At 71.1% G+C, this 56789-nt stretch carries 52 protein-coding genes (1 of these 52 running past the window's edge); 33 read left to right on the top strand and 19 right to left on the bottom strand.

Going from position 1 to position 56789, the window contains the following annotated elements; translation table 11 throughout:
• Positions 1-192 carry the 5' portion of a DivIVA domain-containing protein gene (locus AB0B55_RS01400; protein WP_357133138.1) on the bottom strand. 111 nt of this gene lie to the left of the window's left edge, so only the first 192 of its 303 coding nucleotides appear in the window; the start codon lies at positions 190-192; its stop codon lies beyond the left edge, outside the window.
• Between the two features lie 230 nt (positions 193-422).
• Here AB0B55_RS01400 and AB0B55_RS01395 point away from each other — a divergent pair, with 230 nt between their 5' ends.
• The 12 genes from AB0B55_RS01395 to AB0B55_RS01340 all read left to right on the top strand — a co-directional run bounded on the left by AB0B55_RS01395 (position 423) and on the right by AB0B55_RS01340 (position 11946).
• On the top strand, positions 423-1310 hold the full coding sequence (locus tag AB0B55_RS01395) for a helix-turn-helix transcriptional regulator (protein ID WP_357169346.1): 888 nt from the start codon (positions 423-425) through the stop codon (positions 1308-1310).
• Positions 1303-1506, top strand: a complete 204-nt coding sequence (locus AB0B55_RS01390; RefSeq protein ID WP_357169343.1) for a DUF397 domain-containing protein — start codon at positions 1303-1305, stop codon at positions 1504-1506. Before AB0B55_RS01395 ends, AB0B55_RS01390 begins: the two co-directional genes overlap by 8 nt.
• A 268-nt stretch (positions 1507-1774) precedes the next feature.
• Positions 1775-2278 (top strand): hypothetical protein, encoded by a 504-nt coding sequence (locus tag AB0B55_RS01385; protein ID WP_357169340.1) that lies wholly within the window; start codon positions 1775-1777, stop codon positions 2276-2278.
• Positions 2279-2345: 67 nt separating this feature from the next.
• Positions 2346-2681: a nucleotide pyrophosphohydrolase gene (locus AB0B55_RS01380; RefSeq protein WP_357169337.1), complete on the top strand. Its 336-nt coding sequence runs from the start codon at positions 2346-2348 to the stop codon at positions 2679-2681.
• Between the two features lie 140 nt (positions 2682-2821).
• The gene (locus AB0B55_RS01375) at positions 2822-4729 is read left to right on the top strand and encodes a DUF2075 domain-containing protein (protein ID WP_357169334.1); all 1908 of its coding nucleotides are present in this window, start codon (positions 2822-2824) and stop codon (positions 4727-4729) included.
• 227 nt (positions 4730-4956) lie between these two features.
• Positions 4957-5433 (top strand): hypothetical protein, encoded by a 477-nt coding sequence (locus AB0B55_RS01370; RefSeq protein WP_357133072.1) that lies wholly within the window; start codon positions 4957-4959, stop codon positions 5431-5433.
• A 28-nt stretch (positions 5434-5461) separates the two neighbouring features.
• Positions 5462-7264, top strand: a complete 1803-nt coding sequence (locus AB0B55_RS01365; RefSeq protein WP_357169331.1) for a glycoside hydrolase family 15 protein — start codon at positions 5462-5464, stop codon at positions 7262-7264.
• Positions 7265-7310: 46 nt separating this feature from the next.
• The gene (locus AB0B55_RS01360) at positions 7311-7979 is read left to right on the top strand and encodes a response regulator transcription factor (RefSeq protein WP_357133068.1); all 669 of its coding nucleotides are present in this window, start codon (positions 7311-7313) and stop codon (positions 7977-7979) included.
• A gap of 4 nt (positions 7980-7983) precedes the next feature.
• Positions 7984-9174, top strand: a complete 1191-nt coding sequence (locus AB0B55_RS01355; RefSeq protein WP_357169328.1) for a HAMP domain-containing sensor histidine kinase — start codon at positions 7984-7986, stop codon at positions 9172-9174.
• A gap of 92 nt (positions 9175-9266) precedes the next feature.
• A complete protein-coding gene (locus AB0B55_RS01350; protein WP_357133064.1) occupies positions 9267-9761 on the top strand; it encodes a DUF2231 domain-containing protein in 495 nt (164 codons plus the stop codon).
• Between the two features lie 66 nt (positions 9762-9827).
• On the top strand, positions 9828-10664 hold the full coding sequence (locus AB0B55_RS01345) for an aldo/keto reductase (protein ID WP_357133062.1): 837 nt from the start codon (positions 9828-9830) through the stop codon (positions 10662-10664).
• Positions 10665-10710: 46 nt separating this feature from the next.
• Positions 10711-11946: a hypothetical protein gene (locus AB0B55_RS01340; RefSeq protein WP_357169325.1), complete on the top strand. Its 1236-nt coding sequence runs from the start codon at positions 10711-10713 to the stop codon at positions 11944-11946.
• Between the two features lie 307 nt (positions 11947-12253).
• On the opposite strand, the gene AB0B55_RS01335 is transcribed toward AB0B55_RS01340, so the two are convergent.
• Positions 12254-14323 (bottom strand): phosphocholine-specific phospholipase C, encoded by a 2070-nt coding sequence (locus tag AB0B55_RS01335; protein ID WP_357169322.1) that lies wholly within the window; start codon positions 14321-14323, stop codon positions 12254-12256.
• Between the two features lie 117 nt (positions 14324-14440).
• Between AB0B55_RS01335 and AB0B55_RS01330 the strand changes: the two genes are divergently transcribed.
• Both AB0B55_RS01330 and AB0B55_RS01325 read left to right on the top strand, forming a co-directional pair.
• A complete protein-coding gene (locus tag AB0B55_RS01330) occupies positions 14441-15454 on the top strand; it encodes an SEC-C domain-containing protein (protein WP_357133056.1) in 1014 nt (337 codons plus the stop codon).
• Between the two features lie 100 nt (positions 15455-15554).
• Positions 15555-16040, top strand: coding sequence for a DUF2231 domain-containing protein (locus tag AB0B55_RS01325; protein ID WP_357133054.1), 486 nt, complete (start codon positions 15555-15557; stop codon positions 16038-16040).
• A 49-nt stretch (positions 16041-16089) separates the two neighbouring features.
• Here the strand turns inward: AB0B55_RS01325 and AB0B55_RS01320 are convergent, their stop codons facing one another.
• Positions 16090-19434, bottom strand: coding sequence for a S8 family peptidase (locus tag AB0B55_RS01320; protein ID WP_357169319.1), 3345 nt, complete (start codon positions 19432-19434; stop codon positions 16090-16092).
• Between the two features lie 322 nt (positions 19435-19756).
• Here AB0B55_RS01320 and AB0B55_RS01315 point away from each other — a divergent pair, with 322 nt between their 5' ends.
• Positions 19757-21640, top strand: coding sequence for a Xaa-Pro dipeptidyl-peptidase (locus tag AB0B55_RS01315; protein ID WP_357169316.1), 1884 nt, complete (start codon positions 19757-19759; stop codon positions 21638-21640).
• Positions 21641-21649: 9 nt separating this feature from the next.
• On the opposite strand, the gene AB0B55_RS01310 is transcribed toward AB0B55_RS01315, so the two are convergent.
• Positions 21650-22534, bottom strand: coding sequence for a helix-turn-helix transcriptional regulator (locus tag AB0B55_RS01310; protein ID WP_357169313.1), 885 nt, complete (start codon positions 22532-22534; stop codon positions 21650-21652).
• Between the two features lie 189 nt (positions 22535-22723).
• Between AB0B55_RS01310 and AB0B55_RS01305 the strand changes: the two genes are divergently transcribed.
• From AB0B55_RS01305 to AB0B55_RS01295, 3 genes are all read left to right on the top strand, one after another.
• Positions 22724-23485: an SDR family NAD(P)-dependent oxidoreductase gene (locus tag AB0B55_RS01305; RefSeq protein WP_357169310.1), complete on the top strand. Its 762-nt coding sequence runs from the start codon at positions 22724-22726 to the stop codon at positions 23483-23485.
• Between the two features lie 292 nt (positions 23486-23777).
• Positions 23778-24665, top strand: a complete 888-nt coding sequence (locus tag AB0B55_RS01300; protein ID WP_357133044.1) for a DUF1996 domain-containing protein — start codon at positions 23778-23780, stop codon at positions 24663-24665.
• A gap of 80 nt (positions 24666-24745) precedes the next feature.
• The gene (locus AB0B55_RS01295) at positions 24746-25345 is read left to right on the top strand and encodes a DUF305 domain-containing protein (protein ID WP_357133042.1); all 600 of its coding nucleotides are present in this window, start codon (positions 24746-24748) and stop codon (positions 25343-25345) included.
• A gap of 22 nt (positions 25346-25367) precedes the next feature.
• Here the strand turns inward: AB0B55_RS01295 and AB0B55_RS01290 are convergent, their stop codons facing one another.
• Together AB0B55_RS01290 and AB0B55_RS01285 are read right to left on the bottom strand one after the other, a co-directional pair.
• Entirely contained in the window at positions 25368-26102 is a 735-nt protein-coding gene (locus AB0B55_RS01290; protein ID WP_357133041.1) for an alpha/beta hydrolase, read from the bottom strand.
• Positions 26099-26728, bottom strand: coding sequence for a TetR/AcrR family transcriptional regulator (locus tag AB0B55_RS01285; RefSeq protein ID WP_357133040.1), 630 nt, complete (start codon positions 26726-26728; stop codon positions 26099-26101). The genes AB0B55_RS01290 and AB0B55_RS01285 overlap by 4 nt, the downstream gene beginning before the upstream one ends.
• Before the next feature lie 109 nt (positions 26729-26837).
• On the opposite strand from AB0B55_RS01285, the gene AB0B55_RS01280 reads away from it, so the two are divergent.
• Positions 26838-27941 carry an aldo/keto reductase gene (locus AB0B55_RS01280; RefSeq protein WP_357133038.1) on the top strand — a complete coding sequence of 368 codons (1104 nt, stop codon included), beginning with the start codon at positions 26838-26840 and terminating at the stop codon, positions 27939-27941.
• Positions 27942-28002: 61 nt separating this feature from the next.
• On the opposite strand, the gene AB0B55_RS01275 is transcribed toward AB0B55_RS01280, so the two are convergent.
• From AB0B55_RS01275 to AB0B55_RS01260, 4 genes are all read right to left on the bottom strand, one after another.
• Positions 28003-28980 carry an alpha/beta hydrolase gene (locus AB0B55_RS01275; RefSeq protein WP_357133036.1) on the bottom strand — a complete coding sequence of 326 codons (978 nt, stop codon included), beginning with the start codon at positions 28978-28980 and terminating at the stop codon, positions 28003-28005.
• A gap of 78 nt (positions 28981-29058) precedes the next feature.
• Positions 29059-29964, bottom strand: coding sequence for an acetyltransferase (locus tag AB0B55_RS01270; RefSeq protein WP_357133034.1), 906 nt, complete (start codon positions 29962-29964; stop codon positions 29059-29061).
• 155 nt (positions 29965-30119) lie between these two features.
• Positions 30120-31319 carry a low temperature requirement protein A gene (locus tag AB0B55_RS01265; RefSeq protein ID WP_357133032.1) on the bottom strand — a complete coding sequence of 400 codons (1200 nt, stop codon included), beginning with the start codon at positions 31317-31319 and terminating at the stop codon, positions 30120-30122.
• Positions 31320-31372: 53 nt separating this feature from the next.
• Positions 31373-32281, bottom strand: coding sequence for an NAD(P)-dependent oxidoreductase (locus AB0B55_RS01260; protein ID WP_357133030.1), 909 nt, complete (start codon positions 32279-32281; stop codon positions 31373-31375).
• A 119-nt stretch (positions 32282-32400) separates the two neighbouring features.
• On the opposite strand from AB0B55_RS01260, the gene AB0B55_RS01255 reads away from it, so the two are divergent.
• The 3 genes from AB0B55_RS01255 to AB0B55_RS01245 all read left to right on the top strand — a co-directional run bounded on the left by AB0B55_RS01255 (position 32401) and on the right by AB0B55_RS01245 (position 34778).
• Entirely contained in the window at positions 32401-32811 is a 411-nt protein-coding gene (locus tag AB0B55_RS01255) for a VOC family protein (RefSeq protein WP_357133028.1), read from the top strand.
• A 104-nt stretch (positions 32812-32915) separates the two neighbouring features.
• On the top strand, positions 32916-33335 hold the full coding sequence (locus tag AB0B55_RS01250; protein ID WP_357133026.1) for a PPOX class F420-dependent oxidoreductase: 420 nt from the start codon (positions 32916-32918) through the stop codon (positions 33333-33335).
• Positions 33336-33452: 117 nt separating this feature from the next.
• Positions 33453-34778 (top strand): glycoside hydrolase family 18 protein, encoded by a 1326-nt coding sequence (locus AB0B55_RS01245; RefSeq protein WP_357133024.1) that lies wholly within the window; start codon positions 33453-33455, stop codon positions 34776-34778.
• A gap of 90 nt (positions 34779-34868) precedes the next feature.
• Here the strand turns inward: AB0B55_RS01245 and AB0B55_RS01240 are convergent, their stop codons facing one another.
• Complete coding sequence (locus tag AB0B55_RS01240; protein WP_357133022.1) at positions 34869-35231, bottom strand: hypothetical protein; 363 nt, start codon at positions 35229-35231, stop codon at positions 34869-34871.
• Between the two features lie 168 nt (positions 35232-35399).
• On the opposite strand from AB0B55_RS01240, the gene AB0B55_RS01235 reads away from it, so the two are divergent.
• Positions 35400-38201, top strand: a complete 2802-nt coding sequence (locus AB0B55_RS01235) for a M14 family zinc carboxypeptidase (RefSeq protein ID WP_357169306.1) — start codon at positions 35400-35402, stop codon at positions 38199-38201.
• A 53-nt stretch (positions 38202-38254) separates the two neighbouring features.
• On the opposite strand, the gene AB0B55_RS01230 is transcribed toward AB0B55_RS01235, so the two are convergent.
• Entirely contained in the window at positions 38255-39055 is an 801-nt protein-coding gene (locus tag AB0B55_RS01230) for an SAM-dependent methyltransferase (protein WP_357133018.1), read from the bottom strand.
• A 283-nt stretch (positions 39056-39338) separates the two neighbouring features.
• Between AB0B55_RS01230 and AB0B55_RS01225 the strand changes: the two genes are divergently transcribed.
• The 4 genes from AB0B55_RS01225 to AB0B55_RS01210 are packed head-to-tail and all read left to right on the top strand — an operon-like array spanning position 39339 to position 42751.
• Entirely contained in the window at positions 39339-40253 is a 915-nt protein-coding gene (locus AB0B55_RS01225; RefSeq protein WP_357169303.1) for an ABC transporter ATP-binding protein, read from the top strand.
• Between the two features lies 1 nt (position 40254).
• A complete protein-coding gene (locus tag AB0B55_RS01220) occupies positions 40255-40986 on the top strand; it encodes an ABC transporter permease (protein ID WP_357169300.1) in 732 nt (243 codons plus the stop codon).
• On the top strand, positions 40983-42149 hold the full coding sequence (locus AB0B55_RS01215) for a sensor histidine kinase (RefSeq protein ID WP_357169297.1): 1167 nt from the start codon (positions 40983-40985) through the stop codon (positions 42147-42149). The genes AB0B55_RS01220 and AB0B55_RS01215 overlap by 4 nt, the downstream gene beginning before the upstream one ends.
• Positions 42146-42751: a response regulator transcription factor gene (locus AB0B55_RS01210; RefSeq protein ID WP_357133009.1), complete on the top strand. Its 606-nt coding sequence runs from the start codon at positions 42146-42148 to the stop codon at positions 42749-42751. Before AB0B55_RS01215 ends, AB0B55_RS01210 begins: the two co-directional genes overlap by 4 nt.
• A gap of 44 nt (positions 42752-42795) precedes the next feature.
• On the opposite strand, the gene AB0B55_RS01205 is transcribed toward AB0B55_RS01210, so the two are convergent.
• From AB0B55_RS01205 to AB0B55_RS01190, 4 genes are read right to left on the bottom strand one after another with little or no spacing between them, the layout of a single operon-like run.
• Entirely contained in the window at positions 42796-43812 is a 1017-nt protein-coding gene (locus tag AB0B55_RS01205) for a LacI family DNA-binding transcriptional regulator (RefSeq protein WP_357169294.1), read from the bottom strand.
• Positions 43813-43866: 54 nt separating this feature from the next.
• On the bottom strand, positions 43867-44706 hold the full coding sequence (locus AB0B55_RS01200) for a carbohydrate ABC transporter permease (protein ID WP_357133006.1): 840 nt from the start codon (positions 44704-44706) through the stop codon (positions 43867-43869).
• Positions 44703-45701 (bottom strand): sugar ABC transporter permease, encoded by a 999-nt coding sequence (locus AB0B55_RS01195; RefSeq protein ID WP_357133004.1) that lies wholly within the window; start codon positions 45699-45701, stop codon positions 44703-44705. Before AB0B55_RS01195 ends, AB0B55_RS01200 begins: the two co-directional genes overlap by 4 nt.
• A 52-nt stretch (positions 45702-45753) precedes the next feature.
• Positions 45754-47049: an extracellular solute-binding protein gene (locus AB0B55_RS01190; RefSeq protein ID WP_357133002.1), complete on the bottom strand. Its 1296-nt coding sequence runs from the start codon at positions 47047-47049 to the stop codon at positions 45754-45756.
• Positions 47050-47302: 253 nt separating this feature from the next.
• Here AB0B55_RS01190 and AB0B55_RS01185 point away from each other — a divergent pair, with 253 nt between their 5' ends.
• Entirely contained in the window at positions 47303-48928 is a 1626-nt protein-coding gene (locus AB0B55_RS01185; protein WP_357133000.1) for a glycoside hydrolase family 43 protein, read from the top strand.
• A 14-nt stretch (positions 48929-48942) separates the two neighbouring features.
• Here the strand turns inward: AB0B55_RS01185 and AB0B55_RS01180 are convergent, their stop codons facing one another.
• Positions 48943-49557: a hypothetical protein gene (locus AB0B55_RS01180; RefSeq protein WP_357169291.1), complete on the bottom strand. Its 615-nt coding sequence runs from the start codon at positions 49555-49557 to the stop codon at positions 48943-48945.
• Positions 49558-49741: 184 nt separating this feature from the next.
• The gene (locus AB0B55_RS01175; RefSeq protein ID WP_357169288.1) at positions 49742-50620 is read right to left on the bottom strand and encodes a dihydrodipicolinate synthase family protein; all 879 of its coding nucleotides are present in this window, start codon (positions 50618-50620) and stop codon (positions 49742-49744) included.
• A gap of 71 nt (positions 50621-50691) precedes the next feature.
• On the opposite strand from AB0B55_RS01175, the gene AB0B55_RS01170 reads away from it, so the two are divergent.
• The 4 genes from AB0B55_RS01170 to AB0B55_RS01155 all read left to right on the top strand — a co-directional run bounded on the left by AB0B55_RS01170 (position 50692) and on the right by AB0B55_RS01155 (position 54699).
• Positions 50692-51609 carry a LysR family transcriptional regulator gene (locus AB0B55_RS01170; protein WP_357132994.1) on the top strand — a complete coding sequence of 306 codons (918 nt, stop codon included), beginning with the start codon at positions 50692-50694 and terminating at the stop codon, positions 51607-51609.
• A 118-nt stretch (positions 51610-51727) separates the two neighbouring features.
• A complete protein-coding gene (locus AB0B55_RS01165; RefSeq protein ID WP_357132992.1) occupies positions 51728-52945 on the top strand; it encodes a chitosanase in 1218 nt (405 codons plus the stop codon).
• 22 nt (positions 52946-52967) lie between these two features.
• Positions 52968-53303 carry a hypothetical protein gene (locus AB0B55_RS01160; RefSeq protein ID WP_357169285.1) on the top strand — a complete coding sequence of 112 codons (336 nt, stop codon included), beginning with the start codon at positions 52968-52970 and terminating at the stop codon, positions 53301-53303.
• A 142-nt stretch (positions 53304-53445) separates the two neighbouring features.
• Complete coding sequence (locus AB0B55_RS01155) at positions 53446-54699, top strand: DUF222 domain-containing protein (RefSeq protein WP_357132990.1); 1254 nt, start codon at positions 53446-53448, stop codon at positions 54697-54699.
• Between the two features lie 272 nt (positions 54700-54971).
• Here the strand turns inward: AB0B55_RS01155 and AB0B55_RS01150 are convergent, their stop codons facing one another.
• Positions 54972-55850: an aldo/keto reductase gene (locus tag AB0B55_RS01150; protein WP_357132988.1), complete on the bottom strand. Its 879-nt coding sequence runs from the start codon at positions 55848-55850 to the stop codon at positions 54972-54974.
• Between the two features lie 86 nt (positions 55851-55936).
• Between AB0B55_RS01150 and AB0B55_RS01145 the strand changes: the two genes are divergently transcribed.
• Positions 55937-56638 (top strand): TetR/AcrR family transcriptional regulator, encoded by a 702-nt coding sequence (locus tag AB0B55_RS01145; RefSeq protein WP_357132986.1) that lies wholly within the window; start codon positions 55937-55939, stop codon positions 56636-56638.
• The last annotated feature ends 151 nt before the right edge of the window (positions 56639-56789 follow it).

Genomic DNA, 56789 nt, shown 5'->3' with positions numbered 1-56789 from the left:
GACGGCGGCCATGTCGGCGGCGACCCGGTCAAGGAAGGCGTACACGTCGTCGGGGTTCAGACCGCGACGTCCGAGCCCGGCCGGCGTGAAGCGGCGCTCACGCACCTGCCACGGCAAGAGACCGGTGTACGCGCCGGAGCGATCGGTCCCACCACCGCTCGCCGCTCTGGGTCGCTCGTTTCTGGCGTTCATGTCTGCCTGCCTTCCTGACGCGGAGGGGCGAGGGTGTTCGGGGAGCACGGCGGCCGTTCGGGGGGACCGGCCGGCCGCCGTGCTGTGATCAGCCTGCGACAGTCCGCATCGGAAATGCAACGTTCAATACCGCGATTTCCCCGTTGTGCATTGACTTTCTTTGCTGAAACCCGTAGGAGTTGCAGGAACAGGTAACGCAGTGTTGCGTGTTGGAACCAGGGAGTGTGCGGATGCCCGACGACATTGGATCGACCGTGCCGCGCCGGCAACTCGGCCGGCTGCTACGCCAGTTCCGCAACGAGGCCGGGGTGACACTCGATGCCGCCGCCGAAGCGCTCGAATACAGCCGGCAAAAGATCTGGCGTCTCGAATGCGGCCAGGGCTCGGTGCGGGTGCTCGACGTCAAGGCGATGTGCGAGCTGTACGGGGTGTCGTCCGAGATGACCGAGGCGATGCGCGGACTGGCCGCCGAGACGAAGTCGAAGGGCTGGTGGCACGCGCACGGCGATGCGGTGCCGAACTGGTTCGAGCTGTACGTCGGCCTGGAATCCGCCGCCGCCCACCTCCGTGAGTATGGCGAGAACTTGATCCCCGGGCTCCTCCAGACCCGCGCCTACGCGCTCGGCCTCTTCCGGCCCACGAGCCGGCTGAGCATTGAGGAGCGCGAGCGGGCGGTAGAGGTGCGGCTGAAACGTCAGAGTCTGCTCACGCGCCGACTTCCACAGCCGCCGCGTCTGGACGCCGTTCTCTCCGAAGCGGTGCTTCGTCGTGTCGTGGGCGGCCCTGCCGTGATGGCTGAACAGCTCGCTCGCTTGCTCGAAGCATCGGAGCTGCCGAACGTCTCCGTCCGCATTGCGCCGCTCGCGGCAGGGCCACAGCCCGGTGCGGTCGCAGGCTCCTTCGTGCTGCTGGACTTCCCGGCCACGAAGGGCGGCCGGGCCGTCCCGGAACCGTCGGTCGTCTACAGCGAGTCACTGACCGGGGCGCTCTACCTGGACAAGCCCGACGAGCTGCGGGCCTATGAAGACGTCTGGAAGGGTCTGGATGCACTCGCACTCGATCAGGCAGACTCAAGGGACATGATCAAGCAGATCATCGGGGAGATGCGGCATGACTGACCTGACCGACGCTATCTGGCACAAGAGCACCCGCAGCGGCGACAACGGCGGCAACTGCGTCGAGGTCGCCACCAACATCCCCGACATCGTCGCCGTCCGCGACTCCAAGGATCCGGCCGGACCGGCTCTCACCTTCCACCCAACCGCTTGGTCCGCCTTCGTCGGCAGCACCCGTGAGAACGCGCTGATCCGCTGAACTCAGATGCAGACGCGCCGGCGCTAATGACCGTCGCGGTGCAGAGCCACTGATTGTCGCCATCGGGACCGGTCCCATGCCAATTGCCTCTGCGGGAATTGCGGATCGAGGATCGCGATTAGTCACGGCTGTCCAAAAAGTCGGCGAATACTTGTCGAACATGCGACCTCGGGAATTCGGGCCGGATAGACGACAGCGTGCTTCTTCGCCCACCGGGCTAACCTCCTCTCGTCCGTCCAATAAGGCAGCGAGCCCGGAGGTGCATGTCATGTTCATCGTGGCGACCCAGGACCCGAATACCCGCCGTCAATCGGAAGGGGCCGAATCGGGCGCCGCCGCATGGGGTGCACTTCTGCCCATCGACGCCGGACTCACGCAGGCCGAGGCGGATCGGCAGTTGGCCACCTACCTGGCTGGGGTGCAGGCAGGGGAGCCGCTGTGCATCCGCGCCCACGGCAACGACGAGGAGATCGGTGACGCCGAGGCAGGTGCCAAGGACTGGGGGTGGACCTACAAGAAGCTGGCCCGGATCCTGGCAACCCACCTGACCGCCACCCCGAGCGTGGTCCTGATCCGGTCGTGCGCCGAGAAGGTGACCAACTTTCCCACTCGGATGGCGGTCCGCCTGGAGTCGGACTGGCCGGGCGCGAACCACCTCGACGGAGTGGCCATCTACGGCTACAACCTGTCTGTCAACATCAGCACGCCTGTCCCCTCGCCTGAGCAGCTGACCAAGAACGTCCAGGTCCAACCGGTCGTCGTCTCGTTGTGACCGGCGAGCATCGCGCCATTGGTGTCGGCATCGCATACCAACCGGGACTTCTGCGATGCTGCCCACCATGAAGGACCTGACGAGTCATGTACGGGCGTTCGCCGAGGAGCGCGACTGGCAGCAGTTTCACACGCCGAAGAACCTAGCTATGGCGCTCGCCGGTGAGGTCGGCGAATTGATCGCTGAATTCCAGTGGCTCACACCTGAACAGGCCGCAGCCGTCATGACCGACCAGGAGGCGGGAGCGCGGGTCAAAGCCGAGATCGGCGACGTCATGATCTATCTGACCCGGCTCGCCGACGTCCTCGGCATCGACTTGGTCGAGGCGGCTTCGAGCAAGCTCGAGGAAGTGGCTCGTCGCTACCCGATCGACCAGGCTCGCGGGTCGGCGGCGAAGCGGTAACCGCAGGCAGCACCACCATGGCGCTGAGTTGATCTCTTCGCTACAGTCCATCACGTAGGAGCGCGTCACGACGGGCTTCCGGCGGCTGCCGGACACGCCCCCCATGCGCACGATCACTTCGTGCTGCCCGGGGGCAAGTGTTGTCAGCGTTCCGTACGTCCGCCGATGGTCTGCTGCGGCTGGTCGGCAGCGGCACAATCGCGGACCGGATCGTCGAGCAGATCGGCCGCAACGTGAGCCCGGCGGAACGCCGTTCCTGGTCGCAAAGCCTTGAGGTGCTGGGTCAGGATCTGACCGACGCAGGGCTGGGCCAAGTCGAGATGCTTGTCGAGTACCAGCTACCGCTGACCAGCAAGCGGGTCGACGTGGTGCTCGCCGGTGTGGATCCGAGGACGTCCGACGACTCCTACGTGGTCGTTGAGCTGAAGCAGTGGTCCTACGCCGAGTCCTACGAGGGTTCCGACACCCTCGTGGCGATCGAACACGCGCATGGCCCGCGGCTGCATCCCGGAGTCCAGGTCGAGCAGTACTGCGAATACCTCACGGATTTCCTCGGCGTCCTCGCCGGGCGTCCCCACCCGGTACACGGTGTCGCGTACCTACACAATGCGGTCGACCGCGACATCAGTGACCTGTTCGACCGCCCGGTGACCGAGCAGAGCCGCATCTTCACGAAGCAGCGGCGTGGCCAGTTCCTCGACTACCTGCGCAGCCGCCTGGCTCCGGCATCAGGCGCAGGCGCCGCCGACCGTTTCCTGACCAGCGCGGTACGACCCAGCCGCCATCTCCTCAGGTATGCCGCGCAGGAGCTGAAGGACCGATCACACTTCACCCTGCTGGATGAGCAGCGTGTGGCGTACGAGTTGGTCTTACACGCCGTTGAGCGGGCACGATCGGCGGACCGCAAGTCGGTAGTGGTCGTCGCCGGTGGACCGGGCAGCGGCAAGAGCGTGATCGCGCTGTCGGTGCTCGGTGAGTTGGCGCGCCAGAACCGCTCCGTCATGCACGCGACGGGCTCGCGGTCGTTCACCCAGACCTTGCGCCGGTACGCCGGCAAGGGGTCGACCCGGCTGAAAAACCTTTTCGGCTACTTCAACAGCTTCATGTCCGCCGAACGCAACGGGCTGGACGTGCTGATCTGCGACGAGGCGCACCGCATCCGCGAGACCTCTGTCAACAGGTTCACGCCGAAGGCCAAGCGGGAGAAGTCTCGTCCACAGATCGACGAACTGATCGCCGCCGCCCGGGTGCCGGTGTTCCTGCTCGACGAGCACCAGGTCGTGAAGCCGGGTGAGCTCGGCAATGTCGAGGTCATCTCGTCCCACGCGAGGCAGCTCGACCTGGAAATCGAAGTCGTGTCGCTCCACAGCCAGTTCCGCTGCGGAGGCAGCGAGACGTACGAGCAATGGGTTGTCGACCTGCTCGGCCTCGGCGGCGATGAGCCGTCGGTCTGGACCGGCGACGGCAGGGTCGACCTGCGTCTCGCCGAGTCGCCGGAGGAGATGGAAGCCTTCCTCGCCCGCAAACAGGCGTCCGGGGTCACTGCCAGGATGTCCGCCGGGTACTGCTGGCCGTGGAGCGATCCGCGTCCGGACGACAGCCTGGTGTCCGACGTCCAGATCGGCGCGTGGTCGCGGCCGTGGAACGTCAAGAGCGACCGCAGCGTCGGAGACGCGCCGGGCAGCGCGTTCTGGGCCACCGACCCGAACGGGTTCGGCCAGGTGGGTTGCGTCTACACGGCGCAGGGCTTCGAGTACGACTGGTCCGGTGTCATCATCGGGCCGGACCTGGTAGCCAGGGACGGTCAGCTGGTGACCCGACGCGAGGAGTCGAAGGATCCAGCGTTTCGCAGTCGCAAGTCGGTCAGTGACACCGAAGCGGACCTGCTGATTCGCAACACCTACAAAGTCCTCCTCACCCGTGGAATGAAGGGCACGATCGTCTACTCGACCGATCACGAGACGCGGGAGTACCTCGCCTCGATGGTCAAGGTGGTCCGGCCAGTCGAGACGGTCTACGAGACGGCGGTCGGAGACGACCTCGGCTGACCACGGGTGGACTCGCGGCAGCCCGGACACGCACGAAAAGGATTCGCCGCTCGGCGGTCGAACTCGTCAGGAGACGTCTGGGCGAGCAGGCCAGCGCGACAGCTCCAGTGGCTTATGGTGATAAACCGGACGCCTGGTGGGTGAGCGTCCGGTCGCAGCTCGCGCGCCGTTTCAGCCGAAGGGTGGACCGATGACTGAGCACGCCCGCGACGTCGACGACTGCTGAGATGGACTGGGCCGGATGGGCGTTGTTCGGGTTGGTCGCCACCGCGGCGCTCACCGCGGCGATGATCACCGCTCAACTGGCCGGCCTCACCCGGCTCGATCTTCCTCTGGTGCTCGGGACCTTCGTCACCGCCGATCCCGACCGGGCTCGGGTCGTCGGGTTCTTCCTGCACCTGTGCGCCGGTCAGGGGTTCGCCCTCGGGTACGCGGGCACGTTCGCGCTGTTGTACCGCGCCACCTGGTGGATCGGAGCGCTGCTCGGGATCGTGCACGTCAGCATCGCCCTGACGGTGCTGCTGCCGCTGCTTCCTGGTGTCCACCCCCGCATGGCGTCGCAGCGGGCGGGACCGGCCAGCACGGCGGTGTTGGAGCCACCCGGGCTGTTCGCCCTCAACTACGGCGTCCAGACTCCCCTGGTCACGGCCGTCGTCCACGTCGTCTACGGGGTCGCTCTCGGGGTACTCCTGCAGGCCCGGTGACCCGGCGCTCGTCGCGGGAGCGATCGCCGTGACCGGTGAGCGACCGATCAGTGACTACGGGCTGCTCGGCGACACGCGTACCGCCGCCCTGGTCGCCAGTGACGGCGCGATGGACTGGCTCTGCGTGCCGCGCTTCGACGGTGAGCCCCTGTTCGGCAGGCTGGTCGGAGGCCCGGACGCCGGAACGTTCCGGATCGGCCCGGCGCGGTCGGCCACGGTCCTCGAACGGCGGTACCGGCCGCACACCGCCACCCTGGAGACCACCTGGGCGGTGGGCGGCGGCCGGCTCTGCCTCACCGAGGCGATGGTGGCCGAGGTCAGCGGTCGCCTGCTGCCCACGACGCTGGTCGTGCGCCGGCTGTCGGCCGAGGGGGCGGCGGTCGACGCGGTGGTGGAGTTCGATCCCCGCCTGGGCGTCCGGCACCGCCGGCCCCGCGTCCAGCACCGGCGTCAGACCCTGGTGTGTGAGTGGGGTGCGCTGGCGGTCGCGCTGGACAGCACGCCCTCGTTCCGGATCGAACCGGGCCGACCCACTCCCCTCACGGTCCGGCCGGGTCGTCCGGTCACCCTCGTGCTGGCCGTGGCCCACCGTGAGCCGATCGTCCACGTCGAGCCGACGGCCGCCTGGGACCTGCTCGTCGCGGACGAGGCCCGCTGGCGCGCCTGGACCGCGGAGATCGACGAGCGGGTGCCCTTCCGGGAGCACGTCGTACGAAGTCTGCTCACCATGCGGCTGCTCACCTACTCGCCCTCGGGCGCGCCGGTGGCCGCGCCCACCACGTCCCTGCCCGAGGACCCGGGTGGGGTACGCAACTGGGACTACCGCTACGTCTGGCCCCGGGACGCCAGCATCGGTGTCAGCGCCTTCCTCAGCGTCGGCAAGGCCGACGAGGCACAGGGCTTCCTCGCCTGGCTGTTGCACGCCAGCCGGCTGCAACGACCACGCCTGCCGGCGCTGCTCACCCTGCACGGCCGGCGCGTACCAGCGGAACGGGAACTCCCCTCATGGCCCGGCTACCTCGACAGCCGGCCGGTACGCGTGGGCAATGCCGCCGCCGGCCAGCACCAGCTCGACGGCTACGGCTGGGTGATCGACGCCGCCTGGGCGTTCGCTCAGGCCGGACACCGCCTCCATGCCGAGACGTGGCGGGCGGTGCGCGGTTTCGCCGACGTGGTCTCCCGATGTTGGCCGGAGCCCGATGCCGGTATCTGGGAGGTACGCGAGCCCGCCCAACACGTCCATTCCAAGCTCATGGGCTGGCTCGCCCTGGACCGTGCCCTGGCCATCGCCGACACGCATCCCCTGCCGGACGGTCAACGTCGACGCTGGCAGCGATCCCGGGACGCCATCGCCGCCGAGGTCCGGACGCGTGGCTTCGACCCGACGACGGGCAGCTACGTTCGCACGTACGGCTCCCGGGACCTCGACGCGGCTCTGCTCGTCCTGCCGCTGCTCGGTATCGACCGGACCGGCTCACCGCGGATACGCGGCACCATCGACGCCATCGGGGACCGGCTGTCGGCCGGCGGTCCACTGCTCTACCGCTACCCGCCTGGGCGGGACGGCCTCCCCGGCACCGAGGGCGCGTTCCTGCCCTGCTCGTTCTGGCTCGTGCAGGCCCTGGCCCGCACCGGGCGTCGGCGCGAGGCCGTCGAGCTGTTCGAGGCCATGGTCGACCACGCGAGTCCCCTCGGCCTGTACGCCGAAGAGGTGGACCCGGCGACGGGCGCCCACCTCGGCAACTACCCCCAGACGCTGACCCACGCCGCGCTCGTCCAGGCCGCGCTCGCCATCCGCGACGCCCCCGTTGGTGATCCCGGCCCGGTCTGAGGGGAGTTGCACGGCCAACGCCCCCGCACCCCGTGATACTGGGCCGGTGGAGAGTGCCCGCCCCCGCCTGCTGCTGGTCGAGGACGACCGTGCGCTGACCGCGCTGCTCACCGACCTACTCACCGACGAGGGGTACGAGGTCGACCTGGCCGCTGACGGGCAGAGCGGCCTGCACCAGGCGTTGGCCCGCGACTACCAGCTCATGGTCATCGACCGGGGGTTGCCGGTGCTGGATGGCCTCGGCCTGGTCACCGCGCTGCGCGGACGCGGTGTGACCGCCCCGGTGCTGATGCTCACCGCCCGCGGCGCCCTCGACGACCGGGTGGAAGGGCTCGACGCCGGCGCGGAGGACTACCTGGTCAAGCCGTTTGAGGTACCGGAGCTGCTGGCCCGGCTGCGCGCACTGCGCCGCCGCCACCAGGACGTGGCGAGCCGACTGCCACTGGGTCCACGGCGCTGGTTGGACGTGGGTAACCGGCGGGTGTTCGACGACGGTCAGGAGATCCCGTTGTCCGCCCGCGAGTTCGCCGTGCTGCGGGCGCTCGCCGGCCGGCCCCTGAAGGTCTTCACCCGGGCGGAGCTGCTCAGCACCGCCTTCACCCATGCCGACGCCCCCGGCAGCGTCGACGCCTGCGTCCATCACCTGCGCCGCAAGCTCGGTCGGGGCGCGATCCGTACGGTCCACGGGCTCGGCTACCGCATGGGTACGGGCTGACAGCGTGAACGAGGCCCGGCTGACTCGTGCGCGTCGACGCAGCGTGGCCCAGACCGCGGGGGCGATCGGCGTCGTGCTGCTGCTGGTCGGCGCGTTGATGTTCGTCCTCACCAGCCGCCAGGAGTCCCGGGCGCTGAATTCCGAGCTGGGTCAGGTACTCGCCATGGCCGAGGACGTGGACGACCCACCGCCCGGCCAGGTCCTCGCCCAACGGACAGCCGGGACCGACGCGGTCGAGGTGACCCCGAGCGCGTCGCCGGAACTGGTGCGCGTTCTCGACGACGCGCTGCGGCGGCAACCGGGGCGGTTCGACACCGACGCGGGCGACGACCACCCGGTCCGTGTGCTGGTCGCTCATCGGCCCGACGGCAGCCGCTGGGCGGTCGCCGCCGACCTCGCGCCCCTGCGCGAGCGGCAGGGGCAGCTCGGCGTCGCGCTGCTCGTCGCCGAACTGGCCGGTCTGGCCGGAGCGTTGGCGGCCGCCGCTCTGCTCGCCCGCCGAGCCGTCGCTCCCCTGGCCACCGCGCTGACCCTGCAACGCCGCTTCGTCGCCGACGCCTCGCACGAGCTGCGCACCCCGCTCACCGTGCTGCACACCCGGGCGCAGATGATCGCCCGTCGCGCCCGGGCCCAACCGGTGGAGCAGCTCACCGACCAACTCGACCAGCTTGTCGCGGACACCCGGGCGCTCGGTGAGGTCGTCGACGATCTGCTGGTGTCGGCTGCGGCCGAGCAGAAGCCGCCCCCGGACACCGTCGTCGACCTGGCCGAGGTGGCTCGTGAGGTGGTGGCGAGCATGTCGGCGTACGCGCGGGAACGGGACGTCGAGCTGCGCGTCGAGGTCGAGGCGACGGCGCCGGTGCGGGGCGCTCACGTGGCCCTGCGGCGGGCGCTGACCGCTCTGGTGGACAACGCTCTGGGCCACGTGAGCGCGGGCGGGCACGTGCGGGTGCGGGTGCGTCACCGACCGGGGTGCGTCGCCGCCGAGGTCGTCGATGACGGGGTCGGCCTGGACCCGGCGGAGGCGGATCGACTCTTCGAACGCTTCGCGCATGGCACCGCCGGGACGGGTCGTCGGTTCGGGTTGGGCCTCGCGCTGGCGCAGCAGGTGGCGCAGGCGCACCGGGGCTCGCTCGAGGTGACCGGCGCCCACGGCCGGGGCGCCACGTTCACGCTGCTGCTACCCCTGGCCTGACCTGTCGGGTGCGAATTCGGCCCCGCAAGGACTTCGCAAGAATTCGGCTATAACGTCCCGCGCAGTGACATCCCGAGCGCCGAGGAGATCCTGTGCCTGACACCGTCAATGGCCTGCCGCTGCACCCCCTGGTGGTGCACGTCGTGGTGGTCCTGCTGCCGCTGGCCGCGATCGGCGTCGCCGCGCTGGCCGTCAAACCGTCGTGGCGCGGCCGGTACGGCACGCTCGTCGTCGTGATCGCCGCGCTGGCCACACTCGCTGTGCCGCTCGCCTCCTCCAGCGGTGAGGACCTTGAGCACCGGGTCGGTGACCCGGGGGTGCACGCCCAGCTCGGAGACACGTTGATCTGGTTCGCGATACCGCTGCTCGTCGCCGCCGTGGCGCTGGTCTGGCTGCACCGCCGCACGTCGCGGCCGGCGGAGAACCGGACCGGCACCGCGGGGAAGGTCACCGTGGTCGTCGCCGCGCTGGCCGTGGTCGTGGCCGCCGCGAACCTGGTGCAGGTCTACCGGGTGGGCGACTCCGGGGCGAAGGCGGTCTGGGGCAACACCCCGGCCGCGTCCGCCGGGCACGGCGACGACGACTGAGATTAGCCGGTGCCTGGGCTGCCCAGCCGACGGTGACGCGCCAGTCGTGCGAGTAGGGTCCCGATCATGACGATTCCGCACCTGAGCGCTGCCGACGGCACGACCCTGCCGGCGATCGGGCTCGGCACGTACCAGTTGAACGGCTCGGCGGGCGTCGACGCGATCGGGCACGCGATCCGGGCGGGCTACCGGCTACTCGACTCGGCGGTCAACTACGAGAACGAGGGCGCGGTCGGTCGGGCCGCGCGGGACGCGGGCGACGTCCGCGACGAACTGATCGTCACCTCGAAGCTGCCGGGGCGGCACCACGGCCACGACGCGGCGCTGGCCGCGATCGAGGAGAGCGTGTTCCGCACCGGCCTCGACCGGATCGACCTGTACCTGATCCACTGGCCGAACCCGAAGGCCGACAGGTACGTGCAGGCGTGGCGGGCGCTGATCGAGGCGCGTGAGCGGGGTCTGGTGCGGCACATCGGGCTCTCCAACTTCCTGCCGGAGCACATCGACCGACTGGTGGCCGAGACCGGCGTCGCGCCGGTGGTCAACCAGATCGAGGTGCACCCGTACTTCCCGCAGCAGGAAGCGCTGGACTACCACCGGGAGCAGGGCATCCTGGTGCAGGGGTGGAGCCCGCTGGGCCACGGCAACGACCTGCGACAGCACCCGGTCATCGCCGAGATCGCGGCCGCGCACGGCGTCAGCACCGCGCAGACGATCCTGGCCTGGCACGTGGCCCGCCAGGTGATTCCGCTGCCCAAGGCCGCGTCGCCGCAGCGGCAGATCGAGAACCTGGACGTCTTCGACGTCACGCTCACCACCGACCAGGTCGAGGCCATCACCGCGCTGGGCCGCCCCGACGGGCGGCTGTCAGATCAGGACCCCGCGGTGTACGAGGAGTTCTGACCGACCCGCCACGCCGAACTGTCATCGCGCCGGGAGAGCATGTGTCGTGCTCGACGGACTTGACGACATCGACTGGGCGCGGCTGGGCCACGCCTACGGGGCGGCCGACGACGTGCCCGGCCAGCTGCGCGCCCTGCTCTCCCCCGATGCGACCACCCGGGACGAGGCCCTGGGTGAGCTCTACGGCAACGTGTTCCACCAGGGCAACCGGTTCGAGGCGAGCGCCTACGCGGTGCCGTTCCTGCTGGAGATGCTCAGCGATCCGGCCACCCCGGACCCGGCGTCGGTACTCGGGCTGTTGAGCGCCCTCGCCGTCGGGTACGACGAGGGTGTTCTACCCGACGGCTTCCCGGTGGCCGAGTACCGCCGGGCCGCCGAGGGCGGGCGCGCGCTGCTCGCGGCCAAGCCGCCGCCGTGGACCGGCAGCGACGAGACCCAGAAGGAGTACGTCGAGTACCTCTACCTCGAGTCACTGTCGACGACGGATCAGGGCCGACTGTGGGCGTACGTCGCGCTGGCGGCCTACGACGCGGTGCGCGTCGGGGTCCCCGTGTTCCGCGACCTGCTGGGTCACTCCGATCCGGATGTGCGCCTGGTCGCGGCGTACCTTCTCGCCTGGTTTCCCGAGGAGGCCGACGGCAGCATGTCCGCGCTGGCCCGCGCCCTCGACGCCGCCTCGGGCGTCGCGGCGACGCCCGGCGAGGTGGCCACCATGCTGGTGTCCTCGGGGCTGCTCGGTACCGTGCCGGACGCCCGGCGGCTGACCGATGCGCGCCCGCTGGTCCGCTGGGCCGCCGCGATCGGTCGGACCCGGGTCCTCGGCGCGGCGGCCGACCCGGTGACCGTCGCGGAGCTGGTGGGCTGGGCGTCGGCGGCTTCCGGCGAGGCTCCGGCCGCGCCAGCAGAGGGTGAGTGGGTGCCGTTCCTCGGTGGCGATCTCGGCGGTTACGCGGCGCTCGCCCTGCGCCAGCTCGGTCCGCGGCACGCCGACCACGCGTTCGACGCGCTGCTCGAACGGTTGCCGACCGTCAGCGGCGAACGGTCGTTGACGGCGTTGGGCGCGGCGCTCCCGCTCGCGTTCCCAAACGGCCCGGCGACGGCAGGAACGGCGGCGGACGCCCTCACACCCCGCCAACGTCGGCTCGCGGAGACGCTGAGCCGGTCGGCCGAGCCATGGCTGATCGACGGTCAGAATTTCGGCAACGTCACCGAGCTGGTCTGCGGCTACGGCCTCCCGGGAACGCGGGAGGAGATGCGCGCCTACCTCGCCCGCACTCCGTAGCGGGGCGTCGAGGTCACCCGATTTATCGCTACCGTGGGTGACCTCGGTGGGGGCAGGCACCCGGCCGAGCGTGATGACTGTGTGGCATCAAGATGCCGCTGAGGCATCACGCTCGCCGGGGCACCCGGGCCCCACCGCGGGCCGGGCCCCACCGCGGGCCGGGCCCCACCGCGGGCATCCGGCCCCCACCGCCGGGCACAAGCCGCCCACCGCGCCGACGCTGTCGGCCACCGCGCCCAGGTCGCCCACCGCCGGCTGCGGCGCGCGCCACCCGGGCCGAGAACGGCCCGGGTAACGCCGACACCAGCTAGACGAGCCCGCCCAGGGCCGGGTCGCTGATGCTGTCCTTGCCGTTCTCGATGTGGCCCGCGCAGCGGTACGTGAAGTCGGGGTCACCCGCGACGGCGACCGTCAGGTCGTACCAGCCGTGCGTGCGGGCCAGCTGCCAGGTGGCGCGCTCGGTGTGACCGGGGCGCAGCGACAGCGTGACCGCCCGCGAGTGGTACCCGTCCCGAACGGTCACCTCGACCCGCTTCGGCCCACGGTTGGTGAGCGTGAGCTCGATCTTGTCGCCCCGCTCGTCGAAGGCGGGCGTGATGTCGAGATCCGAGCGACCGGCGGCGAACCGACGGAAGAAGCCGTTCGGTCCGTGCACCGACAGGTCGTACCCGGAGGAGACCTGCCAGGTGTCGGCCAGGCGCTTGCCCGGCTCGACCGTGTAGCTGCGCGGCACGGCCGTGCTGCCGGCCTGACGGACCTGGAAGACCGCTCCCGCGCCGCCGGTGTTGCGGAACTCGATCCGGAACTCGCCGTCGCCCCGCCGTCCGTCGGCGTGCAGGGCGTACGGGATCGCCCGCGCCGGGCGCACGCCGCGCTCCTGCTTGGGTAGCCGCCCCTCGGCCGGCGGCACCGGCACTTCGTCGGGGTGCCGGACCAGGTCGGCGGGCTTGAAGTCATCGGTGTCCGGCAGCTTCACGTCGCGCGAGCGGTTCGGGTGCCGGAAGTCGAAGGCCGTGGTCAGGTCACCGACGACGGCACGCCGCCACGGGGTGATGTTCTTCTCGACCAGGTCCGGCCGGCCGTGCCCGAACCGCGTCTCCAGGAACTTGATCAGCGAGGTGTGGTCGAAGACCTGCGAGTTGACATAGCCGCCCCGGGTCCACGGCGACACGATGATCATGGGTACGCGGATGCCGAGGCCGTAGGGGCCCGCCGGGTGGTCGGCGTCGCCGGGGAAGATCTCGTTGGTGGTCGGCACGGTCGACTGCCCGTGCTCGCGCGTCTGCGGAGGTGTCGGCGGGACCACGTGGTCGAAGAAGCCGCCCTCCTCGTCGTACGTGATGAAGAGCGCCATCTTGCTCCACACCTCGGGGTGCGAGGCGAGGATGTCGATGACCTGCGAGACGTACCAGGAGCCGTAGGCCGGTTCCCAGTTCGGGTGCTCGGTGTACGCCTCGGGCGCGGTGATCCAGGAGACCTGCGGCAGGCGTCCCGCCTCGACGTCGGCCCGGAAGTCGGCCAGCAGCGCCTCGGGGTCGCGGCCCTGGGTACGGATCTCGGTGCCGGTCTTCGCGCGGTCCGCCAGCGGCGTGCCGGGCTGCGCGTTCTGGTACTGGTGGAAGTAGAGCAGCGAGTTGTCGCCGTAGTTGCCGATGTACGGGTCGTTCGTCCAACCCCAGGAGCCGGCGGCGTTGAGCCCGGTGCCGACGTCCTGGTAGATCTTCCAGGAGATGCCGTTGCGCTCCAGTCGCTCCGGGTACGTCGACCAGTCGTAGCCGGCCTCGGCGTTGGTGATGACCGGGCCACCGCCCTTGCCGTCGTTGCCGACCCAGCCACTCCACATGTGGTAGCGGTTCGGGTCGGTCGGCCCGATCAGCGAGCAGTGGTAGCTGTCGCAGACGGTGAACGCGTCCGCGAGCGCGTAGTGGTAGGGCAGGTCCTGCCGGGTGTGGTACGTCATCGACGTGACGCCCTTGTTCGGCACCCACCCGTCGAACCGGCCGTCGTTCCAGGCGGCGTGCCCGTCGTTCCAGCCGTGCGGCGGGTCCGGCAGGAAGGTCTGGCCGAGGTCCTTCACCTCGGGGCGGAACGGCAGCAGCTCGTCGGCGCCGTCGGGCTGGTGCCACACGTCCTTGCCCGACGGCAGGGTCACCGGATGCGGGTCGCCGAAGCCACGCACACCGCGCATGGTGCCGAAGTAGTGGTCGAAGGACCGGTTCTCCTGCATCAGGATGATCACGTGCTCGACGTCCTCGATCGAGCCGGTCCGGTTGTTCGCCGGGATGGCGAGCGCCTTGCTGAGGTCCAGCGGGAGCGCCGCGCCGATCGCGGGAACTCCCATCGCCTTGAGGAACGTACGCCGATCCACCGTGCCCATAACTCCGCCTTTGTGTGCTCTGGTCGAGAAACTGGCGACCGGACGGTATCGGGGGCGGGTTGACGGCAGATGACCATAATTGGACCGGACGGGAGCCCTCCGACGTACCGTGAGATCGTGCCGACGAGAGACGTACTCACCAAGGCTGACCTCGCCGAACTGCGCCGCTCGGCGCTCGGTGCGGCCGACCCGCTCGGTGTCGCGGCCGACCTCGCCGAGGCAGTCGAGCAGGGCCGGTTGGAGGATCCGGACGATGCCGGGGACGCCCTGACGCTCGCCGCCGAGATCGCCCGGATCCGGGCCCGGACCGACGCGGCCCTGCGGTACGCGGATCAGGCGCTGGCGGCGTACCCCTCGGTCGACGACCCCCGGGCGGGCGTGGCCCGCGCGCTGCGGGCCCGGGTGATGTTCCAGGCCGGCGGCCGGGACGACGAGGCGATGGCCGAGCTGACCGCGCTGCGTCCGTTGCTGCTCACGCAGCCCGACGTGCCGGCCTACCTGAGCGCGGCGCTGGACGCGGCCGGTCGGTCGTCGACCGCCGAGACGTGGCTGAGCGAGGCGGTCGGCACACTGCTCGCCGAGCGCGACACCACGGCGGACCCGGAGGTCGGTCCGCCGGACGCCCCCGGTGTGCTGTTCCTGCTGCTGCAACAGCGCCACCGGGTACGCCGCAACCTCAACCTGACGCACGACCGGCAGGACGATCTGGCCGACCGGCTGGAGAACCAGCTCGTCCGCCAGGTCTCGGAACGCCAGGGCGGCGCGTCGGATCTGCTGCTCTGGCCCCGCGACGAGTTCGACGAGCTGCTCGCCGCCCACCCCGAGCTGACCGACGTGTACGGGCCGGACTGGGACGCGCACCGGGCCCGACTGGAGAAGGAGTTGGTACGGCTGACCGGCGCCGGCCGGACCGGGCTGGGCGTGTACCGGGCGACGGTGGCCGGCCTGGACGCGTTCGCCCGTGGACGCGACGGCGACCCGACCGACGCGGCGATCCGGGCCGGCTACGCGGCCGAGGTGTCGGCGCGGCCCGCCGCCCGCGTGCCCTGGCCACCCGAGCGCAACGACGCCTGCTGGTGCGGATCGGGCCTGAAGTACAAGAAGGACTGCCTGCCGCGCTCACGGAGCTGAGTGGTGGCTCCGCGTACGCGACTCTGGGCACGCCCGATCGGTACCGATAGCCTCCATGCCGCGGATCATCGAGATCCGCCATGGCCGGAGGAGTCGCCGAATGTTCGAAGAGTTCCAGGGCATCCCCGCCCACCCGCTCGTGCTGCACGCCGCGGTCGTGTTCGTGCCGCTGCTGGCGCTCCTCGCGATCGGCTACGCGCTCGTCGCGCCGATCCGGCCGCACACGCGCTGGGTGCTGGCGCTGCTCGCGGTGGGCGCGCCCATCTGCGCGCTGCTGGCGAAGCTCACCGGGGACGCCTTCTTCGAGCGGTTGCGCTCGGCGAACCGGGTGACGCCGGAGTTCGTCCCGAAGCTGGAGGCGCACCAGGATTTCGGGGACATGACCCTGTACGCGACGATCGCGCTGGGAATCGTGGCGCTGGCCCTGGTCCGCTTCGTCCCGCCGCGCGCCGTCGAGGGCGTACCCGCCAACCGGGCGGTGACCGTGGCGTTGCAGGTGCTGTCGGTGGTGGCCGCCGCCGTCGCCGTGTACTACGTGGTCCGTACCGGCGACTCCGGCGCGAAGGCGGTCTGGGAGGGTCAGTGACGGCGGTGGTGTCGGCCCGGCCGTAGCCGAGCCGACACCACGTCACCCGTCAGCCGGCGTGGTACGCCCGGATGACGGTCTGCTCGATGCCGCTACCGCCGTTGCCGGCGGCCTTCACCCGCAGCGAGACGGCCTGCCCGGAGGCGACCTTCGGCAGGTCGAACCGGTAGTTGTCACCGCTTCCGGTGACCCGGGCCGACTTCCAGGTGACGCCGTCGTCAGTCGACGTCCACACCTGCATCGACGTCACCTTCTGCGCCTTGACGCCGTACGCCTGCCGGACGGTCAGTTCCGCCGGACCGCCGACGGTGTGGTTGTCGTGGTCCATCGGCAGCGCGTAGTCGACCGCGAGCAGCGGCAACGGCACGCGGCCGGTCCCGACCGGCCCGGCGGACCGGAACGTCCAGGACGTGTTGACCTTGGTGGAGATCGGCAGGATGAGGCTGGTGTCGACGTCGAAGGTCAGCCGGTAGTCGGCCATCGACTGCGGCACCGTGAAGTCGGCGATCGGCCGGTCGCTCTGCTCGACCAGCTTGCCGTTGCGATACAGCGACAGCGTGCGCTTCACCCCGATCGCCTCACCCTGCAGGCAGTCGGCGCGCTGGTGCTGGTCGGTCAGCGTCACCATGTCCAGGTGCAGGTTGCCCTGGGTCCGCGACGGCGGGCTGGCGCAGCTCCAGCCGTCACCGGCCGGGTCGTCGTACCAGTCGGAGTGCAGCGGCTGCCGCGCCCAGACCTTGGACTGCTGGCTGCCCGGCCGGTACTGGCGCGGCGCCTCCATGGCCCCCAGTCCGCCGTAGACACCCTGGTCGGCCCAGACGATCTCCGGTGACAGGTACGACGTCCGGTTCGGCGGCATGACGCCCTCGAAGGTCTGGGTCACCGGCACCCCGTCGACAGTCTCACCAAAGCGGACGAACGTGGTGTACATCTCCGGTGAGTCGGTCTGGTGGAACCGCTCGTCGATGCGGGCCAGCCGGGCCTGCTCCGCCCTGGTCACTCGGAACGACGGGTCGGCGGGCACGCCGGCGGTGTACTCGTGCACGATGTTGTAGCGGTACGGCTTCGCGGTACCGGCCGGCGAGTCCATGTTGACGGCCGCCCAGGTGCGCCGCGATCCGATGGTGGGCTTCGGGACCGCCACGCTGCGGATCGCCGTCGCCACACCGAACCCGCTGATCTGGTGCCACCACGGCAGGCCGTTCACCGCGGTCTGGAAGGTGGTGAGGTCGGTCCGGGTGGTCCGGGTGGCCGCCCCGTCGACGGTCGCCGTGACCGGCCGGGCCTGCGCCGGGTCGAGGGTCACGCTCCGGTCGGCGCGCATGTCCAGGTCACCTGCGGCGGTGAGGGTGCTCTCCTGCACGTCGCTGTCGACGTAGTAGGCGATCGACGCGCCGAGCACCGAGTACCGTCCGGCCGGCACCCGCAGGGTGAACGTGTCCCCCGGAGTGCCACCGGCTCCGCCGTAGAACAGCAGCGGGTCGGTGAGGTTGGCGACCATGAGGTTGATCCAGGCGTCCGCGCCCTCCCGCAGGCCGGGCATCGGCTTGGTGTGGATCGTCAGGTCGTAGCTGGGCTGCTCGACGTAGAAGCTCACCGGAGTGGAGGCGACCACGTTGCGGCCGGTGCGGGCGGTGACGGTGGCCAGGTAGAGGCCCGGCCGGCTGGCCAGCGCCGCGCGGTTGATCCGCAGCGTCGCCGCCCCCGTCGCGCCCCGCTTGAGGGTCACCCGGCTCGTCGACAGCGACGCCGCGGCGCGCGGCACGCTCTGGCCGTCGTGGTTGACGATCGACACGTCGAGGTCGAGGACCGTCGTGGCCGGGGCGGACCCGCCGGTCCAGCTCAGCTTCGTCTCGCTGGTCCCGGCCTGCGGGTACGCGAACGTGCCGAGGTTGATCACCGGCTGGTCGCTGTTCGGGCCGCCGAGGGCACGGGCCGCGTTGAGGCGGCCGGCTCCGATGGCGTACGGGTCGATGCCGGTCAGCGGGTCGGACGCGCCGACCAGGGCGGCCTTGATCTTCTCGCCGGTCCAGTCGGGGTGCCGCTGGGCGAGCAGCGCGGCGGCGCCGGCGACGTGCGGCGTCGCCATCGAGGTGCCGCTGAGCGACTCGTAGTACCTGTCGATCGGGTCCTGCAGGTTGGTGCCGGCGGCACGGGCCGCGACGATGTCGACGCCCGGCGCGACCAGCTCCGGCTTGGCCGCGTGGTTGTTGATCAGCGGTCCCCGGCTGGAGAAGTCGGCGAGCTTGTCGTCGCGGTCGACGGCCCCGACGGTGAGCGCGGTGGTGGCCGACCCGGGCGAGGAGATCTGCGCGCCGCTGTTGCCGGCCGCGATGACGAACAGCGTGCCGGTCTGCCGGCTCAGGGCGTCGACGGCGAGCGAGAGCGGGTCGCTGCCGTCGTCGGCCTGGCTGCCGCCGAGGCTCATGTTGATGACGTCGGCCCGGGTGGCCGCCCACTCCATGCCGAGGATGATGCCGGAGTCCTCGCCGGAGCCGTGGTCGTCGAGCACCTTGCCGATCACGAGCTGGGCGTCCGGTGCGACGCCACGACGCTGACCGTGAGAGGCCGCGCCGGTGCCGGCGATGGTCGAGGCGACGTGCGTACCGTGGCCGTTGTGGTCGACGGCGTCACCGCCCTCGGCGGTGAAGTCGGCCCGCTCGACGACCCGCCCGGCCAGGTCCGGGTGGCTGAAGTCGGCGCCGGTGTCGAGCACCGCGACCCGGGCGCCCTTGCCGGTGTAGCCGGCCTTCCAGGCGTCGGGCGCGTCGATCTGGGTCAGGTTGCGGTCCAGGCCGGCGGGCTTCGCGGCGGCGGGCAGGGCGGTGGCGCGGACCTTGCGGTCCAACCAGACCTTCTTCGCGCCGGCCAGCAGCGAGTTGGTGGCGAGCTTCGCGGTGGCCGGGCTCTTCTTGGGTACGTGGCCGGCCACGGCGCCGATGCTGGAGAGCGTCTGCACGTCGGCGAGCGCGGCCACCCGGGCGGAGGCGGTGGCGGGCTGCACGATGACCGGCAGCTGGGTGGTGCTCTCGTCGTCGTACCCGTCGGCGATCAGGGCGGTGACGTCGAACAGGTCGGGGTCGAGGACCGAGCCGATCTGGGACGCGACGCGGGCGGGGACGACGTGCAGGTGCCCGTCGGGGCCGCAGCTCTGGTCGATCACCGCGTTCTCGTCGACCGGCCGGATCGTGACCTGCGGGCAGCCCGAGCCGGTGCTGAGGACGGTCACCACGTCGCCGGTCAGCAGGGTGACGGTGTGCGTCTTGCCGTCGGTCGAGGCGGCGGGTGCGCCGGACCGTTCGATGCCGCCGGCTGTGGCCGAGCCGCCCGGTAGGGCGGTCAGCGTCGTGGCTGAGACGGCGACCGCCATCAGCAACCGGGTTCTCCTGAGCATTTTGCTCCTCGTCTAATGTGGACGAAAGCGCCTCTTCGGACGACTTCCCGCAAGATCATAGGGCTGCGCGACGGATCTTCGGGAGGTCGCGAAGACGGTTTTTTCGTCCACCGAGACAACGTTGCCTGTCATGTGTCGACGGCCCACCTGGTTCGATGTCGATTCGGTTACCGCCGCCGACCCCGATCGGGAGAACGGCCGGAGTCGGCCACCCGAAGGGATCGACGCCGACGTCCACCCGCACCTAGCATGGCGACGAATGGATCTTCGCGACTGGCCCCTGCCGAGACCCGGCAACCAGCCCGACCGAAGGGAGACGCGCGTGCGTCGACCCCGTCATCTGGCACTTCTGAGCGTCGGCGTGTCCGGCGCACTGGTCCTGAGCGCGACACCGACACCCGCAGCCGCCCGCCCCACGGCGTCCGCGCCCACCGGCATCGTCGTGGCCGACGGCATGACCCAACCGGTGTTCTCGCTCGCCGACGCCATCGAGGAGCGGGTGTACGTCCAGACCCCGGTGGACACCGACCACGACGGTCGTCCCGACCGGGTGGCGATCGACATCTCCCGGCCGCGGGAGACCGCCACCGAGGGCTTCAAGGTGCCGGTCATCTTCGAGCACAGCCCCTACCGCAAGGGCACCTGGGGCGATGTGCCGTACCCGAGCGTGCTCGTCGACGACCTGCCGCAGAACGGCCTGACCGACCGCTCCGGCCGGCGTGCGCTCGACGCCGGCACGCAGCGCGCCCAGGCCAAGGCCAACCTGCCCGGCTCGCTGGACGACTACTACGTGCCGCGCGGGTACGCGGTGGTGCTCGGCCAGAGCGTCGGCACCGGTGACTCGGACGGCTGCCCGACCAGCGGTGACCAGGCCGAGACGCTCGGCACCAAGGCCGTCATCGACTGGCTCAACGGGCGGGCCAAGGGGTACGACGCCAACGGCGCCCCGGTCACCGCCGGCTGGACCACCGGCGCGGTCGGCATGACCGGCGTCTCCTACAACGGGACGTTGCCCAACCAGGTGGCCACCACCGGGGTCAAGGGCCTGAAGACCATCGTGCCGGTCTCGGCGATCAGCAGCTGGTACGACTACTACCGGGCGAACGGTCTGGTGGTCGCGCCCGGCACGTTCCAGGGCGAGGACCTCGACATCCTGGCCCAGTACACGGCCGGGCAGGCACGCGCCGAGGGGCAGTGCGCCGACGAGCTCGCGCAGATCACCGAGGAGCAGGACCGGGTCACCGGCGACTACTCGAAGTTCTGGCGCGACCGCGACTACCTCGACGCCCGCAACGTCCAGGCCAGCGTCTTCGTCGTGCACGGCCTCAACGACTGGAACGTCAAGACCGAGCACTTCGCCGGCTGGTGGGACGAGCTGGCCAAGCGCCACGTGCCGCGCAAGATCTGGCTGCACCAGGGCGGGCACGGCGGGCCGGGCAGCAGCGCCTCGGTGACCCTGCCCAGCGGGCAGACCTGGACGTACAAGCAGACCGAGAACCGCTGGTTCGACTTCTGGCTGTGGAACGTGCGCAACGGCATCATGGACGAGCCGACGGCGGTGCTCCAGCGCGAGGACCGGGCGTACACCACGTACGCCAACTGGCCCGACCCGGCCGCACGTGAGGTCGGGCTGCGGTTCGCCGCCACCGACGCCACCGCCCCGGGCACGCTCACCACGGCCAAGCCGCCGAAGGCCCGCATCGAGCAGAGCTTCGTCGACGAGGGACGGACGATCCACCCGGACACCCTGGTCGCCGACCCGGACACGGCCAGCGCCAACCGACTCGCCTACCGCTCCCCCGCGCTCGCGCAGAGCGTGCGCATCTCCGGCCGCCCCGAGATGCGGCTGCGGATGGCGATCGACAACAAGCCGGACGCCAACCTGACGGCCTACCTGGTCGACTACGGCCCGGCCGGGTCGACCGCCACGCCCGTCGTGGTGACGCGCGGCTGGATGGACCCGCAGAACCGCGTCAGCGCCGCGCGCACCGCGCCGGTCAAGCAGGGCAAGCTGTACGACTACCGGTGGACCATGGAGCCGAAGGACTACGTCTTCCCGGCGGGCCACCGCATCGGCGTGGTCGTCTTCTCCAGCGATCAGGAGTACACGCTGTTGCCGTTGGGCGGCACCGAGCTGCGGGTCGCCCCGAACGACAGCGAGCTGCGGCTGCCCGTGGTGGGCGGGCGGGGCGTACTCGGTTTCTGATCGACTCCGTCAACGGGTGGGGCGGTCCGACGACGCGTCGGGCCGCCCCACCCGTGTCTGGTCGTCGGCGCTCCCGGTGTGGGCGAGTGCGGCGAGGAGTCGCAGCTTCTCGTCGCTGTCGCTGTCCTTGTCGGGGTAGTAGACGACGAGGATGACGTCCTCGATGGGGAGCTTGTCCCGGTGCAGGCGTAGGTCACCGACGACGGGGTGGTGCACCGTCGTCGTGCCTCCGTCGAGATTGCGGACGTCGTGGCGGGCCCACAGGGTGCGGAACCGCTGACTGGACAGCGCGAGTTCGCCCACCAGCTCGACGAACCGGGGGTTGTCGATGTCGTCCCCGATGGTGGTGCGGAGGGTGGCGATGAAGTTGGCGGTGGCCTTCGTCCAGTCCTGGTGGAAGGCTCGTTCCTCGGGATCGAGCAGGAGCGACCGCAACCGGTTCTCACCGGGCCGCAGGCGCGGGGAGAACGCCACGGCCATCGGGTTGGAGGCCAGCACGTCGAAGGCGCGTCCTTCGACGAACGCGGGGACCTGAAGGTGGGCAAGCAGCTCGTACACGCGCGCCGGTACCTGCTCGGACCGCTTGCGGCGCGGCGCCCGGGGGCGCGCCGCCGCGAGGTCGAGCAGGTACATCCGCTCGATGTCATCGAGCTGCAGGACGCGCGAGAGCGATTCGAGGACCTGCGGTGAGGGGTTCCTGTCCCGGCCCCGTTCCAGCCGCAGGTAGTAGTCGGGGCTGATCCCGGCGAGCAGGGCGACTTCCTCGCGGCGTAGGCCGGGTACGCGGCGCCGGCCGCCGCTCGGGAGCCCTACCTGCGACGGTGAGACCAGTTCGCGGCGGGCCCGCAGGTAGCTGCCCAGCCGGTGGCCGCCGCCCGACTCCTCTTCCCTCATGGTCACCACGGTAGTGCGGCGCGGGTGCCGCAGAGGGGCCCTGGTGGGACCTGGGAAAACCGGGGCCCTGCCACCCCCGCCGGGCTCGGTCAAGACTGGTGATCGCCCTGTTCGGCAAGGACAGCGAGCAGCACCGTCTGCGCCCGCGAGTTTCCGCGTCGGCGCCCTCTGGATCGAAGGGAAGATCTCGTGGATCTCTCCAACCGCACAGTTCTCATGGTCGGCGGCACCTCGGGTATCGGGCGGGAGTTGGCCCGGCGGTTCGCCGCGGCGGGCAGCACCGTGGCCGTTGGCGGTCGCAACCCAGAGGCCCTCGCGGACCTCGCCGCGGAAGGTTTCGGCACGTTCGGCATCGACGTCACCGACGGCGCCTCTGTCGCATCCGCCCGGGACGCCGTGCTCGCCCGCTACCCCGAGCTGGACACGGTGGTGACGATGTCGGGTGCCATGCTCCTGGAAGACCTTCGCGACCCTGCGCACTTCGCGGCGGCGCAGACGACGATCGACACCAACCTGGTCGGCACCATCCGGGTCATCGACGCCTTCACGCCGCATCTGGTCGGTCGGGGTGCGGGCACCTTCATCACCGTCACCTCCGGCATCGCCTTCCTGCCGTTCCCGCCCATGCCCAGCTACGCCGCCTCGAAGGCCGGGGTGCACGCCTACTCCGAGGCACTGCGCGCGCAACTCGACGGCACCGGTGTCGACGTCGTCGAACTCGTCCCCCCGGCCGTCGCGACAGCCGGTCAGGAGAAGGTGAACCCGCGCGCGCTGCCGCTCGACGACTTCGCCACCGAGGTCATGCAGCTGCTCTCGGCGAACCCCACCCCGAGCGAAATCCTCGTCAAGGGCGTGCACATGCACCGTTGGGCCGAGCGCGACGGCACCTACGCCGACCTCGTCGCGCAGCGCTCGAAGGCCCTGGCGATGCTTCCCGGTCGCGAACGCTGACACCGTCCGGGGCGGCGGGCACACCCACTAGGGCATCCTAGGAAGATAGTTCACCGCGCGGCAGCCGGCCGGGCCCTCACCACCGGCCCGGCCGGTGTGCTGTCGTCGTCATTTTTCCAGCAACTGCGGGACGTATTGACAACTTTCGACATCAGGGTGAGGCTTGGACTGCTGAGAGCGCTCTCTCGCACCGGCCCACCGGGCCACCACCAGTCTGGCCAGGGCACACTCCGCTGTCTTCGGCGGCGGCATCGGAGTTGCCCCTGACCCGTCCCCCGACAGGAGTTACCAGATGGACAGGGCCGCACCCCACGTCCCCCGCCGGCTACGCCTCACCGTGGCGATCGGCGCCCTGCTGACCCTCCTCGGCACGTACCTGGTCTCGACCACCGACCGGGCCGACGCCGCCCCGGTCGCCAACGTCATCCGGGTCGCCGAGTTCCCCGCCGACTGCACGTACAGTCACCGGCTGCCGGACGACCCGATCGTCTTCCCCGGACTGCCAGGGGCCTCGCACATGCACAGCTTCTTCGGCAGCACGGCGACGAACGCCACCACCACCCTGCCCGACCTGGTGAAGTCCACCACCACCTGCGACCCGGCGGTGGACGTCTCGTCGTACTGGGTGCCGACCCTCTACCGCGACAACGTCGCGGTGGAACCGGCCATCGCCACGTTCTACTACCTCGGTGAGGGGGTGCGCTCCGACGTCGTCGCCAACACCCAACCGATCCCGCAGGGCTTGCGGCTCGTCGCCGGCAACGCGAAGGCCACCGGCCCGAACGACAGCATCGCCCGCTGGTCCTGCCTGCACGCCGGTCAGGTGCCACCGTCCAAGGACTTCGTCAACTGCCCGGCCGGCACAATGCTGGAGTCGTACCTGGACTTCCCGCAGTGCTGGAACGGCCGCGACCTGGACTCCGCGGACCACAAGAGCCACCTGGCGTACCCGGTGAACCAGGCCTGCCCGAGCACCCACCCGGTGCACGTGCCGAAGCTGCGGCAGGTGCTGCGGTACCCGGTCAACGGCGACCCGTCGCACTTCCGGCTCGCCTCCGGGCCGGGCTACACCATGCACGGCGACTTCTTCAACGCCTGGCCGACCGCGGAAATGGCCCGCCGGGTCCAGGACTGCATCCGTCCGGTCATCAAGTGTGGACACGACGGCCGACCGATCTGAATCGTCGTACCCGACGGGGACGGCCCGGTCCTGCCGGGTCGTCCCCCGCTCCTCGGGAGGCCGCGGCGGAAGGAGGAGGCATGCGCGTGCAGGTCGCGTTGCTCATGACAGCGGTACTCGCCGCCGGCTGCGCCGGTGGACCGTCGAGCAGCACGGACGAGGCGGCACCACCGCTCTCCACGCCGGCCGTCGCCGCCCCGTCGACCGGCGCGTTCAGCCCCACCGACATCGCCTGGCTGCAACTCACGGCGGCGATGACGCAACGGTTGCTCCCGGTGCTGGACCTGGTGCCCACCCACACCACCGACCCGACCTGGCGCGGGCTGGCCGCGCGGGTCCAGGCGGGCAACCGGGCCGACCTGGCCCGCTCCCGTGACCTGCTCGGCGAGGCCGGAGCGCCGACGACCAACCCGCACGAGGGTCACGACATGCCCGGCATGATCACCGCCGACGAGCTGGCCGCGCTCCGGTCGGCCACCGGGAAGGCCTTCCAGCGGCTGCTCGCCACGCATCTGCGGGCGCACCTCGCGCAGACGGTCAAGATCGCCGCTGCCGAGCAGCGGGCCGGCGTCCACCCGGACACCACGGCGCTGGCCGCAGCCGTGATCCGAGCCGGTGACGGCGATCTCGCCCGTCTCGACCAGCTCGACCGACCACCGGGAACGCCCCGGCCGACCTGACGGTTCGGGCCCGCCGCCGCGTTCAGCTCACCAGCAGCCGGGCGATCGTCGCCGGTTCCGCCAGGTGCGGGAAGTGGCTGCCGGACAGCACGGTGACCTCGACCTCCGGCAGGACTCCCGTCAGCCAGGCGAGGTAACGAGCCGGCGGCTCGGACGAGGTCACCCAGCGGTAGGGAACTCCCCGCTCCGCGATCGACCGCAGGTCACCGGAGCGCGCGGCGGCGATGTCCTCGTCGGAGGAGTGCAGGATCTCGCCCCAGTACCCCAGCAGCAGATCCGGCCGGGGGTCGGTCGCGGTGGTGACGATCGCCCGCGCCTCGGCCGGCAACGACTCGATGCCCATACCGGCCAGCATGCGATCCCACACCTGCCGCCACTGCGGGCCGCGCAGCGTCGGCTCGGCCTCGCGTACGGCGGCGCCGAACGGGCCGGGCAGCAGGATCTGGTCCAGGTTGACCACGCCCCGCACCGGATAGTGCGCCGCGTAGGTCGTGGCGACGACCGCGCCCACCGAGTGCCCCACCACGATCGGCGTGCCGAGACCCGCCTCGGTCACCCGGGCGTGCACGACCTCGGCGACCTCGGACATCCGGTAGGAGTCCCGCCGGGGCGCGTCGCCGTGACCGGGCAGGTCGAGGGCGAGGATCCGCCGGTCCGGGTCGATCGCCGCCAGCTCGCGCCGCACCGGGTCCCACTGCCTCTTGTCGTAGGTCAGGCCGTGGATCAGGACCAATGGCGGTCGGTTGTCGTCGGTCACTGCGGTGCCTCTTCCAGGTTCGGGTTGCCGCTGCGGCCGGCCCGCAGCGAGTCGAGCGTGAGGTCCAGGGCGGCCTCCAGGTGGTCGACCTCTCCGGTGTTGATCAGCAGCAGGACGCCGCCCTGGATGCCGGCCAGCAGCGCCGCCGCCGTTCGGTGGGCGTCCACCTCGGCAGCGATGTCTCCGGTCGACTGCATGTGCCGGATGCCCTCGGTGATCTTGTCCTGCCAGCGCCACATGAGCCCGGTCACGATCGCCTGCGCGCCCGGCGCGCGCCGACCCGTCTGGCCGAGCAGCCCGTTGAGCGGGCACTTCACGCCCTGCGCGAGGTAGCGCTCGACGAGCCGGTCCCGCCACGCCTGCCAGGCCGGCCAGGAGGTCAGATTGCTGAGCATCGGCTCCTGGTCGGTGAGCACCTGGTCGGCCTCGTGCTGGGCCACCGCGAGCAGCAACTCCTCCTTGCCGTCCGGAAAGTAGTGGAAGAGCTGACCCTTGCTGGTGCCGGTGTGGGCCATCACATCTTCCAGGCGTACCTCGTCGACGCCGCGCTCACGGATCTCGGCGGCGGCGCCGGCGACGATCCGCGCCCGGGTCGCCTCGCCCTTGCGGGTCAACGCGCGAGTCATGGCCTCACCCTAGCTCGGGTTTTGGACTTGCAGGTCCATTTCTGGCGAGCCAAGGTCGTGAACGCGCGGCCCGCTCCGAGGACCGCACAGCGACCGGGAGGACGCGACGATGAACCAGTACTACCTGCTCGGACGGTCCGGCCTGCGGGTGAGCCGACTCGCGCTGGGCACGATGAACTTCGGTGTCGACGGCTTCCACGCCGCGTACGGCAAGACCGAGGAGGAGTCCGAGCCGATCTTCCGCCAGTATCTCGAATCGGGCGGCAATTTCGTCGACACGGCGGACTTCTACACCGCCGGGGAGAGCGAGAAGATCCTCGGCCGCCTGATCGACCGGGCCGGTGTCCGCGATCGACTCGTACTCACCAGCAAGTTCACCAACACCATCGACCCGGGCGACCCGAACGCGAGCGGCAACGGCCGCAAGCACATCATCCGGGCCGTCGAGGCGTCCCTGGGCCGACTCGCCACCGACTACATCGACCTGTACCTGCTGCACACCTGGGACCGGATCACCCCGGTCGAGGAGGTCGTGCACACCCTCGACGACCTGGTGCGCTCCGGCAAGATCCGGTACGCCGGCCTCTCCGACGTACCGGCCTGGTACGCGGCCCGCGCGCAGAGCTACGCCGAGGCGCACGGCCTGGCCCCGCTGATCAATCTGCAACTGCCGTACTCCCTGGTCAACCGCGGCGTCGAGGCGGAGTTCGTGTCGATGGCGCAGACCGTGGGCATGGGGCTGACCGCGTGGAGCCCGATCGCCGGCGGCCTGCTCACCGGCAAGTACCGGCGCAGCGGCGAGGGCCTGAGCGGGTCTGGCCGGTTGACCACTCCCAACGCCGGGGGTCGGGAGATCAGCCCCGGCGACTGGCAGGTCATCGACGCGCTGGAGAGCGTGTCCGCCGATCTGGGCCGCAGCATGGCACAGGTCGCGATCAACTGGGTCGCCACCCAGCCCGCCGTCGCCTCGGTGATCATCGGCGCGAGCAGCGCCGCGCAGGTCGCCAGCAACTTCGAGGCGCTCGACTTCGAGATCCCGGCCGACGCCCGTCGCCGGCTCGACGAGGCCAGCGCCCCGAACCTCGGGCTGCCGTACGGCATGTTCACCCCGCAGTACCAGTCCTGGGTGGTGAGTCCGGGTCTCTCCATCGGCGACAAGCCGGCCGGCTACGCCCCGCAGGTCGTCAACGCCGCTGCCGACACCGCGCGGTAGCCACGCGTCGAGGCGGTGTGCCGCTGCTTGCGCGCGGCGCACCGCCGCACCCCAGCGTGGGTCACAACCCTTGGCCGCCCACGGCGGCTGAGGTCGTCGACGCCGAAGAGCCCTCGTAGAGGTCGACGTAGCGCCGCAACACGTCGGCGGCCCGGTCGTCGAGCGCGGTCAGGTCGAGGGTGTTGTGGCGAACCCCCAGCGACTCGGGCAGGGCGTACACCCGCAGGTCGATGCCGTTCGCCCGGGCGATCCGGCGGGGCACCCGCACTGCCGCGGCGGGATCCACCACCGTGTCGAGCGGGCTGATCGCCACGGCCGCGCTCACGAGGCCGGTCCGTCGCGCCGTACGCGGCAGGGACCGCACGATCGTCAGGTACCGTGTGACCGCCGCCAGCGAGTAGCCGCGCGCGGTGACCCGGTCGCGCAGGACGCGCCGCCCGTACAGCGTGATGAGGGGCCGGACCGCGAACGCCGGGGCCTGCCGGGGGCCGAAGAACGGCGACAGCACCAACAGCCGCCGTACGACGTCTCCCCGGGTCTGGGCCAGCCAGGTGGCCAGCACCGCGCCACCGGAGATGCCGACCACGCCCACCTCGTCCCCCAGGCCCGCCGCGACCGTCACGGCCTGCTGGGCGTACGCAGTCAGCTCGCCGGCCCCGACCCGGTGGTGGGCCCGCCGGTCGACGGTGCCGTGGTGCGGGGCGCGCGGTATCCACACGTTGTAGCCCCGGGCGAAGAACACCTCGGCCAGGGCGTCGTACTGCTCCGGCGCCATGGTGTAGCCGTGCAGCAGCAGGACGGCCCGCGCGGTACGCGAGCCGTGGCTCAGCAGACGGCTGCGCGACTCCGGCCGTACCTGCGGATCCGTGGCCTCTGCCGCCGTGGTGCTCTGCGCGGCAGCGGTGGCGGCATCGAAGTCGAGCGGTGACGCCGGTGCGAGCCGCAGCTTCCGGTGCCCCAGCGGCCAGAGGTACAGCCCGGCGACCGCCGCCGCGACCAGCGCCGTCGCGCCGACGACGAGGGTGAGGAACTCCGGCATGGGCAGATCCTGACAGGAGGTGACGTCGGCACGGCCGCGGGGGCGCGCCCCGGTGACCCGGGGCGCACCCTGCAGGGACTACGCCGTCCCGCCTGGCGAGGCAGGCGGTTCGAACAGCACCCGGGCGCGGAGCTGCCGGAATCCGGTGCGTTCCAGCTCCGCGAGCACCGCGACGCGGTGGGCGTCCACGTCGGCGATCACCTCCCGCGCGCCACCGGCGGCGAGCACCCGGACCGCCTCGGTCAGCAGCTCACCGCGCGCCGCGTCGTCGAACAGGCCGAGGTACGCCAGGAGTGGATAGCAGGCGTCGCCGGCCGTGCCGACCAGCCCCACCGGCCGCCCGTCCGCCACGCCGACCCGCCAGTCGTCGGGCGACTCCCCCAGCCAGGCCACCGGATCGGTGGCCAGGTCAACTCCGGCGACGGCACTCGCGATCTCCCTGCCGGTCAGGACGTCGGGCTCGGCGATCCGGGCGACCAGGGCGTTGATCTCCGCCACGTCGACGGGTGGCCGGAAGGTGTAGCGGCCGGAGGTCGCCGGCAGCGGCGTGCCCGTCCACGAGCAGCGCAGCCGCTCACCCACCTCGACCAGGCCGGCGAGCCGGGCCGCCTCCATCGGCGCGCTGACCACGGCCAGCACCTCGGGTCGACGCCGCCAGTGCGCCGGCAGCGCCGCGTAGTAGCTACCGGGACCTCCCAGCGCCTCGTGGGCGGCGCGCAGCAGCGCGGCCCCCACCTCCGGCTCGGCGGCCAGGTCGAACCGCTCCAGCCAGGGGGCGCCGACGGCCCCGGGCGGGAGGAGCCAGGCGGCCCGGCCGACGACCCGGCCGTCGCGCAGGGCGATCCAGGTGGTTTCGGGTCGGTAGCCGCCGCCGGCGATGCCGTCGGCGTACGGGATCTGCCGCAGTTGGGGCAGCGGATCGGTCATGGAGTCGAACAGATTCTCCTCGCCCGCGACGAGCGGGCGGATGAGCAGACTGGTCATGGCGGACCTCCGGAAAGCGGACGCCCCGGGTCAGATCCGCGCGGACGCCGGTGCGCGGAGGGGGCGCAGAACATCGGACATTGTTCTGACCTCCTCTCGGCTCGACGGCGTGCCGCCACCATACGGGAGGCGCCGTCGGCGTTCAACACCCCGGCTCACAGCGTCGGATTGGTCTGCGCGCCGCGTCGGTGGGCGTGCCCGTCGGCGACGGCGATCCCGGCCAGGATCAGCGCCGCCAGGCCGGTCACGGCGACCGGCGGGAGCAGGACGCTGGGCAGGGCCGCCACCGCCAGCACCGCAGCGCCGACAAACAACATCTGGCAGCGCGGCGCGGACTGGTACCGGCGCTCCAGGAAGCTGCGGCCGATCAGGAACAGCACCGGACCACCGAAGATGATGGCCACCAGCGCCCAGTCGATGGGCGGATGCGGATCCTCGATGACCTGCCCGAAACCGACGGCGGTGCAGATGATGCCACCGACGATGAACAGCAGGCTGTAGCTCGCCAGTCGCGACAGTTGGAGCCCTTCCCCGCCGGCGCTGCCGCTGGCCTGCTGGCCCGGCCCCACGTGGTAGAAGTAGATCCGCCAGAACGAGACCGTGGCGACGAACGCGGACACCAGGACGATGGTCCGCTCGGTCGAGAAGCCCGGGAAGCTGACGGCGGCGCCGGCTTCGAGCACCACCTCGGCCAGCGCGATCATGAAGAACTGGTTGTACCGCTCCGCGAGGTGCACCTCGGACACCGAGACCAGGCTGGCGATCGGCGCGCGGCCGATGCGCGGCACGGGCCAGTTGAAGGCCGCACCGACCAGTTCGATGCCGAGCGCGAGCGTCCAGAAGACACCGCGACCGAGGCCGCCGTCGAGGCCGCCACCGATCCAGAGCGCGCCGGAGACCGCGTGCCAGGTCAGCACCCGGTACGAGAACATCTGCGCCGGATGACCCCGGAGGGCGAACACCAGGTAGAGCGGCCTGCCGAGCTGGATGACGACGTACGTGCAGGCGAAGATCATGCCTCGCTGACCGAACGCCTGCGGCAGCGAGACCGCCAGCACCAGCGTGCCGAACATGGTGGCGAGCAGGAGGACCTGCAGGTCCACCCGGCGCGGGTCGTAGGTGCTGGCCACCAGCGCGTTCAGCGACCAGATCATCCACATGGCCGTGAAGAACAGCAGCGTCTGCCCCGCCTCGGACAGCAGGGTGTGCCGGACGATGGTCAGGTCGTCCGCGACCCGCCCGGCGAGGCGGGCGAGCGCGAAGACGTAGACGATGTCGAACAACAGCTCCAGGACGGTCGCCGAACGCGGGCTCGTGCTGTCGGCCAGCCCGCGCATCCAGGTGCGCGTCAGCATGGCCGCACCCCCTCGTACCGGTTTAGGGAACTTTATCCCGGTACGCCCGCTCGTCAGGCCGGATCGCCCGCAGCGGGCTCGACGTGGTCGCGCCACGAGTGCCGGGGCTCGTAGCCCAGGACCCGCCGCGCCTTGTCGATGCTGAGCAGGGTCTCGTGCTCGCCCAGCTCCTTACGGATCTCGACGCCCGGGTAGACCTCGGCCAGCAGGCTGGCGCTGGAGCGGGTCATGACGGTGTCGGCGTTGGCGATGATGAAGACGTCCGCACCCGGCCGGTCGTACGCGAGGGCCCGTTCCACCGCCTGGGCGCCGTCACGGGAGTCGATGTAGCCCCACAGGTTCCACCGCCGCGCCCGCGGGTCGGCGTCGAACGACGGGAACGGCGCGTAGTCCTCGACGTCCATCACGTTGGAGAAGCGCAGACCCACCATGACCAGCTCCGGGTCCCACCGGCAGAAGTGCCGCGCCATCTCCTCCTCAAGGGCCTTGTTCAGCGAGTACGTCGACTCCGGCCGGGGCGCGTACTCCTCGTCGACCGGCGCGTACGGCGGTGGGGTGTCGAACGGCAGGCCGAGCACCGTCTCGCTCGACGCCCACACCACCCGCCTGATGCCGGCCGCCCGGGCGGCGGCGAAGACGTTGTACGTCGCGGCGGAGTTGTTCGCGAACGTGACCGCGTTCGACATCAGCCCGGGCGCCGGAACGGCGGCCAGGTGCACGACCGCCTCGATGCCACCGGCGTGCTCGTCCGCGCCCCCGGTGAACGCCTCGACGACCTGCCCGTAGTCGGTCAGGTCGACGAGGAGGAACTCGCCGTCGACGTCGCGGGGGTCGCGCCCGCCCGCACGGTCCACCGCGAGCACGTCGACGCCGACGCCGCGCAGGTGGGCGACCACGGCGCGGCCGAGCTTGCCGGTGGCGCCGGTGACGACGACACGTGCGGGGAGTACGGGATCGCTCATGGAGCCATCCTTACCGGCCCGTTCCGGTGGCCCGCACGCGGGTGCGTACCGGCGGCCACCCGCCGCACCGATCAGGAATCGAGAAGTCACCGCTGGCGGCCCTCCCTAGCATGACCAGCATGGACATCACCATTCACACGACCGTTCTCCCGCACGTCGACCCGGACGCCTCGGTGGCCTTCTACCGCGACGCCCTCGGCTTCGAGATCCGCAACGACGTCGGAACGGGCACGATGCGGTGGATCACCGTCGGCCCCGTCGGGCAGCCCGGCACGTCCATCCTGTTGGCGCCCCCGGCCGCCGATCCGGGGATCACCGAGGACGAGCGGCGCACCATCGCGGAGATGATGGCCAAGGGCACCTACGGGTGGATCCTGCTGGCGACCCGGGACCTGGACGGCACCTTCGAGAAGGTGCAGTCCGGTGACGTGGAGGTCGTCCAGGAGCCGACGGAACAGCCGTACGGCGTGCGGGACTGCGCCTTCCGGGACCCCGCCGGGAACATGGTCCGCATCCAGGAACTGCGCTGAGCCCTCGGATCCCCCGCCGCGCCGAACCAGCCGGCATGTCGCCCGACCACCGGCCGTCGGTGCGTACGGTGCAGGGGTAGCTGTTCCACGCGAGGAGGAGACCCATGTCCAAGCCACCGCTTCCCGAGGCCGCGGTCGAGATGCTCAAGAAGCCGAACCCGGCTGTCATGACCACGCTTCGCAATGGTGGTCAGCCGGTGTCCGCCGCGACCTGGTACCTATGGGAGGACGGCCGGATCCTGGTGAACATGGACGAGAGCCGCCGCCGCCTGGAGCACGTCCGCAACGATCCCCGGGTCTCGCTCACCGTGCTGGACGAGGCTGGCTGGTACACCCACGTGAGCATCGTCGGGCACGTCGCCGAGCTGCGCGTGGACGAGGACTTCACGGACATTGACCGGTTGGCCCGGCACTACATGGGCAATCCCTATCCCCGGCGTGATCGGGGCCGGGTCAGCGCCCTCATCGAGATCGACCGGTGGCACGGCTGGGGGTCGATGAAGGACAACAGCCAGGTCGGTTGACCGACCGGGGCGGCGGTGGCGGACGGACTGCTCTTGACCGCAGAGCGTGATCGGCTTAACTTCATCAATCAGATAAGTGTCTTTACTAATTCTGTTTGATAAGTCGTGGGAGTGCCGATGCGTCCATTGCGCCACCGCCGCCTCACCGCCGTCGTCGCCCTGGCGACCCTGCTGATCACCGCCGCCCCGCCCGCCGCCGCGAGCGCCACCGCCAAGCCCGACCGCCAGCCCGGCTACCACCGCGTCGGCTACTTCACCCAGTGGGGCATCTACGGCCGGGCCTTCCCGGTCAAGAAGCTCGACACGTCCGGGGCGGCGAGCCGCCTCACCCACGTCAACTACGCCTTCGGCAACATCAGCGAGGACGGCCGCTGCTATCTGGACGGCGGGCCGGGCGAGGGCGACGCCTGGGCCGACTACCAGCGGCCGGTGCCCGCCGAGGAGAGTGTCGACGGCGTCGCCGACGCCCCCGGCCAGGCGCTCAACGGCAACTTCCACCAGCTCGCCAAACTGAAGGCCAAGCACCCCCAGCTCAAGGTGCTGATCTCGCTGGGCGGGTGGAGCTGGTCGACGTACTTCTCCAACGCCGCCCGCACGGACGCCTCCCGCAAGGCGTTCGTCGCCTCCTGCATCGACCTGTACCTCAAGGGCAACCTCCCGGGCGCGCCGGGCGCCGGGGCGGGCGTCTTCGACGGCGTCGACCTCGACTGGGAGTGGCCCAACTGGGACGGTGAGCCCGGCAACGTCATCCGCCCCGAGGACCGGGAGAACTTCACCAAGCTGCTCGCCGAGTTCCGCCGGCAGCTCGACGCGTACGGTCGCACCACCCGCTCGCACCACCCGCTGACGGCCTTCCTGCCGGCCAACCCGGCCACGATGGACGCCGGCTACGAGGGCCGCAAGATCTTCACGTACCTGGACTTCGCCACCGTGCAGGGGTACGACTTCCACGGCGGCTGGGAGGCCCGCACCAACCAGCAGTCGGCGCTGCGCGTGCCCGCGGGCTCGCCCGACAACCCGGACTTCTCCGTCGAGGTGGCCGTCGACGGGTGGATCGCCCGGGGCGCGCCACGGCACAAGCTGGTCCTCGGCATCCCCTACTACGGTCGCGGCTGGACCGGCGTCACCGGCGGCGGCAACGGCCTGTTCCAGCCGGCCGCCGGGCCCGCGCCGGCCGCCTTCGAGGCCGGCTACGAGGACTACAAGAACCTCAAGAACCTGGCCGGAAACGGCTACACCGTGCACCGCGACCTGCGCGCCGGGCACGCCTGGCTGTTCGACGGTACGACCCTCTGGACGTACGACGACCCGGCCGTCGTGTTGCAGAAGACGCTCTACATCCGACGGGCCGGCCTGGGCGGGGCGATGGTCTGGTCGCTCGACGGCGACGACGACAACGCCACCCTCACCAAAACGATCGGCCTCGGCCTAACCACCCGGTAACCCCGCGCGGCTCCCTTGATCACTTGATGACCAGCAGTTTCCAGCACCGGTTCCCGAACTGCTCCGCATCAAGTGATCAGGGGGTCGGCCCTACTCCGGCGCCACCGCGCGCACCGCGGCCTCGATGAGCGCCGTCACCTGGTCCATGTCCCGCGCCCGGCGGACGTCCAACTCGGCCGACGATCCGCCGGGTAGAACGAGGTGCACCGTCACGTCCTCGCGGCGGTGGGTCAACCAACTGGCGACCGCCTGGACCAGCACCATGACCGTGCCGGCGTTGCCGATCGCCACCCGCAGCACGTCCGTGCCGTCCGTTGACGTCTCATCGGTCGGCGGTGTCGTGGTCACCCCGTCGCGCAGCCGGTCGTCGGCGCGCAGCCAGGACGCGAGCGAGCGCTGGACATCGACAGACGGACGATCCGGACGAACCGCGATGGTGATCGTCTCCGGCACGTTCTGCCTCCTCCAGGACGACGCTGAGTCACACCACCATCCTGCCAGCCGGTCCCCGACCCGGCATCCCACGCACTCACCGAAGTCGATCAGGCCTTGACCGTCGTGTCGGCCCGTCCATAGGCTCCGGCCACTGCGAGGCTTTCCCCCAAGAAGGGAACCCGAGACATGGCCCCATCGTCGCGTCCGTTCTGGACGGTCCCTCCGAGGCGGTTGGCGGGTGCCGCCGCGATCACGCTCCTGCTCGGCACGACTCCCCTGCTCGGCGGCACCGCACCGGCGAGCGCCGCCCCACCGTCGACGTGCAGCAGCGACCCGACCGCCCGGCTGGGTACCGTCCCGACCCCGGAGGCGACGCTCGGCTTCCCCCTCGGCCTGGGCCAGGAACGGGTCGTGACCAACGACGAGGTCCGTACCTACCTGGGGGCCGTCGACCGCGCCTCCGAGCGGGTCGTCACCGGAGTGCTGGCGGCCAGCGTCCTCGGGCAGCCCCTGCCGTACGCGGTGGTGTCCAACGAGCGCAACGTGCGCCCGTCCGCGCTGCGCAAGATCGCCGACGACGTACGCGACCTGCGTGATCCCCGCCGGACGAGCGCGCGGACGGCCGCCCGTACGGCGAAGGACAGCCCGGCCATCGTCTGGATCACCGCGAACGTGCACGGCGGCGAGAAGAGCGGCACCGACGCGGCCCTCAAGACCCTGTACGAGCTGGCCGCCGGCCTGTCCTGCGAGGTCGCCCGGCGCAACGACAACCTGGTCACCGTCATCGTGCCGACGCAGAACCCGGACGGCCGCGACGCGACCCGGCGGCAGAACGAGTTCGGCTTCGACCTGAACCGGGACTGGTTCTCCCGCACCCAGCAGGAGACCGACGGCAAGCTCGAACTGCTGCGCCGCTATCCGCCGCAGGTGTACGTGGACGCGCACGAGATGGGCGGCCGGCAGTACTTCTTCCCGCCCAACGCCGACCCGATCCACCACGAGATCGCCGGTGAGGCCGTGGACTGGATCAACCGGATCGGCGAGGCCAACAAGGCCGGCTTCGGTTACAACGGCGCCTGCGACGACACCGTCACCACCGAGTGCTACTTCAACTACGACACGTACGACATGTTCTTCATGGGCTACGGCGACACCGTGCCGACCACCGGTTTCGGGGCGGCCGGCATGACGTACGAGAAGGGCAGCGCCTCGGCCGTCGCCGACCGGGTGCAGCAGCAGTTCCACACCCAGTGGTCGACGCTCGGCTGGGCCGCCGCCAACAAGCGTGCGGTGTTGGACGGCTACTTCGACATCTGGACCGACGCGCTGGCCCAGGGCCGGGCGGGCACCCTCGAACCGAACGAGGTGGTGCAGCCCACCAACGAGGTCCAGTTCCCGGTGCCCGACGTGACGATCCGCTCGTACTTCCTGTTGCCCGACCGGCAGCTCGCCGACGTCCGCCGGCTCGTCGAGCGGCTGCGCCGAATGGACGTCGAGGTGTACGAGGTGCAGAAGCCCACCCGGGTGCCCACCGCCCGCGTCTTCGGGGGCCGCAGCGCCACAAACGTCACGGTGCCCAAGGGCGCGTACTGGATCCCGATGGACCAGCCGCAGAAGCACTGGATTCAGGCCATCATGGGCGAGGATCCGTACGTCCCGTTCCCGTACTTCTACGACGTGTCGTCCTGGAGCAACCCGCTGCTGATGGGTGTCTCCACCATCTACACGGGCGACAACGTCCGGCCGAAGGCCCAGTTGGTGCGGGGCATCACCGGCGGCCGGAGCGGGCTGGCGTGGCCGTGGGGCTCCTACACGTACCCGCTGGACTCCGCCGCCGCCGCCGAACTCACCTTCACCCTGCTCGGCCGGGGCGTGCCGCTGACCCGTGACCTGGCGACCAACACCGTCGCCGTCCCGGCGAGCAGGGTGAGCCGCACGGTCGACGACCTGGCGAAGGCCGCCGGGGTCACCCTCGCACCGGGCGGACGCCCCACCGGCACCCCACTCGCCCTGCCCGACGTCGGGCTGTTCCAGGGCACCGGCGTCTCCACCACGTCCGGCTCGCACGGCGAGGCCCGCTACGTGCTCGGCAAGCGGTGGGGACTCGACCTGAAGCCGGTTACCACGGCCGACATCAACGACAACACCGAGGCGTTCACCGGACGTACCGTGCTGCTGGTCCCCGACGGCAGCAGCCCCACCGGCGGTCTGACCGCCGCCGGCCAGGCCAACCTGCGCGACTGGATCGCCCAGGGCCACACCTACCTCGGGCTGCGCAACGAGGGCACCCGGCTGGCCCGCGCCGCCGGCCTCACCTCCACCACCGAAAAGACCAGACCGGTCGACTACCTGGTGATCGGCTCACACCTGCGGGTCGACGTCGACACCGACAACCCGGTCGCCCTGGGCCGTCCGGCCGAGGACTTCGAGTTCAACAACAGCGACCCGATCCTCACCCCGAGCAGCACCGGGACGAACGTGCTCAGCTACCCGAGCGGAGACACGTTCTGGGCCAACGGCTACACCGTCGGCGCGGACATCCTCAAGGGCACGGCCGCCGTTGTCGACGAACCCACCGGCGCCGGTCGGGCGGTGCTGTTCGCGTTCAACCCGCTCTTTCGGGCGTACAACGAAAATGGTCTGCACCTGGTGGCGAACGCGCTGCTCTACCCGTCGGGCGCGCCCGACGCCCGACGCACGCCGGGCGGGGACGCGGCGCGCGCCAGCGCCGCCGCCGCGCCGGTCGCGGCGGACCTGGGCGGCGGCTGGCGGCCGATCACCATCGAGGTCGCGGCGGCCGACCTGTCCCGCGCGCGGGCCGTCGTCGAACGCTTCACCACCGACGCGCGCACGACCGCGAAGGACACCTCGGCGTACGTCGTGATCCCCAACCCGCAGGGCCTCCAGGCCGACGAACACCCCTTCACGAACGATCTGGTACGCGCGCTGCGCGCCGCCGGAGTGCCACTGCGGTCGGTGGTCGCCTGACCGGTTCGCGGCACCGGGCAAGCGCCCGCCCCGGCTGATGTCGGGGCGGGCGCTTACGGTTTGCGGGCCACGCCGCTGTAGCCGGTGCGGGCGACGTCCGCGTCGACGGTGGCCGGTGGCTCGGGGTACGGCCACATGTTGACCAGGCCGGGCGGCTCGAGGACGAAGTCGCCGAAGAACCCGCTGACGTCGACGTGGCTGCGGGGCACGAACGGGGTGTTCGCGCGGGCGTAGATCGCCGAGATGCGGGCCATCAGGTCGGGGTGCACGTCGGTGCTGGCGTGGGACAGCGCGAGGTAGCTGCCGGGGGCGAGCGCGTCGCGGTAGGCCGCCACGATGCGCTGCGGGGCCTGCTCGTCGGGCACGAGGTGCAGCACGAACATCATGAGGACCGCGACCGGGCTGTCGAAGTCGATGGCGGCGGCGACCTCCGGGTGGCCGAGCACCTCGGCGGGTCGACCCAGGTCGGCCTGCACCACCGACACCGTCGCCGCGTCGGCGAGCAGGGCACGCCCGTGGGCGCAGACCACGGGGTCGTTGTCGACGTAGACGACGCGTACGGCCGGGTCGATGCGGTGGGCGATCTCGTGCACGTTGTCCCGGGTCGGCAGCCCCGAACCGAGATCCAGGATCTGCCGCACGCCCTTCTCCTCGACGAGGTGGCGGACCGTACGGGCGATCAGGTCGCGGCCCTGCCGAGCCGCCTCGGGCATCCACGGCGCGACCTGCAACACCATCTCGGCGGCGGCCCGGTCGGCGGCGAAGTTGTCCTTGCCGCCGAGGTAGTAGTCGAACATGCGCGCCGCGTTCGGTCTGTCGGTCTGGAGGTTCACTCCGGGCTCCGACTGCGTCATGGTCGACCACCTCTCCCCCCGCGGAGCCCGCAGCATAGCGTCCACAATGGTTGGCTGGCTCCCCGGCCGTACCCTGATGAGCTTGATGCCGGTGAGTCATCTAGATGACTCACCGGCATCAGGCTCACCGACAGGTGGCCTCGGCCGCTCGTGTCGAACGTCAGTCGCCCAGGCCCGGCTGGCCCGGTGAGCACGCACCGGTTCGCGCCCGGGACAAATGTCCTGGCCGACCGCGTACCGGTGACTCTGCCCGCGCCCCGCGCGCCTGAATAGCGTGACAGGCATGGATGACACAGCCGTACGCCTCGACGGCCTCACCCGGCGGTTCGGTCCCGTCCGAGCTGTCGACGGGCTCGACCTGACCATCGCGCGGGGCAGCACGGTCGCCCTGCTCGGGCCCAACGGCGCCGGCAAGTCCACCACGATCTCGATCATGCTGGGTCTGGACCGACCGGACAGCGGCACCGCCACCGTGTTCGGTCGGCCGCCGGCCGAGGCGGTCCGGGCGGGACAGGTGGGCGCGATGCTCCAGGACGCCGGCTGGGCGTCCAGCGCGACCGTCCGCGAGGTCGTCGACCTGGCTCGGGCGCTCTACCCGCGAACGATGGCCACCGACCAGGTGCTGGCGCTGGCCGGGCTGACCGAGCGTGCCGGCCGCCGCCTCGACAAACTCTCCGGCGGCGAGGCGCAGCGCGCCCGGTTCGCGTTCGCGCTGGCCGGCGACCCGGACCTGCTGGTCCTCGACGAACCCACCGCCGCGCTGGACGTCGCCGCCCGGCAGGCGTTCTGGGCGGCCATCGACCGGTACACCGCCGACGGGCACACCGTCCTGTTCAGCACCCACCACCTGCACGAGGCGGACGAGTTCGCCGACCGGGTCGTGGTACTCGCCGCGGGGCGGGTCGTGGCCGACGGGCCGCCCGCCCAGATCCGCGCGCTGGCCGGCGGCCGTACCGTCTCCTTCGACCTCGACGGCGGTCCGGTCGACGGCCTCGACGCGCTTCCCGGGGTCCGGTCGGTGCAGGTCCGGGGCGGCCGGGTCGCGCTCACCACCGACGACGCCGACGCCACCGTCCTCGCCCTGGCCGGCACGCGTGGCTTCCAGAACCTGGAGGTCACCACCGCCGCCCTGGACGCCGCCTTCCTCGCCCTCACCGCGACACCGACGACCCGCACCGCGACACCGACGGAGCACTGACATGCGCGCGTACCTGCGATTCGAACTGCGCCGACTGGCCCGCGACCCACGGCTGCTGCTGTTCACCGTCCTCGCGCCGGTGGTCACGTACCTCATCTTCTCCGGGGTTGGTCCGGACGGCGACCGGGTGGAGGGCGTCGACGCGGCGGTGGCCCTCATGGTCGGCCTGGCCGGCTACGGCGCGGTGGCGGGCGTGCTCTCGGTCGGGTCCGCGGTCTCGCAGGAGCGGGCGTCGGGCTGGCTGCGCCAGCTCCGCGTCACCCCACTGCCCGCCTGGCGGGCGGTGACCGCGAAGGCCCTCGTCTGCACGCTCAGCGGGGTGCCGTCGGTGATCGCCGTCGGCTGCGCCGGACGCCTCGCGCACCACGTCGAGCTGGGGGCCGCGCGGTGGACCGCGCTGCTGCTGCTGATGTGGGTCGGCACGGTGCCGTTCGCCCTGCTCGGGCTCGCCATCGGGTACGGCCTCAGCCCGCAGCTCGCCCAGCCGGTCAACTTCCTCGCCTTCCTCGGCCTGTCGGTGCTGGGCGGCCTGCTGGTGCCCGTCGCCTACTTCCCCGCCGTGCTGCGTCACCTGGCACACGCCCTGCCGACGTACCGGTTCGCGGAACTCGGCTGGCGCTCGGCCGCCGGGCTGACGCCCACCCCGTCGGGACTCGCCGTGCTCGCCGGGTGGACGGTGGCGTTCACGGCCCTGGCGGCGTGGGCGTACCGGCGGTCCACCATTCACCGGTGACCCCCGATACGGTGTCCACCATGTCGTCCGGTACGGCTGCTCCCCGCCGGAGGCGGCAAGGGTTCGTGCTCGTCGCCGCGCACACTCTCTGGCTCTGGCTGCTGCTGACGCCCGCCGCCGCGATCGCACACGGGCAGGTGCGCCCCGCCCTGCCGGCGGCGGTGGGGCTGGTCGTCTTCGCGCTGCTCTACCTCGCCCTGGTGGCCGTACCCGTGGCCGACCTGACCGTCCGACCGGCCGTGCACCACGGCGGGCTCGTGGTGTTCGCGCTGCTCGCGGTCGGGCTCGCCGCCGCGTACGCCGGCGGGCCGGAGGGCTGGCTGGTCCTGTTCCTGTACGTCGCCACGGCCGGCGCGGTCGCCTTCGTACGTCCGGCCTGGGGGTTCGGGTGGGTCGGCGGATCGGTCGCCGCCATCGTGGTCATCGGTGCGGCGCATCGGCTGCCGGCCACCGAGACCGCCCAGATGGCGCTGATCACCGTGCTCGGGGGCACGCTGACGTTGGCGTTCGCCCGCACGGCCCGGCTGGTGGAGGAGCTGCGGCGTACCCAACGGGAGCTGGCCCGCACGGCGGTGGAGCAGGAGCGGCTGCGTTTCGCGCGGGACCTGCACGACCTGCTGGGCCATACGCTGTCGCTGGTGGTGGTCAAGGCGGAGGTGGTGCGCCGGCTCGCCCCGACCGATCCGCGGCGGGTCGTCGCCGAGGCGACGGACATCGAGCGGATCGGTCGTACGGCGCTCGCCGAGGTGCGCGAGGCGGTCACCGGCTACCGGGAACGCAGCTTCGCCCGGGAACTCGACGGCGTCCGTACGGTCCTGGGCGACGTCGGGATCACCGTCAGCGTCAGGGGCGGTGACCGGCAGCTCGGGGTGGAGGCCGACGACGCGTTCGGTTGGGTGCTGCGGGAAGGGGTGACGAACGTCGTGCGGCACAGCCGGGCGTCGCGGTGCGACATCGAGGTCACCGCCGACACCGACGAGGCGGTGCTGACCATTCGCGACGACGGGGTGGGTGGCCGGCCGCGGTACGGCAACGGCCTGCGTGGCCTCACCGAACGGTTGGCGCAGGCCGGCGGGACGCTGCACGTCGGCCCGGCGCGCGACGGCGGCCTGCTGCTCACCGCCCGACTCCCCCACGCCCCCACCGGACGGTGGGCGTCGTGATCCGGCTCCTGCTCGCCGAGGACCAGGGCATGATGCGCGGCGCGCTGGCCCTGCTGTTGAACCTCGAACCCGACATCGACGTCGTGGCCGAGGCCGCGACCGGGGCGCAGGCCACGCGCGAGGCTCTTCGGGTACGCCCCGACGTGGCGCTGCTGGACATCGAGATGCCCGACGGCAGTGGCCTCGACACGGCCGCCGCGCTGCGCGACCAGTTACCGTCCTGCCGGGTGCTGATCCTGACCACCTTCGGCCGCCCCGGCTACCTGCGCCGGGCCATGGAGGCCGGCGCCCATGGCTTCCTGGTCAAGGACGGGCCGGTGCAGGAGCTGGCGGTGGCCGTCCGACGGGTGCTGGCCGGCGAGCGGGTGATCGACCCGACGCTGGCCGCCGCCGCCCTCGCGGCCGGCCCGAACCCGCTCACCGACCGGGAGCGCGAGGTGCTGGTCGCCGCCGTGGACGGCGCCACGGTCGCCGACATGGCCGCCGCGCTGCACCTGTCCGAGAGCACCGTGCGCAACTACCTGTCCGCGGCCATCGGCAAGACCGCCACCCGCAACCGCATCGAGGCGGCCCGCACCGCGCGCGCCAACGGCTGGCTCTGAGGCGGCACGGCCCGCGCGGTCCGCTCCGCACGGACCGGCCGGGGTCAGCGCGGTGGGCGGGCGCTGTCGCGCACGACGAGTTCGGTGGCGAGTTCGATGCGCGGGCTCTCGGTCTTCTCGCCTCCGGCGAGCCGCAGTACCGTCCGGGCCGCCAGCATGCCCATCTCCGCGAGGGGTTGGCGGACGGTGGTCAGCGGTGGGGAGCACCAGCGGACCTCGGGCAGGTCGTCGAAGCCGATCACGCTGATGTCGTCGGGCACCCGCAGGCCACGTTTGCGGACCGCCTCGTAGACGCCGAGGGCCATCTGGTCGCTGGAGGCGAAGATGGCGGTGGGTGGGTCGGGCAGGGCCAGGAGCTGCGTACCCGAGGTGAAGCCGGACTCGTGGTAGAAGTTGCCGGGCCGGATGAGGGCGTCGTCGACGGCGATGCCGGCGGCCCCCAGAGCCGCGCGGTAGCCGTCCATCCGGGCTCGGCTGCACATCAGGTGCGGCGGCCCGGCGATGAAGCCGATACGGCGGTGACCGAGGCCGATCAGATACTGGTTGGCGTTCAGGCTGCCCGCCCAGTTGGTCGCGCCGATGGTGGGTGACTCCTGCGGGTCGACGCCAGCGGGGTCGATGATGACCACGGGAAGGTGCAGCCGGCGCAGCTCCGCCTGAAGTGGTGGGTTCACCATCGAGGTCACGAAGATGACGCCCTCGGTGGATCGGGTACGCATGTTGTCGAGCCACTGCTTGGCCGAGGAGATGCGCCAGTGGATGGCGGAGACGACGGTGCCGACGCCGCTGGCGCGGGCGACGTCCTCCACCCCGCGGATGATCTCCACCGCCCACGGGCTGTCCAGGTCGTTGAAGACCAGGTCGATCAGCGCGGCCTCGGTGCGCCTGGCCTGGGTGCGTCGGCGGTAGCCGTGCTGGTTGAGCAGGGCCTCGACGCGCTCCCGGGTATCGGGAGCGACGTCGGTGCGACCGTTGATGACCCGCGAGACCGTGGGCACGGAGACACCGGCCAGTCGCGCGATCATCGCGATGGTGACGTTTCGGCCGTTGTCGGAGCCCACGGTCCGCTCCTTCGTGTGGCGGGGCGTTTCAGGTCGGTCGGTGATCCGGTGTCGTCACCCCTTGACGCTGCCGGTGAGGCCGCCGATCAGTTGACGTTCGGCCACGGCGTAGAAGCCCAGCGCGGGAAGCATGGACAGCACGACGTAGGCGAGCACCCGGGCGGTGTCGTCGGCGTACTGCCCCTGGAACGCCTGGACCCCGACGGGCAGGGTCCACCAGCTCTGATCGCTGAAGACGACCAGCGGGAGCATGAAGTTGTTCCAGCTGGTGACGACGGCCAGGACCGAGACGGTGGCCAACGCGGGGCGGGCCATCGGCAGCAGGACCCGCCAGAAGAACCCGAAGGAGCTACAGCCGTCGAGGACGGCGGCCTCCTCCACCTCGGCGGGGATGGTCCGGAAGAACTGACGCAGGATGATGATGGTGATCGGCAGCCCGAAGGCGGCCTGGGGAAGGATGACGCCGAGCGGGTTGTCCAGCAGGCCGATGGAGCGCAGCAGGACGAACAGCGGCAGGATCGCCACCGCGAACGGGAACATCAGGCCGATCGCGAACAGGGTCACCAGGAACTCGCGGCCCCGGAAGGCGTACCGGGCGAAGACGAACGCGGCCATCGCCGCCGCGGCGACCACGATGAACGTGCTGCTGATGGCGATGAGCAGGCTGTTGCCGAGCTGCCGCCAGAACACGCCGGAGGCGAACAGATCGGTGTAGTTCGACGGCACCCAGGGGTCGGGCAGGCCCAGCGGGTTGGTCGACAGCTGGCCGTTGTCCTTGAAACCACCGATCACACCGAACCAGACCGGCACGACGATGAGCGCGCCGACGCCGATGCAGACGAGGTGCAGCACGATGCTGCGGGTCCGCTGGGCGCCACTGGTCTTGGCGGTCATCGCTGGCCTCCCTGGTTGGTGATCGCGCCCGCGGTGTCCCGACGCAGGACGACGCGCTGGTAGAACAGGGCGAAGACGAGGCTCAGCAGGAACATGATCATGCTGATCGCGCTGGCGTAGCCGACCTCGAACCGACGGAAACCGAACTGGTACATGGTGACGGCCATGGTCTCCGAGGAGTGGATCGGACCGCCGCCGGTGAGCACCCAGACCATGTCGAACAATTGGATGGTGCCGATGACCGACAGGAAGATGCTGATCCGGATCGTCGGCCCGAGCAGCGGCAGAGTGACGTGGCGGAAGGCCTGCCACGCGGTGGCGCCGTCGGTGACCGCGGCCTCGGACAGCTCCTTCGGGATGCCCTGCCGGGCCGCCAGGAAGAGCATCATGTAGAGGCCGAAGTACTTCCAGGACACCACCAGGAAGACGGCGTACAGCACGGTGGACGGGTCGGCGAAGACCGCGCCCGCCTCCGCGCCGAGGAACTTCGAGACCGACTCGCCCAGACCCCGGTTGGGCGAGAACACCAGGGTGAACAGGACCGCCGTGGTGACCTCGGAGAGCACGTACGGCGCGAAGAAGATCAGCCGGTAGGCGGCTCGGCCGCGCAGCGGCTGGTTGAGCAGCATCGCCAGGGCCAGCGCGGCGGGCAGCTGCACGGTCAGCGACAGCAGCACCAGCACGAGGCCGCGCCACAGGTCGCCGCGGAAGGTCGGGTCACCGAAGGCGCGGGTGTAGTTGTCCAGCCCGATGAAGTTCTCCGGCAGCCCGAAGCCGTTCCACTTGTAGAGACTGGCGTAGGCGGCCACCAGGATGGGCGTGATGACCAGCAGCAGGAACAGGGTCAGGGCGGGCGTCAGGAAGACGGCAAGGACGCCACCCCGCCCCGGCCGGGGCTGGCGGCCGCGCCGTCGCGCGGTGCCCGGCCCCGGTGCCGGCGGATCTGTCGCCGTGTCGCCGCGTCCTGGGTACGACACGGTCGATGGCCTGGTCATGCCTGCTCCACTCGGTTTCTATCGCCGGCTACGGATGGGTACGGGGTCACGATCAGACGGTCTTCGCCACCTGCGTGATGTCCTTGAGGATCGCGGCGGGCGCCTTCTTGCCCGCGATGATCTCGGCGACGCTGTCGTTGATCTGCTGCCCGAGCGCGGGCGCGTACGCCTGGTCGAGGTAGAGCTGGAAGCCGGTGTTCTTGGCCAGCGTCTCCGCGACGACCTTGTTGTTCGGGTCGCTGATGGCGTCGGTGGCGTCCTTGACCGTGGGCAGAACCGCGCCGGTCTTCGCGGACCGGCGCTGGTTGTCGACGCTGAGCAGGAACTTCAGGAAGTCGATGGTGGCGGGCGGGGCGTCCTTGCCGACGGCGAAGCCGTTGCCGCCGCCGAACACCTCGGTGGCGGTGCCCTTGCCGCCATCGACGGCGGGGAACGGGAAGAAGCCGAGCTTGTCGCCGATGCCCTTCTTGCTGGTCGAGCTGGATGCCTGTACCGCCGGCGCCCACTGACCCATCAGCTCCATGGCCGCGCCGCCGTTGCCCATGGTGGCGGCCTGCCCGTCCGGGGAGCCGTACTCGGCGCCGAGGAAGCCCTTCTGGAAGGGTTGCAGGTCGACGAGCTCCTTGAGCCGCTCACCCGCGGCGGTCAGGTCGGGGGTGTCGAAGTTCTTGTCGTCGACGGCCTTCTGCAGCGCGCCGACGCCGCCGATGCGCATCGCCAGGTACGACCAGTAGAAGTGGGCTGGCCACTTGTCCTTGCCGGCGATGGCGACCGGGGTGATGCCGGCGGTCTTGAGCTTGCGGACCGCGTCGAGCAGGGCGGTCCAGGTGGTGGGGGGCTCGGTGATGCCGGCGCGGGTGAAGAGGTCCTTGTTGTACCAGAACCCGACCATGCCGATGTCGAACGGGATGCCGTAGATCTTCCCGTCGATCGTGTACGGCCCCATGGCGGCCGGCAGGATGCCGCTGACCAGGTCCTTCACGTCGTCGGTGAGGTCCTTGACCAGACCCGCGTCGACCTGCTGCTTGAGCACGCCGCCGCCCCACGACTGGAAGAGGTCCGGCGGGTCGCCGGCCTGCGTGGCGGTGGTGAGCTTGGCCTTGAACGCCTCGTTCTCCAGCGGCTGGATGGTGAACGTGACGTTGCTGTGCGCGGTCTTGTACTCGTTGGCCATCGCGGCCCAGACCGGCAGCATCGGCTCGGTGTTCTGGATGTGCCACCAGTTGATCGTCTGCGCCGCGTTCGGGTCGCTGGACTTGTCGTCGCCGCTACAGGCGCTGAGCAGGTAGGCGCCGGCGCCGGCGCCGGCGATGCCGAGCAGCGATCGGCGGGAAAGGTGCGCTGTCATGATCCATCCCTTCGGGGACTCACGGTGTGCTCGGACGCCGGCCGAGCCGGCAAGGGTTCGAACCTGGATCTCCGGAACTTTCATTGCTTCGTCGGTATTACCGATCGATGGCCGGGACGCTACGAGCAGTTCCCCCAGCGGTCAAGACCCCTGTCCTATCGCGATAAGACCGGCTACCGTACGAGGGGCTTCCAGTGATCTGGTCCCGCAAGTTTCCGGAAGTTTCACAGCCGCACCGCACAGAGGAGCCCCCGTGTCGACCGACACCGCTGACGTGGCGACCGCTGCCTGGTCGATCCGCAACCCCGTCCTCGCCGGGTTCCACCCGGATCCGTCGATCCTGCGCGTCGGCGATGACTTCTACCTGGCCACCTCGACCTTCGAGTGGTATCCCGGGGTACGCGTGCACCACTCGCGCGACCTCGTGAACTGGCGCCCACTGGGTGGGATCATCACCGACCGCCGCCTGCTGGATCTGCGCGGCTGCGGCGACTCCAACGGGGTGTGGGCGCCCGACCTGACGTACCACGACGGGCAGTTCCACCTCGTCTACAGTGACGTGGCCAGCTTCGCCAGCGGTTACTGGGATCCGCAGAACTTCCTGATCACCGCGCCCGACATCGCCGGGCCCTGGTCCGACCCGGTGAAGCTGCACGGGCGTGGCTTCGACGCGGCCCTGTTCCACGACGACGACGGCACCAGTTGGCTGCTGAGCATGAGCGCGGACTGGCGTCCGGGCCGGGACCGCTTCGGCGGCATCGAGATCCAGCAGTACGACCGGGCGGCGCGGCGCCTCGTCGGCCGACCCCGCATCCTGTTCACCGGCACACCGGTCGGGGTGACCGAGGGGCCGCACCTGTACCGCCACGACGGCTGGTACTGGCTGATCACCGCCGAGGGCGGCACGAGCTGGGAGCACCAGGTCACCGTGGCGCGCTCGCGGGAGTTGTTCGGCCCGTACGAGGTGGACCCGGACGGGCCACTGCTCACCTCGGTGGGCCGCCCCGACCTGCGCCTGCAGAAGGCCGGGCACGGCAGTCTGGTCCAGACCCCCGACGGTGGGTGGTACCTGGCCCACCTGGTCGGTCGCCCCTACTCACCCCTGGGCAACTGTGTGCTCGGGCGGGAGACCGCGATCCAGCGGGTCGAGTGGCCGGACGGTGGCTGGCCCCGCATCCCCGGAGGGGTCCCGGCCGAGGAGGTCGTCGCTCCGGACCTGTCTCCGCACCCGTGGCCCGAGGAGCCCGCCACCGACGGCTTCGACGCCGCCGAGCTGGAATCCTGCTGGTCGACGCTGCGCCGGCCGGCCACCCCGGACTGGGTCGACCTGCGCTCCCGTCCCTCGCACCTGCGCGTGCACGGTGGACAGTCGCCGGTGGGTCGCCAGGCGCCGAGCCTGGTCGCGCGACGGGTCGGGGCGACGCACTGCTCGCTGGAGACGGTCGTCGAGTTCGACCCGATCGACCACCGGCAGCTCGCCGGGATCACCGCGTACTACAACACCCTGAACTGGCACCACCTCTACCTGACCCGTGCCGACGACGGCCGTACGGTGTTGGAGCTGCTCAGCTCCGACAACGGCCGGCGCACCCCGTACCCGGAGCTGACCGTCGACGCCAGTGGTGTCACCCGGGTCGGTCTGCGGGCGGTGTTCGACGGGCCGGTGGTCCGCTTCGACTACGACCTCGGGGCCGGGTGGCAGCGTCTGCCCGTCGACCTGGACGCGACCATCCTGTCCGACGAGCACGCCGCGTTGATCATCGACGGGGAGCCGGCGGCGTGGGGCTTCACCGGCGCCTTCGTCGGGTTGTGGGTGCAGGATCTCGGCGGTGACGGGGTGTACGCCGACTTCGACCACGCCACCTACCGGGAGCACTGACCTGGCGAGGCGCCTCACGGCCGTTGGGCGACCGCGCGCAACTCGCCGAGGGTGGTGCGCAAGCCGTTGCCCGACGCCGTCGCGTCCTCGGTGCGCAGGCCGGTGACGGCCATGGCCGGCGAGCGGGTGGCCGCGACGGCGTCGTCGCCGGACCCGGTGACGTCGAAGATGCCGAAGTCGCCGCTGAGCGTCCGGTACGTCGGCGTCGCGGTCCCCGCGTCCTGGGACAGGTAGAGGACCACGTGCTGACCCACGTCGAGGGTCGACATGTGGGCCATGTCGGCCACCCCGGCGTCGAGGCTGGCGAGCGTGATCGACGCTCCGGGGCGTACCCCGGAATCGGTCCTGGCCCGCAGCACCTCGTCCACCCGGAAGCCGGCGGACGTGACCTGGCCGCGTACCACCAGGTCGGCGGCCTCGGTGAGCTGCTGCACCGTGCCGTACCCGCGCAGCTTTCCGCGGGCCGGCGCGGGCGGCGCGCTCGTGGTCGGCGCGACCACGCCGCCGGTGGTGGGCGCGGCGGCCGGCTCGGCGCCGTCGGCGCTGCCGCAGGCCGACAGCGCCGCGACGGCGAGCACGGCGGTCGCGGCGGCCCACCAGGGCAGGGTACGGCGGAGATCGACTGCCATGGAACGCTCCTCGCGGTCGGTGGCGCTGCTGACGAACCCGGGTCGGTGCGCTCGCAGGCACCTTCGGGGCCCGCGCGCGGGCTGACGATAGCGACCGACGCGCACGGCCGCGCAACGGCCGGATGAACAAATGATCTTCGTCTCCGACGTGTCGCATCGCGGTCTCACGGCCTGGCCGGACCGGTCACGCCGGATCGCTTGCCAGGCCGTCCAGGCGACGCAGCGCCCGCCGGGCGGTGTCCTGGTCGGCGGGCAGCAGCGGCAGTCGGACCGCCGGGGTCGGGATGCGTCCCCGCGCGTGCAGCACCGCCTTGATGACGGTCGGGTTGGGTCCGGCGAACAGCGCGGCCGACAGGCCCGCGAGTCGATGACCGAGCGACCGCCCACGGACGACGTCGCCCGCCTGCCAGTGGGTGACCAACCGGACGAACTCGGCCGCCGCGACCTGGGCCGAGGCCGCGATGGCACCGTGCGCGCCGAGGGCCAGCAGCGGCGAGAGGAGCGGATCTTCACCACCGAGTACGGCGAAGCCGGGCGGAAGGTCGGCGAGGAGGTCGATCGCGTCCGCGTCGATCCCACCCGTGGCGTACTTGACGCCGACGACGCCCGGCACCTCGGCGAGCCGGCGGAGATCGTCGGCGTCGAGTTGCTGCCCGGTCCGGTACGGGACGTGGTAGACGACCAGCGGCACCGGGCTTTCCTCGGCGAGGTGGGCGAAGTGGGCGAGCACTCCGGCAGCGCCCGGCCGCAGGAACGGGGGTACCAGGCTCAGGGCCGCCGTCACCTCGGGCCGCTCCCTGAGGGCGCGTACCGCCGCGACGCTGTTGGCGCCGACGAGCAGGCGCGCGCCGCGTTCCCGGCACACCGCGGCCAGGACGTCGAGGACCACGCTCTGCTCCTCGTCGCTGAGGGCGGCCGGCTCGCCCGTCGTGCCCAACGCGACCACGCCGGCCGCGCCGGCGTCGAGCGCGTCGAAGGCCAGGGCGGTCAGCGCGTCGACGGCGACGGCTCCGGACCTGTCGAACGGGGTGATCAGGGGCACGTACAGGCCGGTCAGGGTCATGCCTTCACTCTCGACGGACCAAACCGGGTAGGTCCAGTTCCGATTACTCACGCAATACCTAAGCTGAGCTGATGCTTGACGTCCGTCGCCTCGTTCTGCTGCGGGACCTGGCCCGTCTCGGCACCATCGCCTCGGTCGCGCGGGCACACGCCTACACGCCGTCCGCCGTGTCGCAGCAACTGGCCGCTCTGCAACGGGAGGCCGGCACCCGGCTGCTGGAGCGCACCGGCCGCCGGGTCACCCTCACGCCGACGGCGACCGCGCTCGTACGGCACAGCGAGGTCATCCTGGCCGCGCTGGAAGCCGCCGACGCGACCCTCGCGGCCGCCCGAACGGGACTGCGCGGGAGCGTACGCATCGGCGCCTTTCCCAGCGCCGTCCGCACCCTGCTCCCGGCGGCGCTGGTCACCCTGGCCCGCGACCATCCGGCGCTCGACCTGATGATCACCGAGTTGGACCCGGTCGACGTGCCGGCCGCCCTGCGGGGCCGGCAGCTCGACGTCGCGCTGCTGCACGACTACGACATCGCGCCGGTCGCGCCCGATCCGGCGCTGGACTCCATCGCGCTGCTGGAGGAGACCGTCTACCTCGCCGTACCCCCTGGGGTCGTGCCGGACGGCGGCGGCGCCGGTCCGGTCGGCGAGGCGCGCGACGCGCAGTGGATCGTCGGCACGCCCGGGACGCTCTGCCACTCGGTCGCGCTGCACGTCTGTCAGCTGGCGGGCTTCGCCCCGGCGGTACGGCACCACGTCGACGACTTCACCGCCATGCTCGCCCTGGTCGCGGCGGGTGAGGGGGTCGGGCTCGTGCCACAGCTCGCCATCACGCGGCCCTCCGCGCAGGTTCGCCTCCTCCCGCTGGCCCTGCGCCGTCGCACGAGAGTCGCCTACCGCAGGGGTGCGGGTGAGCACCCCGCGGTGCTGGCGTGCGTTTCGGCGCTACACAGAGCCACCACCGCCCTGCCCAGTGGAGTTCCGATTGACAGTTGATCGACGTACTGCTATCTGTTAATACAGTTTCCTGATATTCGGGGTGCCCCGGCGCCCTCCCCCACGCCGGGCACCCGACCGGTCGGCGGCCTGCCGCCCCTTTCCCCCGAGGAACACCATGGTGCGTAAGAGAACAGCCGCCTACGCCGTGGGCACCCTGCTGATCGGCGTCGCGGCGGTCGGCTACGGCCTGCCGTCGGCCAGCGCCGCGACCGCCGGCCCGATCACCGGCCTGGCCGGCAAGTGCGTCGACGTGGCCGGCGCGAACTCGGCCAACGGCACAGCGGTGCAGCTCTACGACTGCAACGGCAGCGCGGCCCAGACCTGGACGGTGGGCAACAGCGACAGCTCGATCCGCGCGCTCGGCAAGTGCCTCGACGTCACCGCCGCGTCGACCACCAACGGCGCCAAGATCCAGCTGTACGACTGCAACAACACCGGCGCCCAGAAGTGGACCGCCGGCAGCGGTGGCGCCCTCGTCAACACCGCCTCCGGCAAGTGCCTCGACGTGACCGACCGGAGCACCGCGAACGGCGCCCGGCTACAGATCTGGACCTGCGGCGGCACCACCAACCAGCAGTGGACCCTGCCCGGCGGCGGCACCCCCACCCCCACGCCGACCGCCAGCGGCTCCACCGGCACCAACCTGGACGACCCGGCGAAGAAGGACGTCGCCATGCAGCTCGTCTCGGCGGCGGAGAACTCCTCGCTCGACTGGCGCGCCCAGTTCTCCTACATCGAGGACATCGGCGACGGTCGCGGCTACACCGCCGGCATCATCGGCTTCTGCTCCGGCACCGGCGACATGCTCGAACTCGTCCAGGCGTACACGAACACCAAGCCCGGCAACGTGCTCGCCGGCTACCTGCCGGCGCTGCGCGCCGTCAACGGCACCGCGTCGCACTCGGGCCTCGACCCGAACTTCACCCGCGACTGGCGCACCGCCGCCAACGACTCCGTGTTCCGGGCCGCGCAGGAGGCCGAGCGGGACCGGGTCTACTTCAACCCGTCGGTCCGCGACGGCAAGAACGACGGGGTACGCGCACTCGGCCAGTTCGCCTACTACGACGCGGCGGTCATGCACGGGTACGAGGGCATGCGTCAGATCCGCAGCCGCGCCCTCACCCGCGCGAAGCCCCCGGCGCAGGGCGGCGACGAGCGGACCTGGCTCAACGCGTTCCTTGACGAGCGGGTCATCGAGATGAAGAAGGAGGAGGCCCACTCGGACACCTCCCGCGTGGACACCGCCCAGCGGGTGTTCCTCAACAACGGCAACTTCAACCTGAACACGCCGTTGACCTTCGCCGTCTACGGCCAGCAGTTCCGCATCAACTGACCCGCCGGCGGCGCATCGCGCGGTGACGACATCGATCGCGCCGCCACCCCTGCCTCGAAGGGGCACGGGTGGCGGCGCGATCATCGTCCGGGCCGCCGGCCCCATGCAGCGCTACGGTGCCACGGTGGTGGTCAACACGGTGGAGAAGTTCGGCGCGGACGATCTCCTCGAACGTGCGTGGGATCTGCCGACAGCGGTCAGCGAATCGCTTCGTCCGCTCGTTCAGATGACGCCTGAGGGCTGGGTCGTGGACGCGTGGCCCATGACGGCGCAGCTTGCTGCGATCGTGCAACCGTGGGTGGACGAACCCGTCGATGTGGAGTCAGGCTGCTGGTTCGTCAGCTCCGCGCGGCATTGACGCGATGCCGGCAGCACGCCGCCAGCGGCCACTTGACGCTCCTGCGAGCCGTCCGTCGCCGGCTGCCGAGGATCGGCACCGTCCGGACATCCAATCGATCATGATTACTGAAACTGTCGTACACCTGTTCTAATGTCAGGTCATGGTCGAGGAGCTGACGCAGGCAGACGCGGCGGTCGCCGCCTGCCTCGACGCGTCCGCCTGGAGCCTCGCCGAGCACGAACTCGTCGCCGCGCTCGACGCCGCGCACCGCCTCGCGCAACGGCTCGCCGCGCTCCAACTGACCCTCGTTCGCGAGCTGGACGGTCGGGGCATCGCCCGCGCCCACGGCGCGTCCGGCACCGCCGTCTGGCTCCGCGAACGCCTACGCCTCACGATTCCGGCGGCCCGACGGCTCGTCGACCTCGCCGCCGCCCTCGACAACGGCCACAACGGCGGAGTCCGGCAGGCGTTGGCCGACGGGAACATCACCGCCGAGCAGGCCCGCGTCATCACCGACACCGTCACCACGGTGCACGACAGCGCCGGCTCGACAGCCGCCGACAAGGCCGTCGGCGTCCTCATCGAATGGGCCGGGCAGTTCGACCCGACCCTGCTGCGCAGGTTGAGCACGCGCATCCTCGACCACGTCGCCCCCGACGTCGCCGAGGCCGCCGCGAAGGCCGCGCTGGAGGCCGACGCCCGCCGCGCCGACCGCGATCGGCACCTGACCGTTTCCGAGCAGACCGACGGTCGGCTGAGACTCGCCGGCACCCTCGACGTCGAGACCGCCGGACTGCTCCGCGCCGCCATCGACCCGCTCAGCGGTCCCAGCGGCCCAGACGACACCCGTACGCCGGGCCAACGCCGCCACGACGCCCTCGCGGACGTCTGCCGACTCGCCCTCCGCACGGGCGACCTACCTGCGAACGGCGGTGAGCCCGCCCAGATCGTCGTCACCACCGGCTACGACGCCCTGAGTCAGCAGCTCGGCGCCGGCACGCTCGACACCGGGCTCTCCCTGACCCCGCAGACGGTACGTCGGCTCGCCTGCGACGCCGCCATCCTCCCCGCCGTTCTGGGCGGCAATGGCCAACCACTCGATGTCGGCCGGCAACGCCGCCTCATCACCGGTCCCCTGCGGCGCGCCCTCGTGCTTCGCGACCGTGGCTGCGCCTTCCCCGGCTGCGACCGGCCACCGCGCTGGTGCGACGCCCACCACGTCCGTCACTGGGCCGATGGCGGCGACACCTGTCTCACCAACGCCGTCCTGCTCTGCGGCCACCACCATCGCCACGTACACAAGGGAGAATGGACGGTCCGGCTCGGCAGCGACGGCCGACCGATGTTCGTTCCGCCAGCCTGGCTGGACCCCGACCAGCTACCCCGCCGCAACCGCTACCACCGACGCAACTAGACCCGTGTCTGATGATGATCGCTTTGCTGGTTGGCGGAGCGCCAGAGCAGCGTTCCACGACGTCGCCTGCTGGTCCGCCCGTGCGTCGAAGGCGAGCGGGCTGCCCCGCGCGGGAGCCCTGGCGGAGCCGGTTGGCCTGCTGGTCCCGCCGCGCGGCCGTCGACGGCCAGGTGGACCTTGGTCGTCGACAGGCGAAATGGGCGCCGTCTCAGAGCCCCGAAGATCATTTGTCAGATGCGGCCGAGGCCGACAGCGACATCCCCGGGGCCCTCTCAGCGGTGGCCAGGAACGGGGGGCGTGGGCTGGCCGAGGACCGCTTGCGACTCGTCGACGAGTCCGGTCAGGCGCGCGACCTCGGTGTCGGTCAATTGTTCGGCAACTTCGGAGGCTGCGATGTTGGACCGCAGGTGGTCGGTGCTGCTCGTGCCGGGGATGACGACGATGGAGGGCGAACGGCGCAGCAGCCAGGCCAGTGCGATCTGGGCCGGTGTGGCACCCAGGCGCTCTGCCGGGCCGGTCAGCTCCTGGTGGCCGCTGAGCCGTCCGGCGGCCAGCGGGAAGTAGGGGATGAAGAGGATGCCCTGGGTCTCGCAGTCGGCGAGGACCTGGACGCCGCTGCGGTCAAGCAGGTTGAAGCGGTTCTGCACCGCCGCGATGGGGGTCATCTGCTGGGCGCGGGCCAGCATCTGCGGGGACGCGCCGGACAGGCCGATGCGGCGGATCAGCCCCTGGTCTCGCAGCTGGACGAGTGCGCCGAGCGACTCCTCCAGCGGTACGTCCTGGTGCGCGCCGGGGGTGTCGCCGACGAGTCGGAGGTAGGTCAGCTCGCTCGCGTCCGTTCCCAGGTCGGCAAGGGACTCGTGAACCTGCCGCCGGACCGTCTCCGGGCGACCGTCGACGACCCAGGACTTGTCCGGGCCGCGCTCTGCGCCGACCTTGTTGCCCACGATCACGCCCTCGGGGATCGGTCCCAGCGCCTGCCCGATCAGCTGGTTCACCGTTCGTGGCCCGTAGGCGTTCGCGGTGTCGAAGAAGGTCACGCCCAGCTCGACAGCCAGGCGCAACAGCCGCCGTGCCGCCTCCGGGTCGTCCGGGAACCCCCAGACATTAGGGCCCGCAAGCTGCATGGCGCCGTATCCCACACGATTCATCGACCTCTCCCGCCGTATCACTGATACGGTATCTCCCGTATCGCTGACCGAACCAGTGATACGCCTTATGCCGTAGCATTGCAACCGTGGATGACGCGAAGACCCGCAGTCGCCGGCAGATCCTGGAAGTCGCAGCCGAGCTTCTGGAACGCGAGGGCGCCCAGGCGCTCTCCACCCGCGCCGTCGCAGCGGCGGCAGGCATCCGTGCCGCCTCCTTGTACCAGCTCTTCGGCGACAAGGACGGGCTCCTTTCGGCGCTGGCCATCCACGGCTTCGACCTGTACCTGGCGCAGAAGCACACCTTGTCGTCGAGCGGCAACCCGGTCGACGACATGCGCCGCGGATGGGACATGCATGTCGACTTCGGCCTGAAACACCCCGCCTTCTACCTGCTGATGTACGGCACCGACCGCCCCGGCCGGCGCCCACCTGCCGCGCGGGAGGCTCAGGAACTCCTCATGACGTTCCTCGGCCGCGCCGCCTCCGACGGCCGCCTACGGGTGTCGCCCGTCCTGGCCGCCCACCTCACGCTGGCAGCGGTAACCGGCACCACGCTCTCCCTGATCGGCATCCCCGAGGGCGAACGCGACCCGGAGGTCTCACCGCGCATGCGGGAAGCACTCATCGAAGCCCTGACCACCGACACGAGCCCAGCCCCGGACTCCACCCTCGCCGCTCGCGCCCTCGCGCTCGATGCCACCCTCGGCGGGGCGGATCCAGCCATCGTCCCGCTCCGCCCCGTCGAGACCGCACTCCTGCGGGACTGGCTCCAGCATCTCGCCCACTAGGGGCTGTTTCATAAGGGCGGTCGAGCCGAGGCGGAGTCCGGGCGGCGATCCGGCAAGGCGCGGTGGCGTCCGGATACCGGTGTTGTATCCGGACGCCCCCCCCACGCCCCCGGGGGTCGTCCGGGCCCCCCGCCGGCCCGGCCGCAGATAA

Origin of the sequence: Micromonospora sp. NPDC049107 (genome assembly GCF_040648595.1) — a bacterium.
Taxonomy (GTDB): Bacteria; Actinomycetota; Actinomycetes; order Mycobacteriales; family Micromonosporaceae; genus Micromonospora.
The sequence above is the reverse complement of the archived record's forward strand: the minus strand, read 5'-3'. Positions and strand labels throughout refer to the sequence as shown.

Excerpts from the sequence above, each read along its gene's own strand:
- AB0B55_RS01300 (WP_357133044.1), top strand. The coding sequence starts at position 23,778 with ATGGACAGGGCCGCACCCCACGTCCCCCGCCGGCTACGCCTCACCGTG.
- AB0B55_RS01200 (WP_357133006.1), bottom strand. The coding sequence starts at position 44,706 with ATGACCGCCAAGACCAGTGGCGCCCAGCGGACCCGCAGCATCGTGCTG.
- AB0B55_RS01195 (WP_357133004.1), bottom strand. The coding sequence starts at position 45,701 with ATGACCAGGCCATCGACCGTGTCGTACCCAGGACGCGGCGACACGGCG.
- AB0B55_RS01180 (WP_357169291.1), bottom strand. The coding sequence starts at position 49,557 with ATGGCAGTCGATCTCCGCCGTACCCTGCCCTGGTGGGCCGCCGCGACC.
- AB0B55_RS01260 (WP_357133030.1), bottom strand. The coding sequence starts at position 32,281 with ATGAGCGATCCCGTACTCCCCGCACGTGTCGTCGTCACCGGCGCCACC.
- AB0B55_RS01245 (WP_357133024.1), top strand. The coding sequence starts at position 33,453 with ATGCGTCCATTGCGCCACCGCCGCCTCACCGCCGTCGTCGCCCTGGCG.
- AB0B55_RS01310 (WP_357169313.1), bottom strand. The coding sequence starts at position 22,534 with ATGAGGGAAGAGGAGTCGGGCGGCGGCCACCGGCTGGGCAGCTACCTG.
- AB0B55_RS01395 (WP_357169346.1), top strand. The coding sequence starts at position 423 with ATGCCCGACGACATTGGATCGACCGTGCCGCGCCGGCAACTCGGCCGG.
- AB0B55_RS01335 (WP_357169322.1), bottom strand. The coding sequence starts at position 14,323 with ATGGGCACGGTGGATCGGCGTACGTTCCTCAAGGCGATGGGAGTTCCC.
- AB0B55_RS01390 (WP_357169343.1), top strand. The coding sequence starts at position 1,303 with ATGACTGACCTGACCGACGCTATCTGGCACAAGAGCACCCGCAGCGGC.
- AB0B55_RS01165 (WP_357132992.1), top strand. The coding sequence starts at position 51,728 with ATGGTGCGTAAGAGAACAGCCGCCTACGCCGTGGGCACCCTGCTGATC.
- AB0B55_RS01370 (WP_357133072.1), top strand. The coding sequence starts at position 4,957 with ATGGACTGGGCCGGATGGGCGTTGTTCGGGTTGGTCGCCACCGCGGCG.
- AB0B55_RS01325 (WP_357133054.1), top strand. The coding sequence starts at position 15,555 with ATGTTCGAAGAGTTCCAGGGCATCCCCGCCCACCCGCTCGTGCTGCAC.
- AB0B55_RS01220 (WP_357169300.1), top strand. The coding sequence starts at position 40,255 with ATGCGCGCGTACCTGCGATTCGAACTGCGCCGACTGGCCCGCGACCCA.
- AB0B55_RS01280 (WP_357133038.1), top strand. The coding sequence starts at position 26,838 with ATGAACCAGTACTACCTGCTCGGACGGTCCGGCCTGCGGGTGAGCCGA.
- AB0B55_RS01295 (WP_357133042.1), top strand. The coding sequence starts at position 24,746 with ATGCGCGTGCAGGTCGCGTTGCTCATGACAGCGGTACTCGCCGCCGGC.
- AB0B55_RS01250 (WP_357133026.1), top strand. The coding sequence starts at position 32,916 with ATGTCCAAGCCACCGCTTCCCGAGGCCGCGGTCGAGATGCTCAAGAAG.
- AB0B55_RS01385 (WP_357169340.1), top strand. The coding sequence starts at position 1,775 with ATGTTCATCGTGGCGACCCAGGACCCGAATACCCGCCGTCAATCGGAA.
- AB0B55_RS01235 (WP_357169306.1), top strand. The coding sequence starts at position 35,400 with ATGGCCCCATCGTCGCGTCCGTTCTGGACGGTCCCTCCGAGGCGGTTG.
- AB0B55_RS01265 (WP_357133032.1), bottom strand. The coding sequence starts at position 31,319 with ATGCTGACGCGCACCTGGATGCGCGGGCTGGCCGACAGCACGAGCCCG.
- AB0B55_RS01275 (WP_357133036.1), bottom strand. The coding sequence starts at position 28,980 with ATGCCGGAGTTCCTCACCCTCGTCGTCGGCGCGACGGCGCTGGTCGCG.
- AB0B55_RS01155 (WP_357132990.1), top strand. The coding sequence starts at position 53,446 with ATGGTCGAGGAGCTGACGCAGGCAGACGCGGCGGTCGCCGCCTGCCTC.
- AB0B55_RS01230 (WP_357133018.1), bottom strand. The coding sequence starts at position 39,055 with ATGACGCAGTCGGAGCCCGGAGTGAACCTCCAGACCGACAGACCGAAC.
- AB0B55_RS01320 (WP_357169319.1), bottom strand. The coding sequence starts at position 19,434 with ATGCTCAGGAGAACCCGGTTGCTGATGGCGGTCGCCGTCTCAGCCACG.
- AB0B55_RS01175 (WP_357169288.1), bottom strand. The coding sequence starts at position 50,620 with ATGACCCTGACCGGCCTGTACGTGCCCCTGATCACCCCGTTCGACAGG.
- AB0B55_RS01270 (WP_357133034.1), bottom strand. The coding sequence starts at position 29,964 with ATGACCAGTCTGCTCATCCGCCCGCTCGTCGCGGGCGAGGAGAATCTG.
- AB0B55_RS01190 (WP_357133002.1), bottom strand. The coding sequence starts at position 47,049 with ATGACAGCGCACCTTTCCCGCCGATCGCTGCTCGGCATCGCCGGCGCC.
- AB0B55_RS01345 (WP_357133062.1), top strand. The coding sequence starts at position 9,828 with ATGACGATTCCGCACCTGAGCGCTGCCGACGGCACGACCCTGCCGGCG.
- AB0B55_RS01225 (WP_357169303.1), top strand. The coding sequence starts at position 39,339 with ATGGATGACACAGCCGTACGCCTCGACGGCCTCACCCGGCGGTTCGGT.
- AB0B55_RS01255 (WP_357133028.1), top strand. The coding sequence starts at position 32,401 with ATGGACATCACCATTCACACGACCGTTCTCCCGCACGTCGACCCGGAC.
- AB0B55_RS01285 (WP_357133040.1), bottom strand. The coding sequence starts at position 26,728 with ATGACTCGCGCGTTGACCCGCAAGGGCGAGGCGACCCGGGCGCGGATC.
- AB0B55_RS01170 (WP_357132994.1), top strand. The coding sequence starts at position 50,692 with ATGCTTGACGTCCGTCGCCTCGTTCTGCTGCGGGACCTGGCCCGTCTC.
- AB0B55_RS01380 (WP_357169337.1), top strand. The coding sequence starts at position 2,346 with ATGAAGGACCTGACGAGTCATGTACGGGCGTTCGCCGAGGAGCGCGAC.
- AB0B55_RS01150 (WP_357132988.1), bottom strand. The coding sequence starts at position 55,850 with ATGAATCGTGTGGGATACGGCGCCATGCAGCTTGCGGGCCCTAATGTC.